We start from the raw sequence: 57,671 nt of genomic DNA, 5'->3' as shown, positions 1-57,671 counted from the left end.
CGCCAACCTGCCTGCACTGGTGACCGGTGATCGGGTGGTCTGGCGCGCCGGCAACCAGGGCATCGGGGTGATCGTCGCGCAACTGCCGCGCAGCACCGAACTCTGCCGCCCGGACAGCCGTGGCCAGCTCAAGCCAGTCGCTGCCAACGTCGACATGATCGTCATCGTCTTCGCACCGCTGCCCGAGCCGCACGCCAACCTGATCGACCGCTACCTGGTCGCCGCCGAACACGCCGGCATCCGCCCGTTGCTGCTGCTGAACAAGTTCGACCTGATCGACGAGCAGAACGCCCCGGCGCTCAACGCGCTGCTGGCGGTGTACCGCACGCTGGGTTATCCGGTGCTGGAAGTCTCCGCGCATCACGGCAACGGCATGGAACAGTTGCAGAAGCAGCTCGACGGCCGCATCAGCGTGTTCGTCGGCCAGTCCGGGGTCGGCAAGTCGTCGCTGGTCAACAGCCTGTTGCCGGAAGTCGAAACCCGTGTCGGCCCGCTGTCGGAGTTGTCCGGTCAGGGCACGCACACCACGACCACCGCGCGCCTGTTCCACTTCCCTGGCGGCGGTGAGCTGATCGACTCCCCGGGTATCCGTGAGTTCGGCCTGGGCCACGTCAGCCGCGCCGACGTCGAAGCCGGCTTCATCGAGTTCAACGACCTGCTCGGCACCTGCCGCTTCCGCGACTGCAAGCACGATCGCGAGCCGGGTTGCGCCCTGCTCAAGGCCCTGGAAGATGGTCGCGTGCAGCAGCAACGGATGAACAGCTACCGCTCGATCATCGCCAGCCTGCCGGAAAACGGCTACTAAACAGCTGCACCGGCAGCCCCTCGTCCGAGGGCTGCCGGATGTCGGACCACGCCTGACACATCCCCCGACCGTTTAAACGTCAGACCTTTCTGACAGGCCTGCTCGCGCCTGCCTGCAGGACATTTCTCTTTCCGCGCGCAGACCTTGCGGGCACTTTAGAGATGCCTAAATTGGGTTGTTCCTTCGCACCTTCGCGACCTTCGAGGAACCCCATGCAGACCTACCATTTGTTCATCAGCCATTCGTGGAACTACGCCCACGCCCACGACAATCTGGTGCGCCTGCTCGGCGCCAAGGCGGATTTCAGTTTCAAGAATTTTTCAGTGCCGCCGCACAATCCGATCATGGGCGCGCAGACCGACAGGCAGTTGGAAGCAGCCATCGAAAACAAGATCCGGCCGTGCTCGGCGGTACTGATCATGGCCGGGATGTATTCGACCTACAGCAAGTGGATCAACAAGGAAATCGAGATCGCCAAGCGCATGGGCAAGGTGATCATCGCGATCAAGCCCTTCGGCGCCGAGCGCATTTCCACGGTGGTACGTGCGGCGGCACACGCCGAGTGCGCGTGGAACACCAACAGCATCATCGGTGCGATCCGTCAGCACACGGCGGTGTAAACATGCGCAAGGGACTGTTTATCGGCATCAACCACTACTCGCACGTTTCGCCCTTGAGCGGTTGCTGCAACGACGCCATGGCCATGGCGTCCGTGCTGAAAACCGACGCCAACGGTGACCCCAACTTCAAGAATGTGGTGCTGACCTCGGCTGAAGACGACCTCGGCCGAGGCAAGCTCGAAGACCAGATTCGCGAGCTGTTCTCCGGCGACTGCAACGTCGCCCTGCTGTACTTCGCCGGGCACGGCGGCTTCGACAGCGACAACGATGAAGGCATGCTCCTGCCGCAGGACTATCGCAGCGCCAAGGACGGCATCCGCATCAGCGACATTCTCAACTGGGCCGCCAAAGCCACGAAAATCAAAAACAAAGTGATCATCCTCGACTGCTGCCAGAGCGGCGCGGCAGGCGAAGTGCGCGCCTTGCGCAGCGAAAGCAGCGTGGTCGGCGAAGGCATGACCATCCTGACCGCCTGCAAAGAAGAGCCGGCCCTGGAAGGTGCGCAACACGGCGTGTTCACCGGTTTACTGTTGCAGGCCCTGCACGGCGGTGCGGCGAACATCCTCGGCAAGATCACACCGGGCAGCCTGTATTCCTTCGTCGACAATGCACTCGACGCCTGGGAGCAGCGCCCGGTGTTCAAGACCAACGTCTCGCAGTTCATCTCCCTGCGCGAAGTCTCGCCGCTGATCCCCAAGGAGATCCTGCGCAAACTGCCGGAATGGTTTGCCGAAGCCGAATCGACGTTCCGCCTCGCCCCCAGCTACGAACCCACCGAGGCCACATTCGACCCGGAGCACGGCGAGGTCTTCGCCCAACTGCAAAAGTGCAACCGCCACAGCCTGATCGAACCGGTCGACGCCGAACACATGTATTACGCCGCCATTCACTCCACTGGCTGCCGTCTCACGGCGCTCGGCGCCTATTACCGTGAACTCGCCATAAAAGGACACTTCTGATGCCCGTATTCATCAGCTACCGCCACATGGATCGCCCGCAGGCCATGGCGATCAATGCCCAATTGATGCAGGCCAACATCAAGACCTACCTCGACGTGCTCGACCCGGAATCGCAGACCACCGACGACATCACCGGGGTCATCACGCGCAACATCACCGACTGCACGCACCTGCTGGCGGTGGTGTCGGAGAAAACCGCGTTGTCGTGGTGGGTGCCGTTCGAAATCGGCGAAGCGACGATCAGCAACCGGCGGATCTGCTCGTTCCGCACCGGGCCGGCGCAGCTGCCGGAATACCTGGACAAGTGGCCGAAGCTGAGCACGAACAATGACCTGAATTTCTTTATCGATGCGTACCGTGAAGAAGTATCGAGCAAGCGTTCGATGACGCTGGATTCGAGCAATGAATCCTTTAGTGGCACTTACAAGCGCAATGCCGAGTTTTTCCACGAACAACTGAAGAACCGGATTCGACGGGGGTTCTGACAGATGTAAAAAAGCCGCGACACAATCGCGGCTTTTTTACTTTCAAAGTCCGGGCGCGACTCTATCCAGTTTCCAGCCCAACGCATCCAGCGCGTCACAGCCGTCCTGAAGCAGGATATGCGCGGCACTGGCGAAATGTTCCAGATCATGGCCTTCGGCGTCTTTGATGCACAGGCAACCGACGCTGTTGAGCATGTTGCGCAGGATGTTCAAACGATGCTTTGCGGTTTCGAGAAGGGCCGAGGCCTTGGCTTCGGTGTCGATGTAGAGAGTGGGGGTGGTGCTGATATTGCCTTGAAGGGGACGAAAATCGGGCATGGTTTTATCTCATCTGATAAGTGAAGCTCCCTCCCTTCCGCGGCTAAACGAAAACTGGGTGGTAGCTGTACGCGGGTTAGCCGACCGGACAGATGAATCCGGCACACCCGAGGGTGTCCCACGCACAGCCACCATAGACATCAAAATACCAGGCAGCAAAAAGCGCCGCGTCAACACGGGCGCTTGTGCATCATCTGTTACGACCGGCTAAAGTCGATCACCGATTCGTCGGTGACGGGCGAACTATAGGCGAGCCGATGGGTGAAGTAAAACCCGCTTTATACCTCTCGGAGCCGTCCTACAGCAGTCCGAGAAATTGCCTCGCTCGCCAATTATTGATTGGGAGGGCGGTCATCCCTTCGCGCTTGATTGCTCCAAATCGACTAACCGAGTCTTGGGGCCTTCATGCTTCAAGCGTTCAGTGACCAGCGCTGGCCATAGGTTTCGGGAGCGACGTTTGGCAACGCTGTAGGTGAGTTCCTGGATTCGAAAACACGGATAAAGAAGAAATGTGCAGACAACCATTACTGCGTCAGTCCCACCCAAGTAGTTTTTTCCGCCATTTTCGGCTTTGGTTTTTTTAATGCCATTGAGGGTGTCCTTGAACCAGCCGCTCATGTTGGGTTTCACCGCCAATTGGCTTTTTACAAAAGCATCCGACTGACTGTGATTCCCGTGCACATCGAAATAAGGGCCATTGTTCATGTATGAGCGGATGTACTCCCAGAAACCCTTTTGCATTTGCAAGGTTTTACCAAATGGAGCACCGAGGCTGACCATGAGCGCTTTTTCCGGCTCTTCAAATTTCCACACCCGGATTTCCAGCGAAGCGCTCTGCATTCCGCCTATGTGGGTACCAACAACCTGGAACTCATTGGCCACGGCTGACATGCCATCCCAAGGGGCGTGGAACAGTTCACCGTCATGATCCAAATACACTTCCCGAGTGCGGCGATTGAACAGAATGGGTAGCGGTAGCGGCCGGAATGTTTCCCAAAGGAAGGGCACCAGGAAAAATGCCGCCGACATAATCAGACCTGTAGGTACTCCGTCCCACTTCCCGTTAAGCATCAGCAATACAGCGAGGCCTATACCGGCGACTCCACCCATTCCACCTAATATTCCAGTCCATAATCCCCGATACGAATCCCCCCCTGATTGCAACGCCAAGTAATGTTCGGTGTGTTCATCGGTAATAAACAGCTCCATTGGCTGCTCGCCCGTTGGCTTATTGGCTTCAAGGATTACGGCGGATGAAGCACCGTTTTGGGGGTGTTCCGGGTTGTTCATATCCATGCTCGCTCCATGATGGTGACCGCTGGTAGCGTCAATCCTTCTTGTGGGGAATAGATCAACTCACCCTCGATCCGCATCAAGTCCCGCACCCCATCTTCATGGTAAACACGGCGATACGGAGTGGTTCCTTTTGAGACGGGAATGCGGCTGCCGCTATGCAGAGCAAAGTCCTTACCCGTCCATTCGACCTTTTTGATTTTCTCTGGATGATAACCAAGGGTATCGCCCCAGACTTCGATTCCCTTGAAGTGAATCATTGCTTCGGTCAGCAATACGTTTTCCCCAGGCAGTTTCAACATTAGATACGTGGAAGTGACTTGGCCCTGATACGGGTTCATCTCTGACAGGCGTCGGGCTTCAAAACTGATGGGAAAAAGAATGGGGTACAACTTATCCATGGACTGGGTGTAGCTGCTCGACCAGGTATCGTCTGGACGAATGCCAAACCGACTGTGTTTCACCCATTGCACTAAAAGAGAGTCCGCTGTGTAGAGCCGGGCGATGACACCCGCGACAATCACTACGGTGAGGCCCAGTATTTTTAAGCCTATGTGCGGTGCAACATTCATTCCCGCTGCAATTGCCGACGCTTCACCAAGCAGCACAGCAACCTGAGCGGCACGGTAAGCCCGAAAAAGTTTTACATAGAGAACAACGCTGGAAACTTCGGCACCGATGATAGCCAGATTCGTAACCATAGAATCAAAGTCGCCTGCCTGATAGGCCTCAAATGCTTCCATGCCATAGACAATGGCGTCTAGGCTTAGGACAACTGCTTGCGCTCCTGCAACTGCCGCTGCAACGCCCAACGCTCTAACAAGAACTAGCCTTGCGGGGACTGAAGTTCTTCCGCTCTGCTGCACCGCCGAAGCCCAATCAACCTCTGCCACTCGCTGAGCGACGGCAGCAACTGCTGCACCAGTGCCAAGTGCAGCACCAAATGCTCCCACCCATTTTTTGGTTGTTCCGCTCTCAACCAACTGCCCCGCCGCCCAAACAAAATTCCCCGCTGCCACCAACGTCACCAAAACCTTCACCGGCGCCTTACTCAACGCCCCCTTCAAATCAAACACACCACTCAACTCACCCCCAGCCGCCAGGTTCACCGGCAACGGCGCCAACTTGCTACTGGCCGGCACCAGATGCATGAACGGAATCCCCGCCGCCACGCCACTGGCAAGCGACGCAACATTCAAATGCGCGGGCGGTGCCTGCCGAGTGCCCATCAAGTCGCTGTACCACTCACCCAATTGACGCGTCGTAACAGCCAGTGTCTGAATGCGCTGATCGCTGCGGGCCAATGCTGCCGCCATGTACAGGCGCCCGGCGTGGCTGGCAGCATTGTCGGTTTGATGCAATTGCAGCGCGGCGACGGGAGCGATGGACAAGAACAATGCTTCGAGACTGGCTGAGGGGTTGTGTTGTTTGAGCTTGTCGGCGGCCTTGTTCAGCCCATCGGCATGGGCAAAGGCTCTGGCCAGTTTGTCGGCGCTCTCTTGAACGACTGACTTGCTGTCGCGCGTCAGATCGCTGAAATCCACGATGTACTTGATTTCGCCAATGCTCAGTCGCGAGGGCAACCCTAGTAATGCCCAAAGCAGCCATGGCTTGCCGGCCTTATCACCTTCCAGGTGGCGGGTGATGACCTCAGCGCCAATGCTAGTGCTGGCCGGCCCGAGACAGGCTTCGGCGAAATGCAGCTCCAAGGCTTCTCGGGCAATTGCCTGGGCAATGTCGAAGTGGCCGCAAGCCGTGTCCATGCTCGACGGGCCGGTCGCTTGCAGGGTGTTAAACCATGTCACCCAGAGTTGAACCAGACGCCGCACGTCGGCGGTATATCGCTCGTTCTGCGCCTCTTGATCCTTCCACGTTCGCTGGAGTTCGTCATAGCGAGTAATGGACGGCAGTTGCGCATTCAACTGACGGTCGCTTTCGCTCAAGGACTTGAGGACTCCGGCCATTGCCCACTCTTCGGCGTGATGCTCCTGATAGCTGTCGAATGCAGTCTTGCGCGCACGGATCAGCGCAGCGAGGTCAAACAGCACGCCCCACGGATCATCGATGACGGCAAAGGTCTGTTGCTCGCACGCCTTCATCTGTCGCTGCATCTTCAACCAGTCAGGCGCGTGCTCCGTTTCAGGCTGGGCGCTCCAGCCATACCGTGTTGCATCGGCGTATTCGCCGATCTGTTTGCCGACGGTTTCGACAGGGCCGCTGAACGGTGCCACACCCGGGACAAGACTGCGCATGATGCGCTTACGCACGGCGGCATCGGTTTTGGCTGCAACGTATTGCGGCTCGCTCCAGCGCACGGGCGACCACACCAATGCGGCAAGATCCCCGGCCCGCAGGAGCAGATGCGGTTTGACCCGCGTGTCGGTCACGTTGCCCGCGCGCGGAGTTTGGGTGAGCAATGCCTTTTCGACTTGATACTCCACCAGTTGGGCTGGTTTGCTTTCCCAGACGTAAAGCCAGCCGTCACGCAACAAACGGGCAGTGTAGTTGAGTGGATGCTCAGTCAGGTCAGGATGGCGCGGCCCAAGCTTGGGGAATTGCCCATTCAGCGCAGGCAAACCATGAGCATCCGTGGCAACAGAGGCCGTCGGGCCAATTGCGTAACGCAATGGCAGAACGGCGGCAAACAGCGGGCAAGTGCCAATGCGATTCTTGTGGCCGGCGCTCATGGGTTTGTCTCCGGATTGGCCGGCAGACTGAGCGCCAGCAGCAGTGACTCAGGCAAGGTTATTTGCGCGATCAGTGCTTTTTTCTCTGGCGCTGAATCGTATTCCGGATGCTGGTTTTCCCAGGCGCAGACAGGCCCGTTTCCGTGCCTCAGCCAGACGCTGTCGACACCAAACCAGAAGCCTTTCGGCCATTGCGCTTCTGCCATCCAAGCGCGGGTCAGCGCCCGGCCGTCGGCCAGACGCAACCAGAATTCTTGTTGTTGCTCGTCAACGATCCGCAAGCGGCGCTGCAAAATCGACAGCAATTGCGGGCTGGTTTGAGACGTTGCCAGCCATACGCCGTGTTGCAGATCCGCGCCGCTCCACCACGCGGTATGGGTCGCACTGCCGAGTGAGGCGTTAAGCAAAAACGGCCCAGAAGCGCTGATTGGCTCGTAAGCGGTGCGGCTGAACAGCGACTGCGGATGGTCGGGACCGTAGTGCTCGTGAAGCCAACCCGTGCCGTCCTTATATTGAGATCCGTCGATCAGTAGCAATCCTTTGTGCGGGATATCTGGCTTCATGCGTCAGCCCTCTCGGCGGTATCGCATACCGGACAAATGCCGGTCTCCGCCTCACGAAAGACGATGGCTTGCTTGAGCAGGGCCTCCATCGGAATTGAGTCAACGTCAACATGCTCGGCTACTGCCGCCAACGCCGTCTGCGGCGCGACACCTGCCATCGGCGCGCCCCCCTCGACGATGGCGACACTGCTGAAGATCCCGCCCGCATTGATCACGAGGTGATGCCCACCCGCCGTAAGCGTCAGGCTCGTGCCGGCATCGATCACCACTTGGCTGGCCGTAAAGCGCGCATGCGGGCCGGCCTGAATCACCAACGTGCCTTGCGCCGTGGTGCTGCTATTGCCGCTGACGCTGAGCAGGTCGTCGCTGCCGATCACCGTGTGGCGCGTACCGTCGGTGGTGTGCCGCTCATCAGCCTTGATCAGGCTGGTGCTGTGATGGTCCACCTGTTCGAAACGATCGTGGCGGATCAGGCTGTGGCTGTCGTTGAGGATCAATTGTTCGAAGTCGCGCTCGGCGCGCAGGTAGATCTTTTCCTGGCCAGCGCGGTCTTCGATCAGCAGTTCGTTGTAACCGCCGGTGTGCGGTGAGCTGTGACTGCGCAGCACGGTTCGGGTCTTGTGCTCGGGCAAGGTGTAAGGCGGGGATTTGACCTTGTTGACCACGCAACCGGTGATCAGCGGCTGGTCCGGGTCGCCCTCAAGAAAGGTCACAACGACTTCCATGCCGATACGCGGGATGGTCACCGAACCGAAATTTTCACCGGCCCAACTCGATGCAACACGAATCCAGCAACTGCTGCGTTCGCTGTCGAGTTCGGCACGGTCCCAGTTCAGCTCGCATTTCACGCGGCCGTATTCGTCACAGTAGATTTCTTCGTTGGCGGGCCCGGTGACGCGAGCGGTCTGGCTGACCAGCGGCCGGCGAGGCGCTGGTAATGGCGGGCGAAATACCACCTCGGCGGGAATCACGCTGAAGCTGTTGCGATAGCCCTGAGTGAAACCGTCGGTGTCTTTCGCGTCGCTGGTAATCGACTCCTCCAGCACCTGGGGCTGTCGGCCAGTGTGAGAAACGCTGAGCAACAGCCACAGGTCATTGCCGCTTTTGCGCGGGTGCTCGGTCAGTTCGAACAGGTGGCCGCAGCGCAGGCTCGACTGATCGCTCTGCCCCTCGCCCAGTTCATAGTCGCTGCGATAGCGCTCAAGTGCCTGCCGGGCCAGTTGCTTGCCGCGCTTTTCGTTCCCGATCAACAGCGGGTAGCGGTAATCCTCAAGCGCCGGGGTGAACTCGGCGGTGAAGTGGCTTTCGAGCAGAAGTCTCGGGCGCTGGAGGTCATAGTCACGGCGGGTAACGGTGCTGGTGCGTGTGCTTTTGCGCACGCTGAAGCGGCTGACCACCGGATGCTCCGCAACCATCCCGCTATCTTGCTGATACGGCGTGGCACCGATTGTGGGCAAAAACACCTGATCGTCGGTGAACACCAGCAAATGGCCGTCCGCCGAGTGCTGGTGATGCCAGGCGATGCCGTCTTCGGCGCACAGGCGCTGGATGAATTCCAGATCGGATTCGCCGTACTGAGTGCAGTACTCACGCGGCGGGTTCGCCGTGACATGAAAGATAAAGGCATCACCCTGAATGCCATGTCCCTTGAGTACCTGCGCGATGATCTGCGGCACCGTGCGCTGCTGGAAAATCCGCTGATCGTGGCTGAACTGCAAGTAATGCAGCGCTGGCACCAGCGTCAGGTGATAACGGGTCAGGCGCTTGCCGGCCTCACCGACCAGGACGTCTTCGATACGCCCATGAATACCTTCACCGTTGTGGCCAAACTGCAAAAACGCAGGCTGGCTGAGCAGGCGTTCCAGATCGAAATCCGGGTGCTCGCTAACCAGTTCGATGTGGAGGGTATAGAGCGTGCTGATCGCTTCGGTGCCATTGAAAGCCAGCACCTGAAAGTCGTGACGGATAGCAGGAATCTGCAACGCAAAATGCGCGGCATTGGCCGGCCGGAACATACGCTTATCCTTAAGCAAAGAGGAAAAGAGCGCGATGTCCAAACCGTCCTTGGTTCGTGCTCGCGAGAATTGGCGGGCACGCTAACAAGGTAAAAAAATGATTGATGTAGGGTAATTCTTCAAAACTGGAAAGAAACTTCCCTCACGAAGATCTGCCGCTCAGCAGAAACAAAAAAGCCACGGTGACCGTGGCTTTTTTGCGAATCACTGCTTCGGTGCGGCGGCTGGTGGAGCCGCCGGCGCTGGTGCCGCAGTCCCCGGCGCGGCCGGTTTCGGTGCGGCGTCGTCGAACAGGTTCAGGCGTTCACGCAACTCGTGCGCCGGCACTGGTTGCTGATCTGCCGGCAGCGCGTTCGGATCGACCGGCGTTGCCGGAGCGGCGCCGTTCTGGCCTTCGGCGGCGGGCTTGGCCGGTTCGGCACCTTGCGAGCCTTCGATGGCGGCCTGGGCCTTCTTGGTCAGGACCACGATGTCGATGCGGCGGTTGACCGGGTTGAACGGATCTTCCTTGTCGAACAGCGCCGACGAGGCATAACCCACCACCCGCGCCACTTGCCCGTCCGGATAGCTGCCGGCAACCAGTGCACGCCGCGCGGCGTTGGCACGGTTGGCCGAGAGTTCCCAGTTGCCGAAATCGCCGGTGCCGGTGTACGGCTTGGCGTCGGTATGGCCACTGATGCTGATCTTGTTCGGCACCGCTTTGATGGTGTCAGCCATGGCCAGCAGGATGTCTTCGAAGTACGGTTTCAGGCGTGCGGAACCTGAGTCGAACATCGGCCGGTTCTCGGCGTCCATGATCTGGATGCGCAAGCCGTTCGGGGTGATCTCGAACAGGATCTGGTCCTTGAACTTCTGCAGTTGCGGGTTCTCGTTGACCTTGTTCTGCAGTTCTTGCAGCAACAGTTCCAGGCGCTCTTTCTCGACCTGCTCGGCCATGCCTTCGACCTGCTCGGTGTCGACCGTGACCTTGTCCGGTTGCGGCTGCGACTTCACTTCAGGGTTGAGGGTGTTTTCCGGCGCCAGGGTCGGCGTGCCGCCCAGATCGATGATGTACGGCGTACCGCTTTCGGAGAAGCCGACCGGATCCTTGAAGTAACCGGCGATGGCGATCTTCTGCTCAGGCGTTGCGGTGGACAGCAGCCACAACACCAGGAAGAACGCCATCATCGCCGTGGCGAAGTCGGCGAAGGCGATTTTCCACGCCCCGCCGTGGTGCCCACCGGCTATGCGCTTGACGCGCTTGATGATTATCGGCTGATTATTTTCCATGGCTTAACGACCGCGAACGGCTTGTTCCAGCTCGGCAAAGCTTGGACGGTGCGCCGGGTACAGAACCTTGCGCCCGAACTCCACGGCCAGCGATGGCGGCATGCCGGAAGCCGACGCCACCAGCGAGGCCTTGATGGCTTCGTAGACGTTCAGTTCTTCCTTGGCATCGTGCGCCAGGGAGTGCGCCAACGGCCCGAAGAAACCGTAGGCCGCGAGAATACCGAAGAAGGTACCGACCAGTGCCGCACCCACGTGCAGGCCGATGGATTTCTGATCGCCCTCACCCAGCGAAGCCATGGTCACCACGATACCCAGTACCGCCGCGACAATACCGAAACCGGGCATGGCGTCGGCGATGCCGTTCACTGCATGGGACGGGTGCTCGAGGTCTTCCTTGAGGCTGTAGAGTTCCATGTCGAACAGGCCTTCCAGCTCATGCGGAGCCATGTTGCCGGAGGACATGATGCGCAGGTAATCGCAGATGAACGCGGTCATGCGCTCGTCTTTGAGCACGGCCGGGTACTTGGCGAAGATCGGGCTCGCGGCAGCGTCTTCGATGTCGCCTTCGATGGCCATCATGCCTTCACGGCGGCTCTTGTTGAGGATCTCGTAGATCAGGCCGAGCACTTCCAGATAGAACGTGTGGCTGAAACGCGAACTGAACATGCTCAGGGATTTCTTGAGCACGTGCATCGTCATGTAACCGGGGTTGGCCTGCAGGAATGCACCGAGGGCCGCACCACCGATGATCATCACCTCGAAGGGCTGGATCAGGGCGGCAATTTTGCCGTGGGAGAGCACGTATCCGCCGAGCACGCTCGCGAATACGACGATGATGCCGATAATTTTAGCCATAGGTAGGAAAGTACTTACTGAGTCGGGTTCAAGGTCATATTCGGAAGTTAAAAAATCTCTTCTTCTACTTATCGGCAAAACTGCGCCAGACTATAGCCAGTTCAGGCGAAAAGCCAATTTAGCCCATGCCGGGCGCGTCTACAGTCAGTGAAGATCTCGTCCAGACATGGCTAATGAAACGAACGTCCCACACGCAAAACCGACCACGCTCGAGGGCTGGGTCAAGCTGCTCGATGGCGTGCGCCTGCCCGTGCCGCAAGAGGCTCACGACAAGGTTTGCCGGGCGATCCGCGACAACCGCAGCTCGTTGCGCGATATCGCCGACCTGATGCAGGACAGTCCCGCGCTGGCCTTGAGCATCATCCGTGAGGCCAATCGTCACACCCTCGGCACGATGACCGCACCGGCGGAAAATCTCGAGGTGGCGATCAACCGTCTGGGCCTTGCGCGTACCGAAGAATTGCTCGCGCGTCTGCCCGTCGAACCGCAGATGCAGATCCCCAAGGCGCTGCGCCAACTGCAGATGATCAGCCAGCACGCCACGCAACAGGCCAACGGTTTTTTCGCCAGTCGCCTCGCGCGCCTGTGGCAGGACATTCATTGGGGCAGCCTGTTGTTTCTCTCGCCGTTATGGCCGCTGGCGCTGACGTTTCCAGAATTGCTCGAAGAGTGGGAAGTGCGGGTTATCCACAAGGGCGAATCGGCCCCGGTCGTCGAGAAGCAACTGTTTGGCGTGCGCCTGCTGAAGATCGCCGAGGCGCTGGTCCAGGTCTGGCACCTGCCGATCTGGGTGCAGCAAGGCTATAAACTGCTGCTCAGCGAACAGCGCGAACTGGTGAAAGTCCTGCGCATCGCCCGTGACAGCGAGCATCCGCTGCGCCAGCAGAATCGCCTCGACGACGATCCGACCCTGCGCCGCTGGCTCAACCAGCCGGCCAACACCGTGTTGCTGGCCAACGGCCTGGCGCTGTCGGCGCAACAGGCCTGGGACAGTCCGCACAGCGAGCGCTGGCAGTACCTGACCAGCCTCTATCTGCAAATCTCGATGGACGAGGTGCAGCAGCAGTTGCACCAGCAAGCGGCCAACAGTGCGCGCCAGCATGCAATGCCCGATCTGTGGCACCCGGCCGTTTCATTATTATGGCCGTGGGGCACCCATCGTTTGCCGGCCGGGATGCTGCCGGCGGCGGCGCCGAATGCCGAGGATCTGACGCAGTGGCGCCGGCAATGCGCCGAACTGCTGGCCGAGCCGAGCCGCTTCACCAATGCCATGAGCCTGACCGTCGCTGCGCGTGATGCGCTGGTCGCCAGTGGCATGCGCCGGGTGATGATTCTGATGGCCGACCGCACGCAGTCCAATCTGCGGGTGCACCAGACCTTCGGTTTGCCGAAGGAAGCCGCCGCGCTGAATTTTGTCGTCAGCCAGAGCAAAGTTCTGCAACGGTTGCTCGCGCAGCAGGCACAGGTGCGGATCAACCCCGAGAACAACGCGCAATTCTCCGCGCTGCTGCCGCAAGGCCTGCGCACACTGTTTCGCGGCGAACACCTGTTCCTGCGCTCGCTGGTCAATAACGGCCGGGTGATCATGATCGTCGTCGCCGACCAGGGCGGTGGGCCGTTCGCCGACATCAGCGTGCAGGCTTTCGGCAAAACCGCGCAGTGCATCGAAAAGGCCCTGCACAGCTTTAGCAGCCGTGGCCGATGAGGCTGCGCTACAATCCCCCCCTTTGTGCTCTGGAGACCTCACATGTCTGACTTCTCTGGCTTGCCGCTCGTCATCGAACCGAGCGACCTGCTCCCTCGGCTGGATGCCAGCGAACTGATTCTGGTGGACCTGACCAGTGCCGCCCGCTATACCGAGGGCCATCTGCCAGGTGCACGCTTTGTCGATCCGAAGCGCACCCAGCTCGGCCAGCCGCCCGCGCCGGGATTGCTGCCAGCCAAGGCCGATCTGGAAGCCCTGTTCGGTGAACTGGGCCATCGCCAGGACGCGGTCTACGTGGTCTATGACGACGAAGGCGGTGGCTGGGCCGGACGCTTCATCTGGTTGCTCGACGTGATCGGCCACGACAAGTACCACTACCTCGACGGCGGTCTGCCGGCGTGGCTGGAAGCGGGCATGCCGATGTCGATCCAGGTGCCGCCGGCGGTGGGCGGCCCGGTGGCGCTGACCCTGCACGACGAGCCGACGGCCACCCGCGAATACCTGCAAAGCCGTCTCGGCGCCGCCGATCTGGCGATCTGGGATGCGCGCGGGCCGCTGGAATATTCGGGCGAGAAAGTGCTGGCGGCCAAGGCCGGACACATCCCCGGCGCGGTCAACTTCGAGTGGACCGCCGGCATGGACAAGGCGCGTCAGTTGCGGATTCGCACGGATATGCCGCAGATCCTCGACGACCTCGGGATCACCAAGGACAAAGAAATCATTACTCACTGCCAGACCCATCACCGGTCGGGCTTCACTTATCTGGTGGCCAAATCCCTCGGTTATCCGCGGGTCAAGGGCTACGCCGGTTCCTGGGGCGAATGGGGCAACCACCCTGATACGCCTGTCGAGATTCAAGGTTCTAAGGACAACTAATGAAAGAGCGTCTGTTTATCCTCAGCCAGTACCTGCTGCCTCACCACTTGCTGTCGCGCCTGGCCGGTTGCGTTGCCGAGTGCCGCGTGCGCTGGTTCAAGAATGCCTTCACCCAGTGGTTCGCCAAGCGTTATCAAGTGGACATGTCGCAAGCACTGGTTGAAGACCTGACCGCCTACGAGCACTTCAACGCGTTCTTCACCCGTGCCCTGAAGGACGGCGCGCGGCCACTGGACCAGACTCCGGGCGCAATCCTCAGCCCGGCCGACGGTGCAGTCAGCCAGCTCGGCCCGATCGAACACGGTCGCGTGTTCCAGGCCAAGGGCCACAGCTTCAGCGTGCTGGAACTGCTCGGCGGTGACGCCGCCAATGCCGCGCCATTCATGGGCGGCGACTTCGCCACCATTTACCTGTCGCCGAAGGACTACCACCGCGTGCACATGCCGCTGGCCGGCACTCTGCGCGAAATGGTCTACATCCCGGGCCGGATCTTCTCGGTCAACCAGACCACTGCCGAAAACGTCCCGGAGCTGTTCGCCCGCAACGAGCGCGTGGCGTGCATCTTCGACACCGAGCGCGGGCCGATGGCCGTGGTGCTGGTCGGCGCGATGATCGTCGCGTCGATCGAAACCGTATGGGCCGGTCTGGTCACCCCACCGAAGCGCGAACTGAAAACCTTCCGCTACGACGAAGCCGCCCGTGCGCCGATTCATCTGGAAAAAGGCGCGGAACTGGGGCGTTTCAAACTGGGTTCGACGGCGATCGTGCTGTTTGGCCCGGATCAGGTGAAGTGGGCTGAAGAACTGGTGGCGGGTTCGCCAGTGCAGATGGGCCAGGCCCTGGCCCTGCCGACTGCCTGAGCCGGCTGATCCGCCCTTTCACACGTCTGTGAAGGGGCGGACACGACCTGGGAGGCGCCGTTACTCTATCTGCCCACGGAAGCCGATCGGCCCTTCGTTGGCGTAGGTATTGGTGCCACTGAGGTTTTTCCCTCCATCGCTGGAAGTGACGCTCAACGCGACCACGTCCTGATTGTCCCGACCACCGATCACCCACTTGCCGCCCGGATGCCATGGGGCATCATTGCCACCCCACTGGTTCTCGACGTTGTATTGATTCTGACCGGTGCGCTGCGCCTTGAAGCCAATCGGGCCTTCGCCGGCGTAAGTCATGGTGCCGGTGAAGCTTTTGCCGCCATCGCTCGACTTGATCTCGATGGCGACGACTTTCTGGTTGTCCCGCCCGCCCAACACCCAGGTTCCACCCGGATGCCACGGTGCCGAACTGCCGCCCCATTGATTTGCCACTGCATATTTAGACATGAACCTCATCTCCTTGAAGTTTCGGGAGACCTGCCCGAGGTTGACGGCAGGCCGTGCAACCGTGCGTTTCCGATCGCACGTCTGAGAGCCTAGTAGGGCTTGTCGAATGGCATCCGGCCAGCAGACCAGCGGTCAAAAAGCCTGCCGCCATCCGGCGAAACGGATCACAGCTGCTAGAGTTCTCGGAGTTGCCTATTTCGCCGCTGGAGCCAGTCACGGCATGAGTGAGTCACGCCCCCAACCCTCCCTGCGCGCGCCGATCCCGACGCAAACGCGCCTGTCGTTCTGCGAAGCCACCCCGCGCGACCTCAAGCGCTGGATCGCCGGCCTGCCCAAGGCCAACATCGGCGAAACCGCTCGCCAGTTGTACCAGGGCCTAGGCGAACTCAACCAATTGCTTACCCCAAGCGACAATCGCCTGCACCTCCTGGAGCTGCTGCGCCCCGAGGTGTATTTCGTTTGTCAGCATCTGGAGCGGCACTTCCTGCTTCAGGCGATCATGCTCGATGACCGTTCGCGCAAGATCAGCAATCTGTGCCAGGCGCTGCAAAGTCAGCTGGCCATCGGCTACAAGCAGATCGTTCTGCGCATTGCGCCCAAGTACACCAAGGATCGTGCGGCGCTGGTCAGTCAGGCGCTGCAACGGGCAGCGCATGCACTCAAGGGGCAACTGCTGCGCGCGACGCAGCTGTATAGCCCGCCGCCGGAGCATCTGTGGATCGAGCTGCATCAGTTGTATCGCTGCGCCTGCGCATTGCAGTTGCATCAGCGCCGGGTGCCCGACGATCTGGCGAGCCTGAGCAGCGAACTGAGCCTGGAACAGACCTATATCGCCGCGTTGCTGCTGGGCAGCGCCCGTTGCAATCAATTGCGTCAGAACCAGATCGCCCGACTGGGCGAAGTGCTGGAACCGTGGAGCGCCCTGCTCAAGCTGCATCCCGGCAGACCGGACGATGGACTGTTCGCCATCAGCGGCGAACTGGACGCCGGTCCGCGTTACCGCAGCATGTTTCGCAAAGAACAACAGGGCGCACTGCAGGGCTTCGATCCGCAACCGCTGGTGAACGTGATCGAAGCGCATTTACTGCAGCAAGAGACGTCTACGCCGCTGCCCGTCCCGGCAGGACTAAGCCTCGATACCCTGCAGCATTTGCACGCGAGTTGGGGACATACCGCCGAGCGCAGCTTTCAGCGCACCATCGGTCAGGGCAGCCTGAGCGTGTGCGTGGGCATGAGCGCCCTGCACTTTTATCTGGGCGGCGAGCGCACTTTCAGCGAACTGCTGAAACATCCCGGCGCCCGCGCGGCGAACTTCAGCCGCGCCGTGGTTCAGGGCGAAAAGGACAGCTGGAGCCAGGCCTTCGACGCCGCGCCGCTGAGCGCGGCTGAGGAATTGCTGCCGTACGAGGAAATCCAGTACGAGCACTTGGGCGACGATGAAAGCAACGCCAGCAGCACTCCACACTACCCGACCTACACGTTAGCGGTGATCAACCACAGTCCCGGCGGCTATTGCCTGATGTGGCCGAGTGACGTGCCCGCCGAGTTGCAGGCCGGGGAAATGGTCGGTATTCAGGACACCTCGAATCAGGGCTGGAGCATTGCGGTGATCCGCTGGATTCGTCAGGTACGCGGCAGCGGGCCGCAAATGGGCATCGAGCTGGTGGCGCCACACGCCGAACCCTGTGGCTTGCAACTGGTGCGTTCGCGAGACGATCACAGCCACTATTTGCGCGGCCTGTTGCTGCCCGAGATCAGCGCCATCGACTTGCCCGCGACCTTGCTCGCCCCGCGCCTGCCGTTTCAGGAAGGCAATAAAGTGCTGATCAACACCCACGGCGAAGAACACCGCGCCGGACTGGATCGACGGGTGGCGAGTACGCACAGTTTCAATCAATTTGCCTATCGCTCGCTGGAAGCCGCGCAGAATGGCGGGGGCGAGGAGAATTTCGACTCGTTGTGGAAATCGCTTTAGATCGAGTTGAGCCCTTCGCGAGCAAGCCCGCTCCCACAGGAGACCGAGTTCCAATGTGGGAGCGGGCTTGCTCGCGAAGTGGCCAGCTCAGACAACAGAGATTTCAGAGCTGCCCGTCGCGATCGCGAAAGCCCAGCAGATACAGCACGCCATCCAGCCCAAGGGTGGAAATCGCCTGCTTGGCCGACTGCTTGACCAGCGGCTTGGCGCGGAACGCTACACCCAGGCCGGCAATCGCCAGCATTGGCAGGTCATTCGCGCCATCGCCGACAGCGATGGTCTGCTCCAGACACAAGCCTTCCTTGTGCGCCAGTTCCTTCAGCAGATCTGCTTTACGCTGCGCATCGACAATCGGCTCGATGGCCACGCCGGTGCACTTGCCGTCGACCACTTCCAGTTCATTGGCGAATACGTAATCGATGCCGAGTCTGGCCTGCAACTGCTTGGCGAAGTAAGTGAAGCCGCCGGACAGGATCGCGGTCTTGTAGCCCAGGCGCTTGAGTTCGGCGAACAGGGTTTCCGCGCCTTCGGTCAGGCGCAGCGAAGCGCCGATCGAGTCCAGCACGCTGACATCCAGGCCCTTGAGCAGCGCCAGGCGCTCCTTGAAGCTGGCGCGGAAATCCAGTTCGCCAGCCATCGCGCGCTCGGTGATGGCCGAGACTTGCTCGCCGACACCGGCGGCCTTGGCCAGTTCGTCGATGACCTCGGCTTCGATCAGGGTCGAGTCCATGTCGAACACCGCCAGACGCCGGTTGCGACGGAACAGCGAATCTTCCTGGAAGGCGATGTCGACATTCAGTTCCTGAGCAACGCTGAGAAATTCGGCACGCAGGGCCTGCGGATCAGCCGCTTCGCCACGCACGGAGAACTCGATGCAGCCCTTGCCCTTGTCGGCTGGCGTGTCAAGTGGCATGCGACCCGACAAACGGTCGATATGATCGATATTCAGACCATATTTGGCAGTGATCGAACTGACAGCCTGCAACTGACCGGCGGTCACTTTGCGGGTCAACAGGGTGACGATGTGGCGTTTTTTGCCCTGATTGCCCACCCACTGCTGGTAATCCTCTTCGGACACCGGGGTGAAGCGCACCTGCTGCTCAAGCTCGTAGCCCTTGAACAGAATGTCCTTGAGCACGGCTTTGCCTTGCTCGGAGTCGGGAATTTCAACCAGGATGCCGAACGACAGGGTGTCGTGGATCACCGCCTGACCGATGTCGAGAATGTTCACACCACCCTGGGCCAGAACGCCGGTAATGGCCGCAGTCAGACCCGGACGGTCGACTCCCGTGATGTTAATCAGGACGATTTCGCGCAACGCGCACCCCCGCAACTGGAAAAAAACCGCATTCTACCCACTTTCAGTGACCATCGGGCACCGCGAGCGCTTTGCCGGTCTAGGGCCTGTCGCTATACTGCGCGTCAACTTCACGGACAAAAGAGCCGAGCTCAGTGAACCGGCCCACGCCAGTTAAAACCGATAACTTCTTCCTGCTGATCTTCCGTGCACTGCGCCACCGCCGTGTGCCGATTGCATTGCGCATTGCCAGCCATAACGTGATCCTGGTCGCTCTGGCCCTGGTGATCTATGCCGGGGTGATGGGCTTGCAGTTCAAGCAGGCCATGCACGAGCAGGCCGATGCGCTGGGCGAAAGCCTGACCACGCAGACCGCCACCTCTGCCACTGAACTGTTGGTGTCCAACGACATCCTCAGCCTCAACGTGCTGCTCAACAACCTGACCAAGAACAAGCTGGTTGCACACGCCGCTATCTATAGCGTGGACAACCGCATCCTCGCCGAATCCGGTCAGCGCCCCAAGCACAGCCTGCTGGGCGAAGCCGAGGGCATGTACGAGAGCAAGATCACCTTCCAGGACGTGACCGCCGGGCAACTGCGCATCAGCCTGGACATGGATCAGTTCCAGCAGCCGATGACCATCAGCCTGCAAAGCATGGGTATTCTCAGCGCGATTCTGCTGGCCCTGTCGCTGGCCCTGAGCCTGCGCATGGGTCGCTACCTGTCGACGCCGTTGCTGCAACTGCGCGTCTGGCTGCGCAACATCGACGAATACACCCCGGCCACCGACCGTCAGGACGAGATCGGCGACTTGGCGCGTCAACTGCACGCCAACTTCGCTCCGGAGCCTGCACCAAAACCAGAGCCCGAGCCGGAACCCGAGTTCGAGGAGGAGGATGAGCCAGAGTTTGAGGTACGCAATCTGCGTGACCCGAGCTTTGACGAAACCCGCCCGATGGCCGCGCAAAAGCCTGCGCCGCGCCACGTGGTCAGCACCGTTGAAGACGATGATGACGACGAAGACCCGTTTGCCGATCTGCGCGACGAGTCGCTGACCGAAGCCGCTCCAGCGGCCCCGCGTCAGGCAACCCCGAGCGTGCCGCAACACAGCGCGGTGCTGGCGATCCAGTTGGGTTCGCAAGAGCAATTGCGGCGCCTGCCGCGTGCCCGTCTGGAAGAGTTGCTGGAGCGCTATCGCGACTGCCTCGACCAGGCCGCTTCGCTGTATCAGGGCGAAATCGAAACCCTGAACGATGGCAGCACACTGATGCTGTTCCACACCGAAGACAGCGGTGACGACTACCTGACCAACGCCATCTGCTGCGGCGAGTTACTGCGGGCGCTGGGCCATCAGTTGCAGATCGAAGTCGCCGACAGCGGCATCACCCTGCAATTGCAACTGGGCCTGACCCTGGGCGATGACCTGTTCGGTCTGAGCCAGATCGACCTGCTGCTGACCGATTCGGCTCAGGATGCCCTGGCCCTGTCGCAACACAGCCGCAATCTGCTGCTGGTCGAGCGCAAGATCGGTGATGATGCGCTGATTCGCCAGCGTGCGCGGATCCGCCCGATCGCCAGCCCTGAGGGGGCCTGCTGTGTCGAGCGGTTGATGGAGCCTTATCCGTCGATGCTGGAGCGGCAGCTGGCGCGGATGCATGAGCGCCGGGCGTAAGCCTTAGGCCAGATGCACAGAAGCCCGCAGACGAGTGATTGTCTGCGGGCTTTTTTGTTGCCTGTACCGGCCCTTTCGCGAGCAAGCTCGCTCCCACAGTGGACGGTTGCTGCCACAGACCTTGTGAACACCTTCAAGACCTGTGGGAGCGGGCTTGCTCGCGAAGGCGCCAGCGCTGGCGACAAGGATCCCCAGCCCCAGACACGACAAAGCCCGCACAAGGCGGGCTTTGGGTTTGACTCGATCCAGCCTTAGAAGCGGAACACTTCCATATCGGTGCGAATCGGCGAAGCCATCGGAATCTTCGGTTGCTTATCGGCATCCGCCGCCGGCGCTGCCGGTTTTGGCGCCGCTTTACGCGGAGCTTCGGCCACTGGTGGCTGGTTGGCCAATGGCTTGAGCGCCACCGACAACTGCTCGGCCAGACGCTGCAGCAGTATGCCCTGCGCCTGAACCTGCGAAGCCGTAGTCCCGGCGTGCAGCTCTTGCAGATGAACGATGCGGTTATCGCGCACCTGACCACGACGGTCGATCAGACGCCATTGCGCATCGAGGATCGCCGGTTGTTTCTCACCGGAGTCCAGACGCGTGATGGTCAGCAATACCTGCACATCCGGGGTAAAGCCCAACGTGGCCGGTGCCAGCACCACACGCTGGCTGTCGAGATGACCGGCCACCTGACGCATCAGCAATTGATCGATATCCGACGAAAGGCTGCCGGCCCAGCGACCGTCGGTCGAGGCTTGCAGGCTGCCGTCCGGTTGACGTTGCAGCAGGGTTTCACGTTGCAGGTAGTCGGCCACGACTACCGGACCCAACAAAACCGCCATGCCTGCGCTTTGCGCAGGCTGAACCGGACTTCCACTGTCCAGTTGATACAGCGACACCGGCTGGTGAACGCTGCAGCCCGCCAGGCCCAAAACGCCAGCGAGCAGGAAAATAAGGGGGCGCAGAGCAGTCATCATCCCGTCCAGGTGGCCGCCACAAGGCTGACCACAGTGAAAATACTCAATAAATATGAAGAACGCTCGGCCACGCCGGCGTTTGGAAAGGCCATATCATCCGTGAATATGCGTTCCGACTCCAGCGCCAAAGCGTCGATCTACGCGTTAAATCGCAGATCGAGCTCTCTAGGAGGGCGTTCTCGCCTAATTGAGGTTTTCGACGAGCAGCGCATCTACTCGCTGGAAGCCACGTGGCAGCTTATTGCCACGACGTCCGCGTTCACCCTTGTAGTGTTCGAGGTCGTCGGCCTTCAGCGACAGAGTCCGCTTGCCGGCCTGCAGCACCAAGGTGGCGCCTTCCGGAAGCACGGCGATGTCCGTGACATATTCTTCGCGACTGGCCACGCGCTCACCGGAAATCCCGATGATCTTGTTACCTTTGCCCTTGCCCAGCTGTGGCAGATCGCTGATTTTGAAAATCAGCAGACGCCCTTCGGTCGTGACCGAGGCCAGCCAGTTCTGTTCACGATCGGCGACCGGACGCGGCGCGATGACTTTGGCGTTGTTCGGCAGGCTCAACAAAGCTTTACCAGCCTTGTTCTTGGCTTGCAGGTCTTCGCCTTTGACCACGAAACCGTAACCGGCGTCGGAGGCGATCACGTACAGCGCATCGTCTTCCGGCATCAGCACGCATTCGAAGGTCGCGCCCGGTGGCGGGGTCAGGCGGCCGGTCAACGGCTCGCCCTGGCCCCGGGCCGATGGCAAGGTGTGTGCGGCCACCGAGTAACTGCGGCCGGTGGAGTCGATAAACACCGCAAACTGGTTGGAACGTCCCGCCGCCGAGGTCTTGAAGCCGTCGCCAGCCTTGTACGACAGACCGGTGGCGTCGATGTCATGCCCCTTGGCCGAGCGAATCCAGCCTTTTTCCGACAGGACAACGGTGACTTTCTCGTTCGGCAGCAGATCGTGCTCGGTCAGCGCTTTGGCTTCAGCGCGCTCGACGATTGGCGAACGACGGTCATCGCCGTAAGTTTCCGCGTCTTTCAGCAGCTCGGTGCGCACCAGCTTCTTCAGCTTGGCTTCGCTGCCCAGCAGGGCTTGCAGCTTGGCCTGTTCCTTGAGCAGTTCGTCCTGCTCGTCGCGCAGTTTCATCTCTTCCAGTCGCGCCAACTGCCGCAGACGGGTGTCGAGGATGTAGTCAGCCTGAATCTCGCTGAGGGCGAAACGCTCGATCAGCTTGGCTTTCGGGTGTTCCTCGGTGCGGATGATGTGGATCACTTCATCCAGGTTGAGGTAGGCGATCAACAAACCGTCCAACAGGTGCAGACGACGTTCGACCTTGTCGAGGCGGAATTGCAGGCGGCGACGCACAGTCAGCACGCGGAACTCCAGCCATTCGACCAGCAACGCACGCAGGTTTTTCAGCTGCGGTTTGCCGTCCAGACCGATGATGTTGACGTTGACCCGGTAGGTCGACTCCAGCTCGGTGCTGGCGAACAGGTGCTGCATCAGTGCTTCGTGATCGACGCGGCTGTTGACCGGAATGATCACGATACGGCACGGGTTTTCGTGGTCGGATTCGTCACGCAGGTCGGCGATCTGCGGCGCTTTCGACGGTTTGGCCTGCATCAGCGCGGCGATCTGCTCCAGCACTTTGGCCCCGGAGACCTGGTGCGGCAGCGCGGTGACGATGATGTCGCCGTCCTCGACGTGGTACACGGCGCGCATGCGCACCGAGCCCTTGCCGGTTTCGTACATTTTCAGCAGGTCGGCGCGCGGGGTGATGATTTCCGCTTCGGTCGGATAGTCCGGGCCTTGAATGTGCTCGCAGAGCTGTTCGACCGTGGCCTTCGGCTCATCGAGCAGACGCACGCAAGCAGTGGCGACTTCGCGCAGGTTGTGCGGCGGTACATCGGTGGCCATACCGACAGCGATGCCGGTGGTACCGTTGAGCAGGATGTTCGGCAAACGTGCTGGCAACACCAGCGGTTCCTGCAGGGTGCCGTCGAAGTTCGGCCCCCAGTCAGCGGTGCCCTGGCCCAGTTCGCTGAGCAGCACTTCGGAATAACGCGACAGACGGGCTTCGGTGTAACGCATGGCCGCGAAGGACTTCGGATCGTCCGGCGCACCCCAGTTGCCCTGGCCGTCGACCAGCGTGTAGCGATAGCTGAACGGCTGAGCCATCAGCACCATCGCTTCGTAGCACGCCGAATCGCCGTGCGGGTGGAACTTGCCGAGCACGTCACCGACGGTACGCGCCGATTTCTTGTGCTTGGAATCGGCGTCCAGCCCCAGTTCGCTCATGGCATAAACGATACGCCGCTGTACCGGTTTCAGGCCGTCGCCGATATGCGGCAGAGCACGGTCCATGATCACGTACATGGAGTAGTTGAGGTAGGCATTTTCGGTGAAGTCAGCCAGCGAGCGGCGTTCTACACCGTCCAGGCTGAGATCAAGGGAGTCGCTCATGCGGGCCTCATCGGTTCGTTGTCTGGCGCAGCAGCATGGTGCCACCGCGCTGGGTAAATTCAAGTTTGTTCAGGGCGCTCATGCCGAGCAGCACCTGATCGCCATGCAGCCCCGGCGCGACCAGTGCGCGGACATCCCGCAGCACGATGTCGCCCAGTTGCAGGCGGTCGATTTTTGTACGATAGCCCTGGCTCAGGCCGTTGGCCGTGCTCAGGGTCACACCGAAACCTTCTTCCAGTTTCAAGCGTTTGGCCAGATCCGCCGGGATCGCCACATCGGTGGCGCCGGTGTCGAGCATGAACTCCACCGGTTCCCCGTTGATCTGGCCGCTGGCGACAAAATGCCCTTGGGCGTTGCCGGCCAGTTGCACTTCGATCACCCCATCATGCTGCTCGGACGTGACCACGACGTTCGGATTCTGCTGACGTTCTTCCCACTGGCCGAAAAACCGCGTGGCCAGAAACAGCCCCGCGCACCAGGCCAGAATCATCAACACCCGACCGGCGCGCTTGCCCGGCGGTTGCTGACTCACGGCTTGGCGCTCCAGCCACCTTCAGGCGCGGCGAAACGCCAGACGATCGGCCGAACCTCACCGTCGGCCCGCGGGCCGAAATTATTGTCGACGCCGACCCACGCACCATCAGCGTCAACGATCAATGCCTCTTCCAACCCGAAGTTCTGCGAGTAACGGCGGTTGGCCTGCAACAGTTCAGCGGCGTACGACCAGCAGCGCTCGACCTTGGCAGTCTGCGCATCGCGCCGACAAATCTGGAAGGCGTTGCGTTCAAGGGTAAACAATTTGCCGTTGAACAACGAAAGGTCGGAAAAGTCGCGGTCGACCGCTTTGGCGTGCGGGAACTGCGGCGGCTGCATCTCCTTGCCGCCCTCGCTGAGCAGCACGCAACGACCGTCGCAATCCCACACTGTCTGCTGACGCTTGATCAGCAGCAAGCCGCGGTTTTGCCGTTCGCCGGCCAGCCACATCTGATCGCCCGCCGGGTTGATCGCCAGACCTTCGAAGATCGCATTGAAATGCAGGAGCATGCCACTGGCCCGCGCTTCGCGAACCATCATCGGCGAAATCTTCAGCCAGTTGACCGGGCCGCTGACGGGCACTTGCAGGACCGCCGCGTGCCCCTCGCTGACGATGTAGCGATTGCCAGTGCTGTCGCAACTGATGCCTTCGAAATCCAGGTCGCCACCGCGCACGAACGACGCGGCCCAATTGCGCGAGCGCAACCCCCACGGCAAACCGGTCTCCGGCACTGGCGGCACGTCGATGTGCAAGGCTTCGGCCTGCCAGACCTGATCGGCGGTATTGAGCCGGTAGATCTGATCGTCATCACGGTCCGACACCGCCCACAACTCGCTGCCACACATGGCCAGCCCCGACAGGTTGCCGCCGCGCATGCCGTCAACCGGATGTTCGGACAGTAACTTCAACTCGGGTGCAGGCTCCGCCGACACCGTCATCGCACTCAGTAGCAACGCACTCGCCAATACCCAGCCAAACCGCATCAGGCCAGCACCTCGGCGAGGTTGCCCTTGGATTCGAGCCAGGTCTTGCGGTCACCGGCGCGTTTCTTCGCCAGCAGCATGTCCATCATTTCCGAGGTTTCGGCGAAATCGTCGCCCAGCGTCAACTGCACCAGACGCCGGGTGTTCGGGTCCATGGTGGTTTCACGCAGTTGCGGCGGGTTCATTTCACCGAGACCTTTGAATCGGGTGACCTGCGGTTTGCCGCGTTTCTTCTCGGCCACCAGACGGTCGAGAATCCCGTCGCGCTCGGCTTCGTCGAGGGCGTAGTAGATCTCTTTGCCGAGGTCGATGCGGTACAGCGGCGGCATCGCCACGTAGACGTGACCGGCATCCACCAGCGGGCGGAAGTGCTGGACGAACAACGCGCACAGCAGCGTGGCGATGTGCAGACCGTCGGAGTCGGCGTCGGCGAGGATGCAGATTTTGCCGTAGCGCAGCTGGCTCATGTCCGCCGCGCCCGGATCGACCCCGATCGCTACGGCGATGTTGTGCACTTCCTGGCTGGCGAGCACTTCGCTGCCGTCGACTTCCCAGGTGTTGAGGATCTTGCCGCGCAACGGCAGGATCGCCTGGAATTCCTTGTCCCGCGCTTGCTTGGCGGAACCACCGGCGGAGTCACCCTCGACCAGGAACAGCTCGGAACGCATCGGGTCCTGACCCGCGCAGTCAGCCAGTTTGCCCGGCAGCGCAGGGCCTTGGGTAACGCGCTTACGCTCGACCTTTTTGCTCGCCTTGAGGCGGCGACCGGCGTTGTTGATTGCCAGTTCGGCCAGCGCCAGACCGGTTTCCGGGTTGGCGTTGAGCCACAGACTGAACGCGTCCTTGACCACGCCGGAGACAAACGCCGCCGCTTCACGGGACGACAGACGCTCTTTGGTCTGGCCGGAGAATTGCGGTTCCTGCATCTTCATCGACAGCACGAAAGCGATGCGCTCCCAGACGTCTTCCGGCGCCAGCTTCACGCCGCGCGGCAGCAGGCTGCGGAATTCGCAGAACTCGCGCATCGCATCGAGCAGGCCCTGACGCAAACCGTTGACGTGGGTACCGCCCTGCGCCGTCGGGATCAGGTTGACGTAGCTTTCCTGCACCGCGTCGCCACCTTCCGGCAGCCACAGCAGCGCCCAATCGACCGCTTCCTTGTTACCGGCGAGGCTGCCGCAGAACGGCTCGTCCGGCAGGCGTTCGAATTCGCTGACCGCGTCCACCAGATAGGAGCGCAGACCGTCTTCGTAATGCCACTCGACTTTCTCGCCGGTGCCTTTGTCTTCGAAGCTGACCAGCAGCCCCGGGCACAGCACAGCCTTGGCCTTGAGCACGTGCTTGAGGCGGCTGATGGAGAATTTCGGTGAATCGAAGTATTTCGGATCCGGCGCGAAGTACACACTGGTCCCGGTGTTGCGCTTGCCGACGGTGCCGACGATTTCCAGCTCGGTGGCCTTGAAGCCATCGGCGAAGGTCATCTGGTATTCGTTGCCGTCACGTTTTACCCGTACCCGGACTTCGGTCGACAAGGCGTTGACCACGGAAATACCCACCCCGTGCAGACCGCCGGAGAACTGGTAGTTCTTGTTGGAAAACTTGCCGCCCGCATGCAGCTTGGTGAGGATCAGCTCGACCCCCGACACACCCTCTTCCGGGTGAATGTCGACCGGCATGCCGCGACCGTCGTCGCTGACTTCCAGCGAGTGATCGGCGTGCAGAATGACCTGCACCGATTTGGCGTGGCCGGCCAGGGCTTCGTCGACACTGTTGTCGATGACTTCCTGGGCGAGGTGGTTCGGCCGACTGGTGTCGGTGTACATGCCGGGGCGTTTACGCACCGGGTCGAGGCCCGAGAGGACTTCGATGGCGTCGGCGTTATAAGAGCTAGCGCTGGGAGTGGCCATAGGGTCTCGTCGTCAGTGATTCAATGAAAAAGGGGCAAGACTTCACAGTGCGGTGAAATCGATTGCCTGATACAAATCGGCGCCAATGCCGGCAAAACTCAGCAACGCCGGCAATTGCCCGGCAAAACCCTGGAAACCATGGTCGCCGCCGGCCTGAATGCGCAGAGCACAGGCCCGGTAATACTGCTGGGCGAGGCGATAATCCAGTGTTTCATCGCCGGTCTGCAACCACACCTGATAACGCTGTGCATCCACGGGCGCCGGCACTTCCAGCTCGGCCAGGGCCGTCACATGGTCGCGGGTCAATTCCCAGGTCTCATCGGTATACAGGTTTTTCTGCGTGCCCAGGTATCCGTCGAACATCCGGTGCGGGCTGACCGCCGGGTTGACCAGCAGGGCTTTCAAGCCGTGGCGCTCAGCCAGGTGAGTCGCATAGTAGCCGCCGAGCGAGCTTCCCACCAGCAACGGCCGGCCCAGCTCGGCAATCGCCTGCTGCAACTGACCGATGGCTTCACGCGGGTGGTGATGCAGCGCCGGGACACGCAATTGGTCGCTCAAACCCAGCCGCTCCATTACCTCGACCAGCTGACAGGCCTTTTTCGAAGCCGGGGCGCTGTTGAAACCGTGGATATAGAGGATCGAACCGGACATTTGAGCTCCCTGGGTGTCGGCGAAAGATAGCGGAGTTTACAGGGAGAAAGCCCCTCACCCTAGCCCTCTCCCGGAGGGAGAGGGGACTGAATGGGGGATATTCAAGAGCTACACCGACTTGAGCGAGTTTCAGCGAATCCATAATCGACACATTCTTTCAGGTCGATGGATAACGCCAGACACCTCGGTCAGCTCCCTCTCCCTCCGGGAGAGGGCTGGGGTGAGGGGCTCTTGATCGAAATCAGTAGCCTTCGGAGCCGTAATCGACGGTGAATTCGAAGTCGGTAACGCGCTCGACGCCGGTTTCCAGCCGTCCATCCGGCAACAGCCGCAACCAGCGATATCCCGGCGCCTGCTCGCCCACCTTGAAGTCTTCACTCCCCGGTTCGAACTGAATGCAGGTCGAAGGCGAGGCCATCAGCCGAACGCCGTTGCGCTCGCGGTCGAATTCCTGATGCACATGCCCCCAGAGCACTGCGCGGGCCTGCGGAAAACGATCCAGCACCGCGAAAAACGCTTCCGGGTTACGCAAGCCGATCGGCTCCGCCCACGCGCAACCGATCGGCACCGGATGATGGTGGAAACACACCAGATGATGGCGCTGCGGGGCTTCGCTCAGCGAACGTGCGAGCAACTGCAACTGATCGTCCTGCAGATAACCCGGCACAGAACCCGGTACCGCCGAATCGAGCAAGGTCACCCGCCAGTTACCGATGTCCACCACCGATTCCAGCAATGCGCTTTGCTCCGCGGCCTCGGCCATGATTCGCGGCTCATCGTGATTGCCGGGAATCCAGCGTGCCGGCGCATCGATCTGCGCGGTCATCTGGCGAAACTGTTGATATGACTCCAGCGTGCCGTCCTGGGAAATATCCCCGGTGGCCAGAATCAGGTCGATCCGCGGTTGCTGCCTGAGCACCTGTTCGATGACCTTCTGCAGGCTCTCGCGGGTATTCATGCCCAGCAGCGTGCCGTCCGCCTCGGCGAACAGATGACTGTCGGATAACTGCACCAGCAACGCCGGATCGGCGGTGGTCAATGTGGATACGCTCGGCAAGGCGTTCTCCCAGGGCAAAAGCACGGAATCGGTTGAGTGGCGCAATTATGCTGGGGGATGACACAAAGAGGAAACCGACGAACCGGACGCAGTTCACAACTAGCGTACGACTTCGTACTCGTGCCCCAGGGCCAGACAATGGCTCAGCCATTCCCCCAGGAACAGATTGAGCTGGGCCTTTTCATCCGGCTGATGCATCGCGGCGTTCGGGTAAGGATAGATGCCGCGAAAGCGTCGTGCATGTTCGGCGCTGATGACCTCGGCCATGCGTGCGTCGTGGTAGACCTGCACTTCCAGCTGCGGCACCGGCAGCCACGGCAGACTGTGTTCCTGACGCACCTGCAAGGTGGTGGTGTACGGACAGGTCTGCAGCACTTCGAGGGCCAGCACGCCGAGCATCTGCTCGCCCTGGGTCACGGCGATGCGCCGCGCCTCGGGTTCGTTGCGCATGTCCGGCACCAGTCGCATCAGGCGCGCGTAGTTGGCCTCGCAGGCGGCTTGCAGCCCCGCGAGGTCGACTCGATAACGATCGCGCAGCTTGTTTACGACCATAACCCCCTCACTTCGGCGCGGTTCAGCGCCAGCCATTGCAAGGCGATGATGCTCGCCGCGTTGGCAATACGTCCGTCACGGACGGCCTGCAAGGCATCTTCGAACGCCCAGACCGTGACGCGGATATCTTCTGCTTCTTCCTCCAGCCCATGCAGGCCGCCTACGCCGTCGGTGCTGCAGTGCCCCAGGTACAAATGCACGAATTCATTGCTGCCGCCCGGCGACGGAAAATACTTGGTCATCGGCCACAAGGACTTGATGTCCAGTCCAGCTTCCTCCTGCGCCTCGCGGTGAGCAACTTCTTCCGGCACTTCAGCCTTGTCGATCAGACCGGCGACCAGTTCGACCAGCCACGGGTTGTCGGTCTTGCCCATGGCGCCGACGCGAAACTGCTCGAGCAGCACAACTTCATCGCGCTGCGGATCGTAGGGCAGCAGGCACACGGCATCGTGACGCACGAAGACTTCGCGGTTGATCTCGCGGCTCATGCCGCCGGCGAACAGCTCATGGCGCAGGTGCAAACGGTCGAGCTTGTAGAAGCCCTCGTAGCAGCGCTCGCGCTTTACAACATCGACGGTGGCCGGAGTGGCGTTGGCAAAATCAGTCATGAGCATCCTCTCTACTGCAAATCCGATTCGAGGTTGCTTTGGGTGACCGGCAACCTCGACTTCGCGCCATCCTAACGCGCCCGCGATGATTGATGCAGCCCCTTTACCGTCAGCGGGATGGACGGTGGAGGCGAAACCCACTCTAATTAGCTTAGTGGCGAACTGACTGCCTCGACGAGAGTCGAAGCGGATAACTTTTTGCCTTCCTCTGTTTCACAAAGGACGCCCATGTCGCTCTTCAAAATTGCCTCCGTGGCCGCCATCGCCCTGACTCTTGGCGCATGCTCGAGCCTGTTCCAGCCCAGCTACCGCACGCCGCTGGAAACCACCCGCGATGCGTCGGAAACCCTGAAACCCGGCTGTTCCGGCCCGGACTGCCCACTGGTAAACATCGATACCCTGCGCTTCCCGGCTGAGCCGGCACTGGATGGCATCATTGAAAAGCGTCTGCTGCAAATGACTCGCAGCGAGCCAAATGCGCCGGTGGCACCAACGCTGGCCGCCTATCGTGATCAGTTCCTGCGCACCGCCGACCCACACTACGGCAGCTATTTGCAGGCCAAGGTACGTGAGCAGCATGACGGCTTGGTGATCATCGAGTTGTCGAGCTACCTCGACACCGGTGGCGCTCATGACACACCGGGGCGCGGCTTCATCAACTATTCGCGTCAGCAGCACAAAGTGCTGAGCCTGTCGGACATGTTGCTGCCGGGTCAGGAAGAAATGTTCTGGAAAGCCGCACAGGTGGTGCACAACAGCTGGCTGATCAACACCAGGCTCGATCAGGAACCGGAGTTCGTGAAGAATTGGCCATTCGTGAAAACCCCGAACGTGGCCCTGACAACCGGCGGCGTGGTGCTCAAGTACAACGTGAGCACCATCGCGCCTTACGCGCTGGGCCTGATCGAAATGACGATCCCTTACGCGCGCCTGAACGGCATTCTCAAACCCGAGCTGTTTCCGGGCCGTAGCTGAAGGCTCGGCCGAGCACCAGCTGTAGCAGCCCTGCCAGCACCAGCGCCGGCAGGGTCGCGCCGACATCCGGATACAGATTCGCCAGCAAGTGGTAGGTGCTGATACCGCCCAGCCACGCCAACAGCGCCGGCCAGCGCAACGCGGCCGCAGCGACCTGGCCCCGGCGCTTGCGCAGGATGAAGTGATCGACCAGCACCACGCCGAACAACGGCGCGAACACCGAGCCGATCAGCAGCAGGAAGTTCTGGTACTGCGCCAGTGGCGCCAGCAGCGCGATCAGGGTGCAGAGCACGCCGATGGCCAAGGCCAGATGCTCGACTTTCAAGCGCAACAGAATCCCGCTCGACACCGCCGCCGAGTGAATGTCGGCGAAGGCGTTTTCCGACTCGTCCAACAGAATCAGCAACAGCGGAATCCCCAGGCCAGCACCGGCCAAAGCCAACAGCAACGCGTTGACTTCACCGCTCGGCGCGAACGCCAGGGTGTAGGCCACGCCGAGGCTCATCAACCAGAAATTGCCGATGAAGAAACCGATGGCGGTGCCGCCAAATACGTTCTTCGCGCGCTTGCCGAAACGCGAGTAATCGGCGATCAGCGGCAGCCACGACAGCGGCATCGCGATGGCAATGTCGAAGCCCACGGCGAAGGGCATCGAACCGTCCCCGGTACGCGCCCAAAGCGCAGCCAGATCGGCCTTGGCAAACAGGTTCCAGGTCAGCCAGATGCAGGCCGCGAGGATCAGCCAGATGCCCCATTTGCGCAGGATCTTGCGCACGAACGTCAGCGGCCCGCTGACGGCGAGCAGGGTCGCCAGCGCACCAAAGCACAAGGTCCAGAGCATCGGGCTGGCCCACAGCGAACCTTCGCTGAACGCACGGGTACCGAGCAGGCTGGCCGCATCACGCATGACGATGATTTCGAACGAGCCCCAACCGATCAGTTGCAGCAGGTTGAGCAGCGCCGGCAGGCCCGCGCCTTTGCTGCCGAGGCTGAGTTTCAGCGCGGCCATCGACGACAGGCCGGTGTCGCTGCCGATCACGCCGACTGCTGCCAGCAATAGCACGCCGACCAGGGTGCCGAGAAAAATCGCCAGCAACGAACCGGACAGGCCCAGACCGGGCGCCAGCAAGGCACCGGTCTGCAACACCATCAGGCCGATGCCGAGGGAAAACCACAGGGAAAACAGATCGCGACCGCCGAATACCCGCTTGTCGGCGGGTACGGCGAGGTCGGGGGAATAAGTGCTGGGTTGAATGCTCAAGGGTGTTATCTCAGAGGGACATTTGTTGTTTTTTTGATCACACACCATTCCTGTGGCGAGGGAGCTTGCTCCCGCTGGTCTGCGCAGCAGACCCAAAACCGGCCAACGCGTTCTTTCAATCAGAACGCGTTGGCCGGATTTACGACTGCTTCGCAGCCGGGCGGGAGCAAGCTCCCTCGCCACAGAGGCTCCGGTCATCCCAGAGCCCTTCAGGTCAGATCAAACCTTCTTGTACAGCTGACTGCCTTCCTTCTTGAACCGCTCGGCCTGTTCCGCGAGGCCTTGGGCGACATCCACGTCGACCGCGTCGATCCGCTGGTTGGCCGCGTATTCGCGGACTTCCTGAGTGATCTTCATCGAGCAGAATTTCGGCCCGCACATCGAACAGAAGTGCGCGACCTTGGCCGAGTCCTTCGGCAGGGTTTCATCGTGATACGAACGGGCAGTGTCCGGGTCCAGACCGAGGTTGAACTGGTCTTCCCAACGGAATTCGAAACGCGCCTTGCTCAAGGCGTTGTCACGAATCTGCGCGCCCGGGTGACCCTTGGCAAGGTCGGCGGCATGGGCGGCGATCTTGTAGGTGATGATCCCGGTTTTCACGTCATCCTTGTTCGGCAGGCCGAGGTGTTCCTTCGGCGTCACGTAGCAGAGCATGGCGCAACCGAACCAGCCGATCATCGCCGCACCGATACCCGAGGTGATGTGGTCGTAACCCGGAGCGATGTCGGTGGTCAGCGGGCCGAGGGTGTAGAACGGCGCCTCGTCGCAGCACTCCAGCTGCTTGTCCATGTTCTCTTTGATCAACTGCATCGGCACGTGGCCAGGGCCTTCGATCATGCACTGCACGTCGTGTTTCCAGGCGATCTTGGTCAGCTCGCCGAGGGTCTCCAGTTCGCCGAATTGCGCTTCGTCATTGGCGTCGGCAATCGAGCCCGGACGCAGACCATCACCCAGCGAGAAGCTGACGTCGTAGGCCTTCATGATTTCGCAGATTTCGTCGAAGTGGGTGTAGAGGAAGTTCTCTTTGTGGTGCGCCAGGCACCACTTGGCCATGATCGAACCACCACGGGAAACGATGCCGGTCACACGCTTGGCGGTCAGCGGCACGTAGCGCAACAGCACGCCGGCGTGGATGGTGAAGTAGTCGACGCCCTGCTCGGCCTGTTCGATCAGCGTGTCGCGGAACAGCTCCCAGGTCAGGTCTTCAGCGACGCCGTTGACCTTCTCCAGCGCCTGATAGATCGGCACGGTACCGATCGGCACCGGCGAGTTGCGGATGATCCACTCGCGGGTTTCGTGAATGTGTTTGCCGGTGGACAGGTCCATCACCGTGTCCGAACCCCAGCGAATGCCCCACGTCAGTTTCGCCACTTCTTCTTCGATGGACGAACCCAGGGCGCTGTTGCCGATGTTGCCGTTGATCTTCACCAGGAAGTTACGGCCGATGATCATCGGTTCCAGTTCGACGTGGTTGATGTTGGCCGGAATGATCGCGCGGCCACGGGCGATTTCTTCACGGACGAATTCAGCGGTGATTTCTTTCGGGATGCTCGCACCGAAGCTGTGACCGGCGTGTTGCTGGGTCAACAGGCCGGCGGCGCGGGCCTCTTGCAGCTTCATGTTTTCGCGGATGGCGACGTATTCCATCTCGGCGGTGATGATGCCTTTGCGCGCGTAGTGCATCTGGCTGACGTTGGCCCCGGCCTTGGCCCGGCGCGGGTTGTTGACGTGAGCGAAACGCAGTTTGGTCAGCTCCGGGTCAGCGAGACGCTCCTGACCGAAGTTCGAGCTCAAGCCTGGCAGACGCTCGGTGTCGCCACGGTCGTCGATCCACGCCGAACGCACGTCGCCCAGACCTTTGCGCACATCGATCACCACGTTCGGATCGGTGTACGGGCCCGAGGTGTCATACACGGTGACCGGCGCGTTGATTTCGCCGCCGAAGTCAGTCGGGGTCACATCCAGGGTGATTTCGCGCATCGGCACGCGGATGTCCGGGCGCGAGCCCTGAACGTAGACTTTCTGCGAACGAGTGAAGGGTTGAACGGACTGTTCATCGACCTTGGCCGAGTCACTCAGGTTGATCGCGTTTTTTGATTTTGTCGTCATCACGGGCTCTCCAGACAGCATCCAGCAGTGGATTGTCGGAGCAGAACCTGAAAGGCACGGACGCACCAGGACTGGTGCTGTGCATCGTCGTCGAGCGTTCGATTGTCGAACAATTTCCCGGACGAAGCACAAGAGGACTCGCCGGGTGACGAGAAATCTTGTTCCCTACGCAGGCGCTAACCTGATCAGGTTCAACGGGATCCGAAATTATTCGATCTCAGCCTCATAGCAAGGCACCCCGACAAGAACCCGGCCAGTCTAGACACAACCGGCAAAGAACGCCAACACCGCAGCAAACACCTTGATGAATGGCGTAATTAGCGGGACTTGCAGGATTGTTGCCGCACGTTTGCACAACTACACTCGCTGTGCCTTGCGCGCCTTGACGCTGCCGGGGCCGCGCCGTAGCCTTGGCGCGCACATTATTTTCATAATATTTTTGCTAGGGATCGCCTCATGCTGCGCAAACTTTCACTGGCTCTTGCCGTGTCTTGTGCGTCCAACGCAATGGCCTGGGCAGCAGAAGCGCCCTTGTCGACCAAGACCGATCTGGTCAGCGTCTATCAGGAAGCGGTCGACAACAACGCCGATCTGGCCGCCGCCCGCGCCCAGTACGGTGCACAGAAAGAAGTGGTGCCACAGGCCCGCGCCGGCTTGCTGCCCAACTTGTCTGGTGGCGCCGAAGTGGCGGACGTGCGCACCTCGATCGACCAGCCTTCGGCCATTGCCAATCGCAGCGCGCATTCCTATCAGGCGACCCTGGCCCAGCCATTGTTCCGCGCTGATCGTTGGTTCCAGTACCAGGCCGCCAAGGACGTCAACGAACAGGCCGCCCTGCAACTCTCGGCCACCGAGCAGAACCTGATCCTGCAATCGGCGGAAAGCTACTTCAACGTGCTGCGCAGTCAGGACAACCTGGCTTCGACCAAGGCTGAAGAAGCCGCGTTCAAGCGTCAGCTCGATCAGTCCAACGAACGCTTCGACGTCGGCCTGTCGGACAAGACCGACGTGCTGCAATCGCAGGCCAGCTACGACACCGCGCGCGCCAACCGCATCGTTGCGCAGCGTCAGGTGGATGATGCGTTTGAAGCGCTGATCACTCTGACCAACCGCCAGTACAACTCGATTCAGGGCATCGTTCACACGCTGCCGATCCTGCCGCCGACGCCAAACGACGCCAAGGCCTGGGTCGACACCGCAGGCAAACAGAACCTCAATCTGCTGGCGAGCAACTTTGCGGTCAGCTCCGCCGAACAGACCCTCAAACAGCGCAAGGCCGGTCACCTGCCGACCCTCGATGCCGTGGCCAAATACGAAAAGGGTGACAACGACGCCCTCGGCTTCGCCAACCCGAACGCCTTCGGTACTCCGTACGGTGGCAACGTCGAGCAAAGCACCCTGGCCCTGCAACTGAACATTCCGATCTACAGCGGCGGGCTGACCAGCTCGCAAGTGCGCCAGTCCTATGCGCAGCTGGATCAGAGTGAGCAACAGCGCGAATCCCTGCGCCGGCAAGTGGTGGAAAACACCCGCAACCTGCATCGCGCGGTGAACACGGATGTCGAGCAGGTGCAGGCGCGCCGCCAGTCGATCATCTCCAACCAGAGTGCGGTGGAAGCCACGGAAATCGGTTATCAGGTCGGTACGCGCAACATCGTCGACGTGCTCGATGCGCAGCGTCAGCTGTACACCTCGGTGCGCAACTACAACAACACCCGCTACGACTACATCCTCGACAACCTGCGTTTGAAGCAGGCAGCGGGAACGTTGAATCCGGGTGACTTGCAGGACCTGGCGCGCTATCTGAAGCCCGACTACAACCCGGACAAGGACTTCCTCCCGCCGGATCTGGCCAAGGCAGCCGAAGCACAGCTCAAGGCGCGCCCGTAAACAGCAAACAAGATACCTGTGGCGAGGGAGCTTGCTCCCGCTCGGCTGCGCAGCAGTCGTAAACCTGGCAACTCGATGTATCAGGTCTTGGGGCAGCTGGGCTGCCCAACGGGAGCAAGCTCCCTCGCCACAGGGGTTGAGTGCGAATCAGCGAATCAACCTGCCCAGCCCATCCAGCAACCGCTGCAACGCTCCCTGATTACGGCGCATCACCGCCAGCCCGGCCTCGGCCATGCGTTGCGCATCGCGGGGCAATTCGAACAGGCGCTGCACTGCCACCGCCAGCCCTTCGGCGTCATCCACTTCGGCCAACGCCCCGGCTTCGCGCAATTGCGCGGCGATGTCGAGGAAGTTGAACAGGTGCGGGCCACTGATCACCGGTTTGGCCAGTGCCGCCGGCTCCAGCAGATTGTGCCCACCGTTCGGCACCAGGCTGCCGCCAACGAAAGCGCTGTCAGCCAACGCGTAGAGAAACAGCAACTCGCCCATGGTGTCGCCGAGCAGCACTGAAGTGTTCGCCTCGACATTGGCACCACTCGAACGGCGCACCGTGGCAAAGCCTTCACGCTGGCACAGCTCGAACACCGAGTTGAAACGCTCGGGATGGCGCGGCACCAGAATCAGCAGCGCATTCGGGTAGTTCGCCAGCAGCCGACGATGGGCGTCGAGCACGACCTCGTCTTCGCCTTCGTGGGTGCTGGCGGCGATCCATACCGGGCGCTCCAGCGCTTGCCACTGTCCGCGCAGCTCAGCGGCACGTTGCAGCAGTTGCGGGTCGATGGTCAGATCGAACTTGATCGAACCGGTGACTTCAACCGTCTGCGGGCGCGCGCCCAGATCCCGGAACCGTTGGGCTTCGGCTTCGGTCTGCACCGCAAAAAAACTCATTTCAGCGAGCATCGGCGCGGTCAGTTTGCTGAAGCGGCCATAACCTTTGGCCGAGCGCTCGGACAATCGCCCGTTGGCCAATGCCACTGGAATCCCGCGTTTGGCGCACTGATGGATGTGGTTGGGCCACAGTTCGGTTTCCATGATCACCGCCAGTTTCGGTTTGGCGTGATCAAGAAAACGCGCCGCTGCGCACGGCAAGTCATAGGGCAGATAGCAATGCTGGATGCGCGGTTCGTTGGCGAACAGTGCCTGAATCCGTTCCGATCCGGTCGGCGTCATGCAGGTCACGGTGATCGGCAGCTGTGGATAACGTTGCATCAAGGCGCGAATCATCGGCGCAGCGGCGATGCTTTCGCCCACCGACACTGCGTGCACCCAGATCCCGCCGGGTTGCAGTGGTGGCATCCCATAGGAGAAGCGCTCGCCAATCCGTTTGGCATACGCCGGGGCCTTGCGCGAGCGCAGCCACAGCCGAATCGCCACCAATGGCAGCCCCAGGTAAAACAGCGCGGTGTAGAGAGTTCTATTCATGGCGGCGGAGTTTATCGACTTTTGTCGCCAATCGCCCGCAAGTGCACGGCAAAACGTTCGGCCAGCCAGCGCGCCGCAGGCCCCAGGGGTTCATCCCGGCGCCAGACCAGTTCCACCACCAAGGCCGGCGGGGTCCATTCGCTGTCCAGTTCAACCATCAAACCCTGATAGGCCGAGTACTGCACCACATGCCGGGGCAGCCACGCCCAACCGAGATCGCGCACCAGCCATTCGGCCATTACGTAGAAACTGTCGGCGCGCCACACTTGCGGGCTGGCCGGTTCGTTGCCGGGGTAGACGCTGGTTTGCGTCGACATCAGCAATTGCCGATGCTGCGCCAGTTGCTGGCAGGTGACGTAGGACTGCGTCGCCAGCGGATGATTGATGCCGCAGACGGTGACCATTTCCACCCGGCCCAATACCCGTCGTTCCAGTGCTTCGGGGATTTCATCGTGATAGAACAGCAGACCCAGATCGGCGCGACGCTCGACCAGTTTGCGGGCGACTTCACCCTGGGCGGCGCTGGTCAGTTGCACTTCGAGACTGGGAAATTGCTCGGCCAGCGCATCGAAGCTTTCCACCAGTGCCTGATACGGCATCGCTTCATCCTGAGCCACGCGCAACTGCGCTTCCTGGCCGCGCATCATCGCCATCGCTCGACCGTTCAGACGCGCGCATTGACGCAACACCTCTCGTGCCTCTTCGAGCAGTGCTTCCCCCGCTTCGGTGAGCCGGGGCTGGCGACCACTGCTACGCTCGAACAGGCTGACACCCAAATCGTCCTCCAACATGGCGATGGCGCTGCTGATCGCCGACTGCGCCTTGCGCTGCTGGCGCGCCACGGCGGAGAACGAGCGTTGCTCGGCGACGCTGACGAAGGCGCGCAGTTGATCGAGATTCCACTGGGTATTCATGCTGCAGCCCATCTTTAAAACAGATAGGTAATGACTTTACCCCATCTGGCGAGCGACTAGAATGCCGCCTCAGCAAGCAACGTTTTACATGAGGATCTACACATGAACGCCTACGCCTTCCTGGCTATCGCCATCTGCGCCGAAGTGATCGCCACCGTTTCGATGAAAGCGGTCAAAGGCTTGAGCACCCCGCTGCCGCTGATCTTGGTCATTGTCGGCTACGGGATCGCTTTCTGGATGCTGACTCTGGTGGTGCGCACTGTGCCGGTGGGTGTTGCCTACGCCGTGTGGGCCGGTATGGGCATCGTGATGGTCAGCGTCGCGGCGCTGTTCATTTATGGGCAAAAGCTGGATGTGCCGGCGATGCTCGGAATGGCGTTGATCGTGCTCGGTGTGGTGGTCATCCAGCTGTTCTCGAAAACTGCCGGTCACTGATTTGAAGTAACGCACATCCCTGTGGGAGTGGGCTTGCTCGCGAATGCGGTTTATCAGACAACATTTCTGTTAACTGACACAGTGCATTCGCGAGCAAGCCCGCTCCCACATTTGGTTTTGCATCTGCCCTGTTGATCATCGACAAATCCCCCTCTTTCCCGAGTCTGTATACTGCGCCCTCGTCTTGAACACTGAGGTCGCTGCATGCCATCCGTTATTTCCACCGACGTTCTGATTGTCGGCGCTGGTGTCGCCGGCCTCTGGCTGAATGCGCGTCTGCGCCGCCAGGGTTTTTCGACCGTGCTGGTGGAAAGCGCCAGCCTCGGCGGCGGGCAGAGTGTGAAGTCCCAGGGCATCATCCACGGCGGCGCCAAGTATGCGTTGCACGGTGCGCTGACCGGTGCCTCGGAAGCCATCGCCGACATGCCGCGCCGCTGGCGTGAAGCGCTGGCCGGCAACGGCGAGCTGGATCTGTCCGGCGTGCGCCTGCTGTCCGAAGCGCATTACCTGTGGTCACCCGGCACCCTCGCCGGCAATCTCACCAGTTTCTTCGCCAGTAAAGCCGTGCGTGGCCGGGTCGATCAGGTCAAGGGCGAGCAACTGCCGCCCGCGTTGCAAGACAAACGCTTCAAGGGCAAGGTCTACCGCCTCGCCGAGTTGGTGGTCGACGTGCCAAGCCTGATTCAGCGCCTGGCCGATCTGGCCGGTGACGGTCTGCTCGCCGGACAAACCATCGAACCGCTGCTGGAAGCGGGTGTGCTGGTCGGCCTGAAGGTCGACGGCCGCGAGATTCGCGCCCAGCGCATCGTCCTCAGCGCCGGTGCCGGTACTGCCCGATTGCTGGAAGACCTGGGCCTGAGCCAACCGGCGATGCAACGTCGGCCGCTGCACATGATCATCGCCAAGGGCCCGAGCCTGAAGCCGCTGTACGCCCATTGTCTGGGCGGTGGCACCAAGCCGCGCATCACCGTCACCACTCACCCGGCCGCTGATGGCAACTGGGTCTGGTATCTGGGCGGCGACATTGCCGAAAGCGATGGCGTGGCCCGCGAGCCGGCCGAGCAGATCGCCACCGCGCAGAAAGAACTCGGCCAGTTGCTGCCATGGATCGACCTGAGCCAGGTGCAATGGGCGACCTTGCGCGTGGATCGCGCCGAGCCGCTGCAAACTGGCTTGAGCCGTCCGGACAACGCCTTCCTCGCCGAGCAGGGTCGCCTGCTGGTGGGCTGGCCGACCAAACTGGCACTGGCGCCAGACTTCGCCGACCGCGTTATTGCCTCGCTGCAGCGCGACGGCATCCAGCCGCAACCGACCGAGCCGTTGCCGGCATTGCCAAAACCACCGATGGGCGTACCGGCCTGGGAGCAATTGTTGCCATGAGCGTCCCTACCCTGCACGAACTGCATCGCCCACTGGGCAGCACCGGTCTGATGGTTTCACCGCTGGGCCTGGGTACGGTCAAGCTTGGCCGCGACCAGGGTGTGAAATACCCCAACGGCTTTCAGATCCCCGATGATGATGCGGCACGCATGCTGCTCAATCAGGCCAAAGGGCTGGGCATCAACCTGATCGACACCGCGCCGGCCTACGGGCGCAGCGAAGAACGCCTCGGCCCGCTGTTGCGCGGCCAACGGCAGGACTGGGTGATCGTCAGCAAGGTCGGCGAAGAGTTTGCCGACGGCCTGTCGCGCCATGACTTCAGTGCGGCGCATACGCGGATGTCGGTCGAGCGCAGCCTGCAACGTCTTGAAACCGATTTTATCGACCTGGTGCTGGTGCACTCCGACGGCAACGACATGGCCATCCTCGAGCACGAAGAGGTCTACGCCACCCTCGCCGCACTCAAGGCCGAGGGCAAGATTCGTGGCTTCGGCTTCTCCGGCAAAACGGTCGAGGGTGGACTCAAGGCGCTGGAGCAAGGGGACTGCGCGATGGTCACCTACAATCTGAACGAACAGAACGAGAAGGCAGTCATTGACTATGCTGCTGCCCACGGCAAAGCCATTCTGGTGAAAAAAGCCCTGGCCAGCGGCCATGTGTGCCTGAGTCCGGGCGTGGATCCGGTGCGCGCCAGCTTCGAGTTGTTGTTCCAACAGCCCGGCGTTGCCAGTGCTATTGTCGGGACGATCAATCCGCTGCACCTCGCCCATAACGTTGCGACCGTTGCCCAGGTCCTTCGTGGTCACTGACGCCGCCCCGCGGCCTTAAGCAGGAGCCGACATGCCGCGCACGCTCATCAGAAAGAACCCGAGCAACTTCAAGACACTGCCGCTGTTCGTCGAGGCCACGCCCGAAGGCCTGACGTATCAGAGCGTCGGCATGCCGCTGAATTTCGCCCAGACCCTGCAACGGCGCAAACCGGTGAGCGTGGCGGATGCCGAGCGCTTCGCGGTGGAGCTGGCCAACCTCGGGGTCTCGGTGCGCCTGACCCTGCATTGGCAGAATCGCGATTACTGGGTGCTGGTGCGCCAGCGTCGGCAGGATCGTGGCGATGTGGTGCTCAAGCTGATTTCCGGTTACGTGCCTGCTCAAGAACTGAACATCCCGTTGCACACGGCGATTCAGGAAATCGCCGAAGAGTGTCTGCTGGAAACCCCGGAAGGCTGGCTCGGCGGACGCTTCAACGACACCTGGTTACCCGCGCCCTACTCGTCCGCCCTGCATTACCGCGAGGCCCTGCCATTTCGCCTGACGCCACACTCCGGTTCCGCGCGGCCGGTGCGCTGCGCCAATCTGCAATTGCTCGAACGGCCACGGGCCTACGTGCATCTGCCGACCGCATCGCTGCAACTGATCTATGACTTGCGCCTGGAGGTGCCCAAGGAAGTCAAATCCTTGAGCCTGTTTCACGTCGATGAGCGACTGGAAGGCGATCAACTGGTGGCGCGACTCGACCGCAAGCGCCCCGATCTGTACCTGATGCCGTTGCAGGACGGCGAACCGCTGGCCGAGCTGTATACCTTGAAGAAAGGTCAGTTGTCTCCGGCAGGCACACGCGGTCTGTATCTGGCCGAAAGCTTCGCCAGACAGGATGGCTGGCTGGTGCGGGACGAGCGGATTCGCTGGAAGGACTGGCTCGTGGCGCAGGGGCTGGCGACGCCAAAAGCACCCCGCACCAGTCTCAGACAATTGAGCCTCAAGGCACTGAAGCTGGTCGGTCTGGTCAAACGTCGCCAGAGCAAATAGCGTTTAGCGTCGACGGTCCATGAACGTGCGCAACGTGGCGAACCAGTGAAAGTAGCGATTCTCGCGTTTGCCCATGCCCCGCTTGGGCGAAAACGACTCCTCGGCAAACGCACCATTGATGCGCACGCGTGACGCCTGGGTCGGCAGCGTGCAGACCTTGGCATCTGCCCGCTGCATGGCAAACTTGAGCAGGCGCTCGGAATGCAGCTTCCTGCCCGTCTCCTTGCAGAAGTCGAAAATGCGCTCGATTCTTTTGCCATATGCCCTGTAAGTGTCGCGCCCACAGACGGCAAAGCGGTCGTTCAGCCCGCCCCACCACTGCCAATCAGGTATGTAGACGTTATGTCGACGGGCATCGGGCTGATTGAACATGTAGGCCGGCAACGGCGTGTGAAAGAAATTGTCCGGGCGCACGAACACCACGAAATCCGGGTTGAACGCCTCAATCATCGTGGTCACGGTGTGCAGCGAATTGAGCTGATAAATCAGGTTGCGCAGCGAGGCGTAGTCGTCATTCCAAGTGTCGCCGAGGGTTTTTACCCGTTCGAAATCCCAGCGCTCCAGCACGCCGTCGGTGGCGGTGATGCCGCCCTTCATCGACTCGAAAGGTCGATAGTTGTCAGCCGCAAGCTCACCCTGCTCGCCGGACCTTGCGTTGCTGACCTCGCCAACCTGATACAGATGGTAGAAACACTGCACATTGCAGTCGGCTGGCAATTGCGCCAGAACGTTTTGCTCGATGGAAGGGAAACAGATGTCCGAGTTCCTTGGAATCCCGAAAAACGCCACCGCAATGTTCAACACTCGACCACACCTTTTATAAGTAAAACCAACCGCGAGCCCGTTGCGAATGTCGCATTGTTTAGCGACGGCGGAACCACCGCTGCCACCAGGGACGCGGCAACAGCGGCACGGTGATCACGTCTGATTGCAGCAGCCATTGCCGCTCATAGTCCCAGGCATGGCCGCTCCACAGTTTGCCCGCTTCGTTGGAGAAACCGAGCGTCATGAGCTGGTAGTTGTAATCGCCCTGCCCGCGCAACCAGTCCAGCAGCACCAGCGCATTGAATCCCGTGGACGGCCCTACAAAGCGCTTGCCGCCTGGACGCTCCACCGGATAATTCCACAAGGGCGGCAGCGGAATACGCTCCCAGAAAAGGGCAACGCCCGGGATCGGACACATCGCCCCGGTGGCGCCCACCAGCAGGGTGAAACACCGTCCACCCTGCTCGATCAGGCGCTGCACCTCCGGGCCGGGAGGGAGCCCGAAGAAGTAGGCGTCCGGCGCATTGAAACCATGAACAAACAGGTTGACGCTCTGCGGGTTGAGCAAAGACGCTTTGACGCAGGTATTGAAACTGACCACCACATCATCGGCGTTGATGGCCAATCGGTCGACGTCGGCCTGGGTGATGGCTGGGTTGTTGGCAATAAGTAGCACCCGTGGTGCTCGACGCAGACAGTCGATCAAGGCGTGCGGCAATGCCTGAGTCACTGATTGATGGCCGCCTGGCAGTGCATCCAGCGCCATGGGCGCAACGGTTCGTGGCGCTTGATGCTCCATCATTTAACCCGGCACCTTCATCCCATAACGTAACTTGACCCATAGCCGCGAGAATGCCGAGGGTGGTTGCCACGGACGCATTTCGCGCTGGATTTCAGTAGCGAGGGTTCGCCCGACACGGGCAAAGGAGTAGCGGTCTTCGGCAAATGCCTGGCCATTGCGGGCAATGCGATCGGCGAGCTGCGGATTGCTTTGCAGGAGCCGGATCTTCTCCACGGCCTCGTCTTCGCTGCGATAGAACACCGTGTTGTGCATGTCCTCGAAGCCCAGCAGACGGTCCTCTTCTCCCTGACTCCACGCCAGCAGCACACAACCGCACGCCATTGCCTCGAAGTTCTTGATCATGAACTCATTCATGCCGATGTCGGCACTGACGAAGATCCTGATGCGATTGAGCGTTTCCAGGTATTCAGTGCCGGAATTGGTGCGTGTCACCAGCAACCCGGTGCGCTGCGAAAGCGATTCCAGCAGTGCTTTGCGCAGTGCGTACTCGGTGCTTTTCAGACTGCCGAGAAAACCCAGTGGAATGTCGCGCTCGGTGCCGGTATTACGCAGCATCTGCTCGTCATAGCCCTTGGATACAAACACCGTATCAATGCCTTCTGCCTGCATCTTGCGGGCGACCACCGCCCCGGACACCAACGCCCGGCACGCGGGAAGTCGCTTGTACAGCCGTGAATACACGCCGCGGTACTTACTCTGGGGCATGTAGTTCTGGTACGCGTCGTGTTCGAGGAAGATCAGGCCGGGAATGCATTTGAGCACCCGCAACTGACGCACGACGCGTTTGACTCGCGTGAAAATCACAACACGATCGAAAGTCTGATACTCCACAGATGCCAGGAACGGTCCCAGGTTCATCTGCTGCTGCTTGCTCAAACGGTAGACGACGCATTCATCGCAGTTCTGCTGCACGATTTCGTACAACCGGTCCAGAATGACTCGCTGCTCGTCCATAACCAGGAGCATGACTTTCATAAATTAAATTACCGGGTGACAAAAGCTGGCGCGCGCAACGGTATTTGGCCCCAGCTTTGATGGAACGAATGAATCCCCATGACAACGTGCGCTCCCGCACGGTTCAAAACACTCATGACTCTTCACATCAACGACTGCGAATCTTTTCGACAATCGCCGTAGTCGAACTGTTTTCCACCAGCCCGAGTACTTTTACGGTGCCGCCGTAAGCGCTCACGATGTCGGCACCGACCACTTGGTCGATTCCGTAATCCCCACCTTTGACCAGTACGTCCGGCTTGACCTCGCGCAACAGGTTTTCCGGGGTACCTTCCGGGAAGCTGATAACCCAGTCGACGGCGCCCAGACCAGCGAGTACCGCCATGCGCCGGTCAACGCTGTTGATCGGTCGCCCAGGCCCTTTCAACCGGCTGACCGAGGCGTCATCGTTGACTGCTACGATCAGGCGATCGCCCTGAGCCCGCGCCTGCTCCAGATAAGTCACGTGACCCGCATGGAGAATATCGAAACACCCGTTGGTAAAGACGATTTTCTCGTTATGCGCCCGAGCGTCGTCGACTGCCAGCAGCAACTGTTCAATACCCAGTACACCGCGTTCGGAACCTTCTTCGCGCTGAATCGCGCGGCGCAGCTCCGGCGCACTGATCGCCGCCGTACCCAGTTTGCCAACGACAATACCCGCCGCCAGGTTGGCCAGCGCGACCGCGTGAGGCAGCTCTTCACCGGCAGCAATCGCCGCCGCCAGGGTGGAAATCACCGTATCACCAGCGCCGGTCACATCGAACACCTCACGGGCGCGAGCCGGCAAGTGTAGCGCCGGATGATCAGGGCGCAACAATGTCATCCCGTGCTCACCACGGGTCACCAGAAGTGCACCTAACTCCAGGTCGTGCATCAGGGCTGCGCCCTTGCTCACCAGTTCGTGCTCATCGGCGCAACCGCCGACGATGGCTTCGAATTCGCTGAGGTTCGGCGTGATCAGACTGGCGCCACGGTAGATCGAAAAATCCTTGCCCTTGGGATCGGCCAGCACCGGAATGCCTTTGGCACGAGCCGCCTGAATCAGGGCCTGATGATTCTTCAGCGCACCTTTGCCGTAGTCCGACAGCACCAGCACCTTGATGCCTTCAAGCAGATCATCGACCTGCGAGGCCAGGGCCAGCGCATCGGTGGCAAACGGTTCTTCGAAGTCGATACGCAGCAATTGCTGGTGCCGGCTCATGACCCGCAGCTTGACGATGGTCGGCTGATGCGCAATACGCTGGAACAGGGCACGCACGCCCGCGCCCTTGAGACTGTTGCTCAGGCTGTCGGCGGCTTCGTCATCACCGGTCACACCGACCAGTGACGCCGGCGCACCCAGCGCGGCAATGTTCAAGGCAACGTTGGCAGCACCGCCCGGGCGGTCTTCGATTTGCTCGACTTTTACGACCGGAACCGGTGCCTCAGGGGAAATCCGTGAGGTTCCACCATGCCAGTAACGGTCGAGCATGACATCGCCGACCACCAAGACTGGGGCTTGATCGAATCGCGGCATGGACAACTTCATGGAGCAACCCACATACAAAATGAACAGGGGCGCGATATTAACACAGGGTTGGCGCAGGCTTGTGTGCAGGCTGCAACAGTATGAAACAGCTATAGGCCTTGCTGGCTCTTTTGAACACTTGCCAGCCCTCGACAAGCGTCAAAGTTCTTCGAGGAACCCAAGTCAGCGCGGCGCGCGGAATTTATTCGGTCTGGACAAGGAAGATGAAAATCTCGATACCAGATAAAACGGGAGACCAGTATTCCGGGCAAAGCCCCGAACAATGATCTCCCGCCAGATTTGAAGTGGGTTCAGGCGATATCTTCGGCCGGAGCGTCGAGCCCCATGGCGTTCAGACGAGCGTAATAACCGTTTTGTGCCAGCAGTTCGTCGTGGGTGCCGCGTTCGACGATTCGCCCCTGATCCATGACCAGAATCAGATCGGCTTTCTCGATGGTCGAGAGACGGTGCGCAATCACCAGTGTGGTGCGCCCCTTCATCACTTGGTCCAGTGCCGCCTGAATGTGCCGCTCGGATTCGGTGTCGAGTGCCGAGGTGGCTTCGTCGAGAATCAGCAGCGGCGCGTTTTTGAGCAGTGCACGGGCTATAGCCAGGCGCTGGCGCTGACCACCGGACAGCAGCACGCCGTTCTCGCCGACCTGAGTGTCGAGGCCTTCGGGCAGTTGCGATATGAAATCCATCGCGTAGGCATCACGCGCGGCTTTCTCGATGTCTTCGCGCGGCGCACCAGCCAGATCGCCATAGGCAATGTTGTTGGCCACGGTGTCGCTGAACAACGTCACGTGCTGCGTGACCTGGGCAATATGACGGCGCAGGTTCAGCAACTTGTACTGTTCGACTTCCACACCATCGATAAGGATTTCGCCTTTGTTGTGGTGGTAGAAGCGAGGAATCAGGTTGGCCAACGTCGACTTGCCGCTGCCCGAACGACCGACCAGTGCCACCATCTGCCCTGGCTGGACCGAGAAGCTGATGTCGTCCAGCACCTGACGTTCGGTGCCAGGATAGGTGAAGCTCAGATTGCGCACATCCAGGCGACCGGTGACCGAGTCGCGCTCGACGGTACCGGTATCGACTTCCGGCTCGACATCCAGTTGCTCGAAGATGCTCTCGGCACCGGCCACGCCTTTCTGGATGGTCGAGCTGACTTCGGACAATTGACGAATCGGCTTGGGCAACAGGCCCGCGAGGGTAATGTAGGCAACCATGTCACCGGCCGAAGCATCGCCGCGCAAATACAGCACGAGGAACATCAACACGGCCATCGCGGTGTAGATCACCAGTTGCAGCATCGGCGTGTAGATGGCACCGGTGCGGGTCATACGCAGTTGCTTGTCGGTGTTGCTCTGGCTGGCCTTGAGGAAGCGTTTTTCCTCGTAGACTTCGCCGCCGAAGCTGCGGACCACACGATAACCCTGGATGGTTTCCGAGGCCACGTGCGTGACGTCACCCATCGCCAGCTGGATTTTCTTGCTCTGCTTGCGGAATTTCTTGCTGGCGGTTCGCACCATCACGGCGATCAGCGGCAGGATCGCCACCATCACCAGGGTCAGCTTCCAGTTCATGAACAGCAGCGAGGCAAACAGGAAGATCACCGTCATGCCTTCACGGATTACGACCTTGATCGCATCGGTTGCCGCCCCCGTGACCATGGTCACGTTGAAAGTGATGCGCGAAATCAGGTGACCGGAGTTATGTTTGTCGAAGTAGCGGTTGGGCAGCACGAGCAGGTTGTTGAACAACTGCACCCGCAAGTCATGCACCAGGCCGAGGGAAACCTTGGCCAGAAAATAGTTGCCCAGATAAGATCCCAGCCCCTGCCATGCGGCGATCAGGATGATCAGCAGCGGCACGGCCTGCAGCAGTTGCAGGTCACGCAGGTACGGCACGGAGGGGAACAGCACCGCTTCAGGGTTGGACAGGCCGTCGACAAAATACTTGAGGATGTAGCCAAGCATCGGCTGGGTCGAAGCGAAAATCAGAAAGCCGACGATGCTGATCAGGAACAGACTGATGTACGGCCGGACATAGCCGAGCAGGCGGAAGTAGATTTTCAAGCTCGATGGGCTTGCGGCGGGACTGGAGTCGGTCATATCACGCGAAAGTCGATAAAAAGGACGCTGACTTTAGCACAGCTTCTTCTGGGTTCTGGCAATCGGCGAAAGGCTGTTATTGTTAAGCATCTTTTTCAGCATCAAATAGCCATCACTCGAATGGTCGATCAACTTCAGGATTGAATCTCACAGCATGCAACTTCGCAGCTTCAGCAGTACGTCCAATCGAATCTTCGATTTCATTTGCCTTTGGATTCTTCCAGTTGGCTATCTTTTGCTCCTGTGCGCATTGTTCTTTTTGCCCGGACGCAGCTCACTGCACAAAATCTATTACGGCCTGTTCAGCATTCCAGCGCTGTTTGCACTGTGCCTGCGCCCAAGGGAGCTGAAGGAACTGCTGCGCGAGCCCATCATCATTGCCGTCCTCATATTCGTCGCCTGGGCGCTGCTAAGTGTGGTCTGGGGCCCCGAAGGCGAATCCTTCGGCGGCACAATCAAACCGCCGCTGCACACGTTGATGCTGTTTGCCGGGAGCTATCTGCTGGTGCGCTATCGCAGCGACATCCTGCAACCCTTGATGTTCGCCGCCGCACTGGTCGCACTGATTGCGACGGTCTTTTTTCTGTTCACGTTCGCCCGGGAGTATGCACCGGGCATGCGCCTGATCGGTGGCGGCGCGTTCGATAACCCGCTGCTCAGCTCGCACTTGTTCGGGTTCTTCTGCACTTACTGGCTGGCCGTGACCATGACCTGCAAGCGCCGCCAGTTAATGTGGCTGAGCGTCCCGGCGATGGCGATCATGTTCATGGCGGTGATCGGCACCGGCTCGCGCACCCCTCTGGTCGCCCTGACCCTGGCAGCGTTGTGGCTGTGCTTCATCTGCTGGAATCGGCGTTCGCTGGGCATGCTGGGGGCGCTGCTGGTCAGCGGTGTTGCCGTGGTGACCGTGTTCTCACACATGATCCTGGAACGTGGCGATTCCTTCCGGCTCGAAATCTGGCAAAAAGTGCTGCACATGATTGCCGAGCATCCGTGGATCGGTCATGGCTACAGCGCCGAACTGAGCGTCGATCCAGGCATCGGGGTGAACTTTGAGGAGCCGCACAGTTTTGTCCTGGGCGTTCTTTATTACGTCGGCATCCTCGGCTTGCTGCCCTGGCTGTTCTTTCTGGCCTGGGGGCTGCTGAGCAGTTGGCGTCAGCGTGTGCAGCCGCTGCTGATCCTTGCTTCGACCTGGCTGGTGTTCGGCATCGGTGCCGGCCTGACCGAAGGGGGCGGGATCATCTCGCGGCCCAAGGAACACTGGTTCCTGCTGTGGATCCCGCTGGCCCTGATCGCCGCCTTGAGCATCAACCAGCGCGCGCGGCGCCTGCTGACATTGCCCGTACAGACACTCTCGGCAACCGAGCTTCAGCGGCTGGGTGCGGACGCCCAAGTGATCGAAGAGGATGGCCTGGGGCCCAAGGTCCTGCGCCTGAATGACGGTACCTTTCTCAAGCTGTTCCGACGCCGGCGCTGGTACACCTCAGGCAGTTTCAATCCGTACTCCGAACGCTTCGCCGTCAATAGCGAACAGTTGCGCCAGAGGGGGATTCCCACCCCGCAGGTACTCAATCTGTATCGACTGGAGGACCGCAGCAGCGCTGTGCACTACGCGCCATTGCCGGGGCATACCCTGCGCCAGGTACTGCAGAGCATCACCGCGCCGGCCGTTCGCCAGGCATTGGTGGAACGCTTCGGCAGGTTCATGGCACAACTGCATGACAAGGGCGTGTACTTCCGCTCCCTGCATCTGGGCAACGTGCTGGTGCTGGAGGACGGAGAGTTCGGCTTGATCGATCTGGCGGACCTGTACGTCTACCCGAGCGCCTTGAGCAACTCGCTACGCCAGCGCAATTTACGCCACATGCAACGCTACACCGTGGACAAGCGCTGGTTGTTCGAGGATCACCTTGATGCGCTGCTGACGGGTTATGCCGTGACGGCATCGCCATCCGCTGTGGATAAATTGCGCAGGCAAGTACTGGCCGGCGACCCAGCGACCCCTGCACTGAAATAGTCGTTGGCTGGTCGTGTTCCGAACAGCCGAACACGACCTAAGCCGCTCGCCAATGGCGAGCGGCGAGGCTCAGCTTTTTTCCAGGGGAGAAAAGTACATCCGCGCCAGACCGCGCCAGGTTTTCTTGTTCCAGGCCTTGAACGGAATCTGCGCCAGCAGCTCTCTGGCGAATTGGCGATCGCGGTTGGAGACTTTGAGGAACATCGAGCTGAGAAACCGGTAGCGCACGAAGTCGTACAGCGGATGCTCGCTGAACAATGCGTAGGTGCGCAGGATGTTTTCAGTCATGAAGCGGTTGTTCTTGTACGAGTTGGTGGCGTGCTTGCGGTAGCGCGCCATCACCACATTCAAACCGTCGATGAAGTACCCGGCGTGGGTCACCTTCAGCTCGATGTACAGGTCTTCAAGACGAATCGTCGGATCGAACCCACCCACCTTGTCCAGCGCTTCGCGGCGGATCATCAGGGTCGGTGCCGGCGGATACGGCTTGCGCTCCAGGAACATGTCATCGAAATCGAGGCGGCGAAAAGGCACATCGCGACGCTGACGCTTCTCTGGATAAAGGCTACCGTCAGCGTGCATCAGCTCGATATTGCCGGCACAGATCCCGACCTCGGGCTTGCCGTCCATGTGTGCCACCTGAATGGCGATCCGCTCCGGATACATGATGTCGTCGGAGCCGAACGGCACGATCAGGCTGCCCTTTGCACGGGCGATAGCGCCGTTGAGGGTATTGGTCAGGCCCTGATTCTGTTGCACACGAAAATCGAAACCGTATTGCGCCTGCAACGCGCTGATGCGCTCGACGCTGTCGTCCTTCGAACCGTCATCGATCACCAGCAGCTCAATGTTCTTGTAGCTCTGGTTGAGGACGCTGAGGATGCTTTCCTCGATGTACGGACCATGGTTGTACGAGGCGATGATCACCGTGACGAGGGGTTGAGCTTCGCTCATGTGTTTTTCAGCGCTCACGGCTGTTCCTTGCGGGCCTGTTCGAGGCCAGAGTCGATCAGGTCCAGGTATTCCTGACGGAACACTTCGATGTCGTGTTGTTCCTGCAGATAACGGTAGGCCTGTTCGCCCTTGGCCTTGAGTTCATCGTCCGACAGCGCGAGATAGGTATCCAGCGCGGCGACCAGACTCGGTACGTCCTTGGGCGTGATCGCCAGACCACCGGCACCTTCGATCAGCGGCAACATCGCCGGCACGTTCGAGGCAATCACCGGCAGGTGCCCGCTCATGCCTTCAAGCAACGCCAGGCCCAGACCTTCAGCCAGCGACGGCATGGTCCAGATGTCGAACGCACGCACGTATTGCAGAGCGTTTTCCTTGAAACCCAGCAGGTGCGCACGGCCGCTCAGGCCCAGTTGCTCGATCTCGGCCGCCAGCGGCGCTTGCAGGCGTCCGGCACCGATGATTGCCAGTTGAGTGTTCGGGTATTTGTCTTTCAGCGCGGCGAAGGCCTGCAACAGATAGGTGTGCCCCTTGACCGACACCAGCCGCCCCAATGCGCCGATCAATCGGACATTCGGGTCGAGGCCCAACAACTCGCGAGCTTTTTCGCGGCTGTGTTGCAAGCCCTCGGCCTGCTCGATGTCGATGGCATTGGTAATGGCGTAAGTGTTCTGGTCGGTGAAGCCGCAGTCGCAATCGAGCAGGTACTGTTTGACCGCCGGCGACACACCGACGAAGCGCCAGTGCCGATCGATCAGGCGCTGGGTCTGCCGACGCCGGTAGAAGCGATCGTATTCGCCGAAACCGTGGGAGATGCCAATGCACAGCGGCACCTTCAACCAGCGGTTGAGCGCGAGCATCATGTTCACCGGTTTGAAGCGATTGCAGATCACCACGTCGAACTTTTCCCGGCGACAGAACTTGTACAACTGCCACATCGCCCGCAGGCGCATGCCCTTGAGCGACTTGTCGGAAAACTCGAAGTACACCGAATGGTCGGCGCGGCTCACCGGCTCGCCCGGTCCCGGTTTGCCGCGCAGGAAAGCGGCGGTAATCTCATAGCGCTCGCTCGGCAATGCCTTGACGATCTGTTCGGCGAGGTCGGCAAAGTCATGGGCTTTGACGTTGTAGTCGGGTTGCAGCTGCAACACCTTGAACCGTTGACTCATGACTCTCCCCGCTGGACGCCTGTCTCACCGTGCTTCAGTAGCCAGAACAACTCCTGGCGCCTGACGGCTTTTCGAAAAAATTCGTTTTCGCCGTATACCGACGAGGCCCGACCGGCCAACACGCGCTGGATCACCCGGCGCAGGCGACGCTTGAACGGTGCCGGCGGCTGCAAGTCATGCATCATGCCCAGCGCCATGGCCTTGTCGCGTTGCAACTCGATGGACAGCGGCAGGCACAGCGGCTGCATCGGCACTGCCGAATCGAAGGCCGGCGGCAAAGCGATGCCCTGCCCGGTGCTGCCCATCGGCCAACGGTCGTTGTCATGCAGATGGTTGGCGTAGCCGAGCAACGTCGGCTGCCAGTCGAGACCGTGCAGCGCCTGCAACACCGCTTGCTGGGCGCAGAGGTGATCGGGATGCGGATCGAGGGTCGGATGCGGCAGCACGATCACCTCCGGACGTGCGCGCAGCAGCACTTCACGCAGGTCGGCCAGCAGGTTGTTCCAGGTCGGCGCGCCATCGGCATCGCCGGGCAAGATGAACGGATTCAACTGGCGAAACAGTCGCGTGTCGCTCAAGTCCGCTTCGCGCGAAGCCACCACCTGATTCGGTGTGGCCTGCATCGCTGCCAGTTGCAGACAGAAGTAACCGAGCTGCACGCAATGTTCCTGCGGCACCCCGGCCCAACGCGGTACGGCGAGGCTGTCCCAGGCGCGCAACCGGCCCTTGAGCCGTGCCGCCTCGACCTTGCTCATGCCCATCTGTTGATAGTGTTCGGCTTCGATCTCGCCAGCGGTCAGGGTGACGATCCAGGCTTCGTCGGCCTGGCTGTACAAGCCATAAGCCGCCAGTTCGGCATCGTCGGCGTGCGGGGCAATCACCATCACCCGCTGACGGCGGTAATCCGGTTGCTCCAGCGCCCACAGCACCGGCTCGCCAAAGACCCGGCAAAAGCGCCCGCGCAAGCGCAGCTGACCTTGCGCCAAGGCTTGCGCCTGACCGCTGAGGTTCAGGTAACGCAGGCCATTGACCCCGCGCTCGAAGGTTTGTGCATCAGGATGCGCCCCGCCGAGCAGTTCGACGCGTGGATCGAGAAAACGTCCCAGCCAAGTGCTTTTGACCTTTATCGCGAGGATCAACGTCGCGTCGTCGACCAGCATCACGCCCTCGTCCAGATGCAATTGCTCGCCGCTCAAATGCACCTTCGGCTGCGGTGTGAACGGCGGAAAGCTGTACTGGTAATCGTCTTTCGGCGAATAGAACAGGTGATCGGCAAACCACGCTTCATGGGCGACCCAGCCAACCACTGCAAGCACCAACGGCAACCACCACGCCACCAGCACCCCGAGCACGATCAACACGATCAGCGCGATCAACAGCGTGATGCGTTTATTGCGCCGATGACGCTTGAGCAGTTGCTGTTTACGGCTCATGGGCTGACTCATACGGTGAACACCGGCACAGGATTGCACCAGCGATCCTTGTATTCACGGTCGGCGCGACCGAAGGAAAACCGCAGTGGCTTGTCCAGTGCCCGCGCATGCTCCCAGGCGCTTTGCGTATTGAGAAAGCTCAACACGCTGCCGGGGCTGAATTCACGGGTCTCGGGGTCAACGCCGCCGTTGATGTACTCGACGCTGATCCACTCCGGCGCTTCGACGCGGTACACCAGTTGAATGGCGATCGGTGCATCGTTGAGGAAAATCACCGAGCCGATCAACAGCTCGCGCAACAGCTCGATGACTTCGGCCATGCGCGCCGCGCCGGTGGCCGGGAAGCCCCAGCGACGCTGGAACAGATCACAGTAGATCGCCGCCAGTTCTGTACTGGAAAACTCAGCGACCGGACGCACCACACCACCCGCCTCTTCCAGCAGGCGCAGTTCGCGGCGCTGGTTGTAGCGAAACTTCTTCGACAGTTCTTCGGGGGCGCGGGCCATGGCCAGTTGCTCGGTCTGCAACTTCATGCCGCTGAAACGGCTTTCGTTGAGCGCCGACAGATAGCGTGCGCGATGGCGTAACGGCGCCTGGGCATCGGCGGCGGCCGGCAGGATCAGCTCGGCATTGCCGAGGTCGAACAGGCCTTTCTTGCCGTTGCGCTTGAGCACGTCCTTGGACAATGCCAGATCGCGGCCCCAGGTCGGGATCGCCGCTTTGACGTCACCGCCCTGCTCCCAGGCCAGATAGCGCACCGGGATGCCGGCCAGATCGGCCAGACGCTCGACCACCATAGGATGCGTCGCGACGCTGCCGCCAAAACGCTGCCAGGCGGTGGCATAGGTGGAGGCGTCAACGGGCGACCAGCCACGTTCGCGCCAGCCTTGAAATCGGTTGAGCATCAGCCCCTCGGTGCCAGATCGGTAACTTGCGGCAGACGCCAGAAGGTGTCGCGCACCGCACGGTCGGAGAAACGCTCACGCAGTCGATCGAGCATCAGCTCGGCACACTGCCGGCGCTGCTGATCATCCATACCGGCCAAATGCTGCAGACCTTGCGCAAGGTGTTCGGCATCACCCAGCGGGAACAGAATGCCCACGCCCTCGACCACTTCCTTGGCCCCGGCACTCGCCGTGGCGAGCAACGGCACGCCAGCAGCCATGGCTTCGAGCAGCACCATGCCGAACGGTTCGTGATCGGAGCTCAGCGCAAACACATCGAAAGCCCGGAAGTAATTGCGCGCGTCCGGCACCTGACCGAGAAACAGCACGCGATCACCGATACCCAACTCGCGAGCCAGTTCCTTGAGGTCCTGTTCCAGACGACCCTTGCCGAGAATCACCAATTGACTGTTGCCCGGCAGACCGGGCAACGCCGCGGCAAAACCGTGCAGCAGCGTGGCCTGATCCTTGTCCGGGTGCAGCCGCCCGACGTTGCCGACAATGAACGCATCCGCCGCCAGCCCGAGGGTCTCGCGCGCTTCGCGGGCCGACACCTGACTGGCCTGCAAGGCTTGCACATCGATGCGGTTGTACAGGGTCTGAATGCGAGTGGACGGCCATTTCGGCAGGCAACGACGCATGTCGTCGCGCACCGCATCGGACACGCCGAGCAGGCTCAGGCGCTTGCGGAAAATATGCGCGAACAGCTTGCGCGTGCCGCGTTTGTAATCGTCAAACGCGTGGTGCACGCCAATCACCGGCAGCGAAGTGCCAAGCAAGGCGATGTAGATCGGCTTGAAGCGATGGGCGATGCAGAAACTGAAATTGCGTGAAGCGGCGATCTTGCGCAGATCGCCGATGGCGCCCAGCTTCAGGCCACGAATGGCCTTGGAGCTGTATTCCATGAACAACACTTCATCGGAAGCACACGCGGCGGCCACCTCGCTATCGGCGACCCCGGTCAGAAAGACCGTGGTCACCCGATAACCGGTGCCCGCGAACAGGCTGGCATACTGCCGTGCGCAGTCGAGGAACGGCCCGTCATAGCCGTGACAGAACTGCAGCACATGGCGTTCAGCCGAGCGTGTCATAAGCGTTTGCGCCCTCTTTGACCACCAGAATATCTTCCATGATCAGATACTGTAGATCCGAACCGAAGAACATGTTCAGGGCGTCGGTCGGCGAGCAGATCATCGGTTCACCGCGACGGTTCAGCGAGGTGTTCAGCGACACGCCGTTGCCGGTGAGGTTTTCCAGCGCCTTCATCATGTCGTAGTAGCGCGGATTGTATTCGCGCTTCAGCACCTGGGCACGGGAAGTGCCGTCTTCGTGAACGACTTCCGGCACGCGGGTCTTCCACTCTTCCGCCACTTCGAAGGTGAAGGTCATGAACGGCGCCGGGTGATCGATCTTGATCATCTGTGGCGCAACGGTGTCGAGCATCGACGGGCAGAAAGGCCTCCAGCGCTCGCGGAACTTGATCTGGTGGTTGATGCGGTCAGCCACACCGGCCACGCTCGGGCAACCGATGATCGAACGACCACCGAGCGCACGCGGGCCGAACTCCATGCGGCCCTGGAACCAGGCCACCGGGTTGCCATCGACCATGATTTTGGCGATCTGCTCCGGCATGTTGTCGAGCTTGCGCCAGGTCGGCTTGTTCTCGTGACGGGCGCACGCGGCGATCACGTCTTCGTTGCTGTACGACGGGCCGAGGTAGACGTGTTCCATCTTCTCGACCGGCACGCCTCGGGCGTGAGACACATAGGCCGCTGCGCCCACCGCGGTGCCGGCATCGCCGGACGCCGGTTGCACGAACAGTTCCTTGATGTCATCGCGGGCGATGATTTTCTGGTTCAGCTTGACGTTCAGCGCACAGCCACCGGCGAAAGCCAGTTTGCCGGTTTCCTTGAGCACGTCGCCCAGGTAGTAGTCGATCATCTGCAACGCCAGTTTCTCGAACAGCGCTTGCATGCTCGCGGCGTAGTGGATGTACGGCTCGTCGGCGATGTCGCCTTCGCGCTTCGGTCCCAGCCACTCGATCAGCTTCGGCGAGAAGTAGAAGCCCTTGCCCTTCTCCTTGTAGCGACGCAGGCCGATCACGTTGGCGTAGTCGGTGTTGATCACCAGCTCGCCGTTCTCGAACGAGGCCAGGCGCGAGAAGTCGTATTTGCTGGCGTCGCCGTACGGCGCCATGCCCATGACCTTGAACTCGCCGTCGAGCATCTCGAAACCGAGGAACTCGGTGATCGCGCCGTACAGGCCGCCGAGGGAGTCCGGATCGAAGAATTCCTTGATCTTGTGGATCTTGCCGTTTTCGCCGTAACCGAAGAAGGTCGTGGCGTACTCGCC

At 60.8% G+C, this 57,671-nt stretch carries 49 protein-coding genes and 1 riboswitch (2 of these 50 cut by a window edge); of the genes, 16 read left to right on the top strand and 33 right to left on the bottom strand.

The window, feature by feature from the left end; translation table 11 throughout:
• The 4 genes from rsgA to M0814_RS14640 form a co-directional block, all read left to right on the top strand.
• A protein-coding gene (rsgA, locus tag M0814_RS14655) for a small ribosomal subunit biogenesis GTPase RsgA (RefSeq protein ID WP_003221096.1) crosses the window boundary here: on the top strand, positions 1 to 805 show its 3' portion. It extends 227 nt beyond the left edge of the window; only the last 805 of its 1,032 coding nucleotides appear in the window; the start codon falls outside the window, past its left edge; its stop codon occupies positions 803 to 805.
• A gap of 212 nt (positions 806 to 1,017) precedes the next feature.
• Positions 1,018 to 1,425 (top strand): TIR domain-containing protein, encoded by a 408-nt coding sequence (locus M0814_RS14650; RefSeq protein ID WP_103485511.1) that lies wholly within the window; start codon positions 1,018 to 1,020, stop codon positions 1,423 to 1,425.
• Between the two features lie 2 nt (positions 1,426 to 1,427).
• A complete protein-coding gene (locus M0814_RS14645) occupies positions 1,428 to 2,384 on the top strand; it encodes a caspase family protein (RefSeq protein ID WP_103485512.1) in 957 nt (318 codons plus the stop codon).
• Positions 2,384 to 2,869, top strand: coding sequence for a toll/interleukin-1 receptor domain-containing protein (locus tag M0814_RS14640; RefSeq protein WP_103485513.1), 486 nt, complete (start codon positions 2,384 to 2,386; stop codon positions 2,867 to 2,869). Before M0814_RS14645 ends, M0814_RS14640 begins: the two co-directional genes overlap by 1 nt.
• A gap of 42 nt (positions 2,870 to 2,911) precedes the next feature.
• On the opposite strand, the gene M0814_RS14635 is transcribed toward M0814_RS14640, so the two are convergent.
• The 7 genes from M0814_RS14635 to motA all read right to left on the bottom strand — a co-directional run bounded on the left by M0814_RS14635 (position 2,912) and on the right by motA (position 11,869).
• Entirely contained in the window at positions 2,912 to 3,187 is a 276-nt protein-coding gene (locus tag M0814_RS14635) for a hypothetical protein (RefSeq protein ID WP_103485514.1), read from the bottom strand.
• A 351-nt stretch (positions 3,188 to 3,538) separates the two neighbouring features.
• Entirely contained in the window at positions 3,539 to 4,483 is a 945-nt protein-coding gene (locus tag M0814_RS14630; RefSeq protein ID WP_103485515.1) for a hypothetical protein, read from the bottom strand.
• Positions 4,474 to 7,167, bottom strand: a complete 2,694-nt coding sequence (locus M0814_RS14625) for a toxin VasX (RefSeq protein ID WP_103485516.1) — start codon at positions 7,165 to 7,167, stop codon at positions 4,474 to 4,476. The genes M0814_RS14630 and M0814_RS14625 overlap by 10 nt, the downstream gene beginning before the upstream one ends.
• Positions 7,164 to 7,730: a DUF4123 domain-containing protein gene (locus tag M0814_RS14620; RefSeq protein WP_103485517.1), complete on the bottom strand. Its 567-nt coding sequence runs from the start codon at positions 7,728 to 7,730 to the stop codon at positions 7,164 to 7,166. Before M0814_RS14620 ends, M0814_RS14625 begins: the two co-directional genes overlap by 4 nt.
• Positions 7,727 to 9,745 carry a type VI secretion system tip protein TssI/VgrG gene (tssI, locus tag M0814_RS14615; protein ID WP_103485518.1) on the bottom strand — a complete coding sequence of 673 codons (2,019 nt, stop codon included), beginning with the start codon at positions 9,743 to 9,745 and terminating at the stop codon, positions 7,727 to 7,729. Before tssI ends, M0814_RS14620 begins: the two co-directional genes overlap by 4 nt.
• Positions 9,746 to 9,949: 204 nt before the next feature.
• Positions 9,950 to 11,014 (bottom strand): flagellar motor protein MotB, encoded by a 1,065-nt coding sequence (gene motB / locus M0814_RS14610; protein ID WP_103485519.1) that lies wholly within the window; start codon positions 11,012 to 11,014, stop codon positions 9,950 to 9,952.
• Between the two features lie 3 nt (positions 11,015 to 11,017).
• Entirely contained in the window at positions 11,018 to 11,869 is an 852-nt protein-coding gene (motA, locus tag M0814_RS14605; protein ID WP_007952169.1) for a flagellar motor stator protein MotA, read from the bottom strand.
• 166 nt (positions 11,870 to 12,035) lie between these two features.
• Between motA and M0814_RS14600 the strand changes: the two genes are divergently transcribed.
• Genes M0814_RS14600 through asd form a run of 3 tightly spaced genes read left to right on the top strand, consistent with a single transcriptional unit; the run spans position 12,036 to position 15,310 of the window.
• Positions 12,036 to 13,574, top strand: coding sequence for an HDOD domain-containing protein (locus M0814_RS14600; RefSeq protein WP_103485520.1), 1,539 nt, complete (start codon positions 12,036 to 12,038; stop codon positions 13,572 to 13,574).
• 42 nt (positions 13,575 to 13,616) lie between these two features.
• Positions 13,617 to 14,450 carry a thiosulfate sulfurtransferase gene (gene rhdA, locus M0814_RS14595; RefSeq protein ID WP_103485521.1) on the top strand — a complete coding sequence of 278 codons (834 nt, stop codon included), beginning with the start codon at positions 13,617 to 13,619 and terminating at the stop codon, positions 14,448 to 14,450.
• The gene (gene asd, locus M0814_RS14590; protein WP_003221083.1) at positions 14,450 to 15,310 is read left to right on the top strand and encodes an archaetidylserine decarboxylase; all 861 of its coding nucleotides are present in this window, start codon (positions 14,450 to 14,452) and stop codon (positions 15,308 to 15,310) included. Before rhdA ends, asd begins: the two co-directional genes overlap by 1 nt.
• A gap of 60 nt (positions 15,311 to 15,370) precedes the next feature.
• On the opposite strand, the gene M0814_RS14585 is transcribed toward asd, so the two are convergent.
• Positions 15,371 to 15,772 (bottom strand): lectin OAA, encoded by a 402-nt coding sequence (locus M0814_RS14585; RefSeq protein WP_103485522.1) that lies wholly within the window; start codon positions 15,770 to 15,772, stop codon positions 15,371 to 15,373.
• Between the two features lie 220 nt (positions 15,773 to 15,992).
• Here M0814_RS14585 and M0814_RS14580 point away from each other — a divergent pair, with 220 nt between their 5' ends.
• On the top strand, positions 15,993 to 17,747 hold the full coding sequence (locus M0814_RS14580) for a molecular chaperone (RefSeq protein ID WP_103485523.1): 1,755 nt from the start codon (positions 15,993 to 15,995) through the stop codon (positions 17,745 to 17,747).
• A gap of 103 nt (positions 17,748 to 17,850) precedes the next feature.
• On the opposite strand, the gene serB is transcribed toward M0814_RS14580, so the two are convergent.
• Positions 17,851 to 19,065 (bottom strand): phosphoserine phosphatase SerB, encoded by a 1,215-nt coding sequence (serB, locus tag M0814_RS14575; RefSeq protein WP_103485524.1) that lies wholly within the window; start codon positions 19,063 to 19,065, stop codon positions 17,851 to 17,853.
• Positions 19,066 to 19,199: 134 nt separating this feature from the next.
• On the opposite strand from serB, the gene M0814_RS14570 reads away from it, so the two are divergent.
• Positions 19,200 to 20,717, top strand: coding sequence for an AhpA/YtjB family protein (locus M0814_RS14570; RefSeq protein ID WP_003221078.1), 1,518 nt, complete (start codon positions 19,200 to 19,202; stop codon positions 20,715 to 20,717).
• 251 nt (positions 20,718 to 20,968) lie between these two features.
• Here M0814_RS14570 and M0814_RS14565 read toward each other — a convergent pair whose 3' ends face one another.
• The 9 genes from M0814_RS14565 to M0814_RS14525 form a co-directional block, all read right to left on the bottom strand.
• Positions 20,969 to 21,679: an ABC-type transport auxiliary lipoprotein family protein gene (locus M0814_RS14565; RefSeq protein ID WP_003221076.1), complete on the bottom strand. Its 711-nt coding sequence runs from the start codon at positions 21,677 to 21,679 to the stop codon at positions 20,969 to 20,971.
• Between the two features lie 186 nt (positions 21,680 to 21,865).
• Complete coding sequence (gene parC / locus M0814_RS14560) at positions 21,866 to 24,130, bottom strand: DNA topoisomerase IV subunit A (protein WP_003221074.1); 2,265 nt, start codon at positions 24,128 to 24,130, stop codon at positions 21,866 to 21,868.
• A gap of 7 nt (positions 24,131 to 24,137) precedes the next feature.
• Positions 24,138 to 24,662, bottom strand: a complete 525-nt coding sequence (locus M0814_RS14555; RefSeq protein ID WP_103485526.1) for a TIGR02281 family clan AA aspartic protease — start codon at positions 24,660 to 24,662, stop codon at positions 24,138 to 24,140.
• Complete coding sequence (locus tag M0814_RS14550) at positions 24,659 to 25,648, bottom strand: esterase-like activity of phytase family protein (protein WP_103485527.1); 990 nt, start codon at positions 25,646 to 25,648, stop codon at positions 24,659 to 24,661. The genes M0814_RS14555 and M0814_RS14550 overlap by 4 nt, the downstream gene beginning before the upstream one ends.
• The gene (parE, locus tag M0814_RS14545) at positions 25,648 to 27,555 is read right to left on the bottom strand and encodes a DNA topoisomerase IV subunit B (RefSeq protein WP_003221068.1); all 1,908 of its coding nucleotides are present in this window, start codon (positions 27,553 to 27,555) and stop codon (positions 25,648 to 25,650) included. Before parE ends, M0814_RS14550 begins: the two co-directional genes overlap by 1 nt.
• A gap of 42 nt (positions 27,556 to 27,597) precedes the next feature.
• Complete coding sequence (locus M0814_RS14540) at positions 27,598 to 28,206, bottom strand: YqiA/YcfP family alpha/beta fold hydrolase (protein ID WP_003221066.1); 609 nt, start codon at positions 28,204 to 28,206, stop codon at positions 27,598 to 27,600.
• A gap of 241 nt (positions 28,207 to 28,447) precedes the next feature.
• Positions 28,448 to 29,263 carry a 3',5'-cyclic-AMP phosphodiesterase gene (gene cpdA, locus M0814_RS14535; RefSeq protein WP_103485529.1) on the bottom strand — a complete coding sequence of 272 codons (816 nt, stop codon included), beginning with the start codon at positions 29,261 to 29,263 and terminating at the stop codon, positions 28,448 to 28,450.
• 99 nt (positions 29,264 to 29,362) lie between these two features.
• Positions 29,363 to 29,815: a DUF1249 domain-containing protein gene (locus M0814_RS14530; RefSeq protein ID WP_003221062.1), complete on the bottom strand. Its 453-nt coding sequence runs from the start codon at positions 29,813 to 29,815 to the stop codon at positions 29,363 to 29,365.
• A complete protein-coding gene (locus M0814_RS14525; RefSeq protein ID WP_103485530.1) occupies positions 29,806 to 30,423 on the bottom strand; it encodes an NUDIX domain-containing protein in 618 nt (205 codons plus the stop codon). Before M0814_RS14525 ends, M0814_RS14530 begins: the two co-directional genes overlap by 10 nt.
• A 228-nt stretch (positions 30,424 to 30,651) precedes the next feature.
• Here M0814_RS14525 and M0814_RS14520 point away from each other — a divergent pair, with 228 nt between their 5' ends.
• Positions 30,652 to 31,398, top strand: a complete 747-nt coding sequence (locus tag M0814_RS14520; RefSeq protein ID WP_003221058.1) for an RsiV family protein — start codon at positions 30,652 to 30,654, stop codon at positions 31,396 to 31,398.
• Here the strand turns inward: M0814_RS14520 and cytX are convergent.
• Positions 31,367 to 32,659: a putative hydroxymethylpyrimidine transporter CytX gene (gene cytX, locus M0814_RS14515; RefSeq protein WP_103485531.1), complete on the bottom strand. Its 1,293-nt coding sequence runs from the start codon at positions 32,657 to 32,659 to the stop codon at positions 31,367 to 31,369. The two genes, M0814_RS14520 and cytX, sit on opposite strands and share 32 nt — an antisense overlap.
• A 219-nt stretch (positions 32,660 to 32,878) precedes the next feature.
• Positions 32,879 to 34,768 carry a phosphomethylpyrimidine synthase ThiC gene (thiC, locus tag M0814_RS14510; protein WP_003221055.1) on the bottom strand — a complete coding sequence of 630 codons (1,890 nt, stop codon included), beginning with the start codon at positions 34,766 to 34,768 and terminating at the stop codon, positions 32,879 to 32,881.
• 145 nt (positions 34,769 to 34,913) lie between these two features.
• Positions 34,914 to 35,019: riboswitch (TPP riboswitch) on the bottom strand.
• Positions 35,020 to 35,224: 205 nt separating this feature from the next.
• On the opposite strand from thiC, the gene M0814_RS14505 reads away from it, so the two are divergent.
• A complete protein-coding gene (locus M0814_RS14505; RefSeq protein WP_003221054.1) occupies positions 35,225 to 36,658 on the top strand; it encodes a TolC family outer membrane protein in 1,434 nt (477 codons plus the stop codon).
• A gap of 147 nt (positions 36,659 to 36,805) precedes the next feature.
• Here the strand turns inward: M0814_RS14505 and waaA are convergent, their stop codons facing one another.
• On the bottom strand, positions 36,806 to 38,080 hold the full coding sequence (waaA, locus tag M0814_RS14500) for a lipid IV(A) 3-deoxy-D-manno-octulosonic acid transferase (RefSeq protein ID WP_103485532.1): 1,275 nt from the start codon (positions 38,078 to 38,080) through the stop codon (positions 36,806 to 36,808).
• 11 nt (positions 38,081 to 38,091) lie between these two features.
• Complete coding sequence (locus tag M0814_RS14495; protein ID WP_045122268.1) at positions 38,092 to 38,994, bottom strand: LysR family transcriptional regulator; 903 nt, start codon at positions 38,992 to 38,994, stop codon at positions 38,092 to 38,094.
• 102 nt (positions 38,995 to 39,096) lie between these two features.
• Between M0814_RS14495 and M0814_RS14490 the strand changes: the two genes are divergently transcribed.
• The 4 genes from M0814_RS14490 to M0814_RS14475 all read left to right on the top strand — a co-directional run bounded on the left by M0814_RS14490 (position 39,097) and on the right by M0814_RS14475 (position 42,615).
• Entirely contained in the window at positions 39,097 to 39,429 is a 333-nt protein-coding gene (locus M0814_RS14490) for a multidrug efflux SMR transporter (RefSeq protein WP_003221050.1), read from the top strand.
• A gap of 204 nt (positions 39,430 to 39,633) precedes the next feature.
• Positions 39,634 to 40,809 carry an FAD-dependent oxidoreductase gene (locus M0814_RS14485; protein WP_003221048.1) on the top strand — a complete coding sequence of 392 codons (1,176 nt, stop codon included), beginning with the start codon at positions 39,634 to 39,636 and terminating at the stop codon, positions 40,807 to 40,809.
• Positions 40,806 to 41,618: an aldo/keto reductase gene (locus tag M0814_RS14480; RefSeq protein ID WP_103485533.1), complete on the top strand. Its 813-nt coding sequence runs from the start codon at positions 40,806 to 40,808 to the stop codon at positions 41,616 to 41,618. Before M0814_RS14485 ends, M0814_RS14480 begins: the two co-directional genes overlap by 4 nt.
• Before the next feature lie 31 nt (positions 41,619 to 41,649).
• Positions 41,650 to 42,615: a metal ABC transporter ATPase gene (locus M0814_RS14475; RefSeq protein ID WP_103485534.1), complete on the top strand. Its 966-nt coding sequence runs from the start codon at positions 41,650 to 41,652 to the stop codon at positions 42,613 to 42,615.
• 3 nt (positions 42,616 to 42,618) lie between these two features.
• Here the strand turns inward: M0814_RS14475 and M0814_RS14470 are convergent, their stop codons facing one another.
• From M0814_RS14470 to msbA, 5 genes are all read right to left on the bottom strand, one after another.
• On the bottom strand, positions 42,619 to 43,419 hold the full coding sequence (locus M0814_RS14470; protein WP_103485535.1) for a hypothetical protein: 801 nt from the start codon (positions 43,417 to 43,419) through the stop codon (positions 42,619 to 42,621).
• Positions 43,420 to 43,477: 58 nt separating this feature from the next.
• Positions 43,478 to 44,179, bottom strand: coding sequence for a hypothetical protein (locus tag M0814_RS14465; protein WP_103485594.1), 702 nt, complete (start codon positions 44,177 to 44,179; stop codon positions 43,478 to 43,480).
• 3 nt (positions 44,180 to 44,182) lie between these two features.
• A complete protein-coding gene (locus M0814_RS14460) occupies positions 44,183 to 45,157 on the bottom strand; it encodes a glycosyltransferase (RefSeq protein WP_103485536.1) in 975 nt (324 codons plus the stop codon).
• Between the two features lie 127 nt (positions 45,158 to 45,284).
• Complete coding sequence (gene hldE, locus M0814_RS14455) at positions 45,285 to 46,706, bottom strand: bifunctional D-glycero-beta-D-manno-heptose-7-phosphate kinase/D-glycero-beta-D-manno-heptose 1-phosphate adenylyltransferase HldE (RefSeq protein WP_103485537.1); 1,422 nt, start codon at positions 46,704 to 46,706, stop codon at positions 45,285 to 45,287.
• 290 nt (positions 46,707 to 46,996) lie between these two features.
• Positions 46,997 to 48,799, bottom strand: a complete 1,803-nt coding sequence (gene msbA / locus M0814_RS14450; RefSeq protein WP_103485539.1) for a lipid A export permease/ATP-binding protein MsbA — start codon at positions 48,797 to 48,799, stop codon at positions 46,997 to 46,999.
• A 154-nt stretch (positions 48,800 to 48,953) separates the two neighbouring features.
• Here msbA and M0814_RS14445 point away from each other — a divergent pair, with 154 nt between their 5' ends.
• Complete coding sequence (locus M0814_RS14445; protein ID WP_103485540.1) at positions 48,954 to 50,819, top strand: O-antigen ligase family protein; 1,866 nt, start codon at positions 48,954 to 48,956, stop codon at positions 50,817 to 50,819.
• A gap of 69 nt (positions 50,820 to 50,888) precedes the next feature.
• Here M0814_RS14445 and M0814_RS14440 read toward each other — a convergent pair whose 3' ends face one another.
• The 6 genes in view from M0814_RS14440 to M0814_RS14415 are tightly spaced (at most 14 nt apart) and all read right to left on the bottom strand, a layout consistent with a single transcriptional unit that may run on beyond the window.
• Positions 50,889 to 51,773 carry a glycosyltransferase gene (locus M0814_RS14440; protein WP_103485595.1) on the bottom strand — a complete coding sequence of 295 codons (885 nt, stop codon included), beginning with the start codon at positions 51,771 to 51,773 and terminating at the stop codon, positions 50,889 to 50,891.
• A 14-nt stretch (positions 51,774 to 51,787) separates the two neighbouring features.
• Positions 51,788 to 52,942, bottom strand: a complete 1,155-nt coding sequence (locus M0814_RS14435; protein ID WP_103485541.1) for a glycosyltransferase family 4 protein — start codon at positions 52,940 to 52,942, stop codon at positions 51,788 to 51,790.
• Positions 52,939 to 54,375 (bottom strand): PIG-L family deacetylase, encoded by a 1,437-nt coding sequence (locus M0814_RS14430; protein ID WP_103485542.1) that lies wholly within the window; start codon positions 54,373 to 54,375, stop codon positions 52,939 to 52,941. The genes M0814_RS14435 and M0814_RS14430 overlap by 4 nt, the downstream gene beginning before the upstream one ends.
• An 8-nt stretch (positions 54,376 to 54,383) precedes the next feature.
• Positions 54,384 to 55,280, bottom strand: coding sequence for an antimicrobial resistance protein Mig-14 (locus tag M0814_RS14425; RefSeq protein ID WP_103485543.1), 897 nt, complete (start codon positions 55,278 to 55,280; stop codon positions 54,384 to 54,386).
• Positions 55,280 to 56,410, bottom strand: coding sequence for a glycosyltransferase (locus M0814_RS14420; protein ID WP_103485544.1), 1,131 nt, complete (start codon positions 56,408 to 56,410; stop codon positions 55,280 to 55,282). Before M0814_RS14420 ends, M0814_RS14425 begins: the two co-directional genes overlap by 1 nt.
• Positions 56,394 to 57,671: the 3' portion of a carbamoyltransferase gene (locus M0814_RS14415; RefSeq protein ID WP_003221021.1), read on the bottom strand. 480 nt of this gene lie beyond the right edge of the window; the window shows 1,278 of its 1,758 coding nt (coding positions 481-1,758); the start codon falls outside the window, past its right edge; the stop codon is at positions 56,394 to 56,396. The genes M0814_RS14420 and M0814_RS14415 overlap by 17 nt, the downstream gene beginning before the upstream one ends.

Origin of the sequence: Pseudomonas sp. MWU12-2020, assembly GCF_023100605.1 — a bacterium.
Classification (GTDB): domain Bacteria; phylum Pseudomonadota; class Gammaproteobacteria; order Pseudomonadales; family Pseudomonadaceae; genus Aquipseudomonas; species Aquipseudomonas fluorescens_H.
The sequence above is the reverse complement of the archived record's forward strand: the minus strand, read 5'-3'. Positions and strand labels throughout refer to the sequence as shown.

What these genes read in the sequence shown, in the direction of transcription:
- M0814_RS14420 (WP_103485544.1), bottom strand. Translation starts at nt 56,410, where the DNA reads ATGACACGCTCGGCTGAACGCCATGTGCTGCAGTTCTGTCACGGCTAT.
- M0814_RS14475 (WP_103485534.1), top strand. Translation starts at nt 41,650, where the DNA reads ATGCCGCGCACGCTCATCAGAAAGAACCCGAGCAACTTCAAGACACTG.
- M0814_RS14445 (WP_103485540.1), top strand. Translation starts at nt 48,954, where the DNA reads ATGCAACTTCGCAGCTTCAGCAGTACGTCCAATCGAATCTTCGATTTC.
- parE (WP_003221068.1), bottom strand. Translation starts at nt 27,555, where the DNA reads ATGGCCACTCCCAGCGCTAGCTCTTATAACGCCGACGCCATCGAAGTC.
- M0814_RS14480 (WP_103485533.1), top strand. Translation starts at nt 40,806, where the DNA reads ATGAGCGTCCCTACCCTGCACGAACTGCATCGCCCACTGGGCAGCACC.
- M0814_RS14440 (WP_103485595.1), bottom strand. Translation starts at nt 51,773, where the DNA reads ATGAGCGAAGCTCAACCCCTCGTCACGGTGATCATCGCCTCGTACAAC.
- msbA (WP_103485539.1), bottom strand. Translation starts at nt 48,799, where the DNA reads ATGACCGACTCCAGTCCCGCCGCAAGCCCATCGAGCTTGAAAATCTAC.
- tssI (WP_103485518.1), bottom strand. Translation starts at nt 9,745, where the DNA reads ATGTTCCGGCCGGCCAATGCCGCGCATTTTGCGTTGCAGATTCCTGCT.
- M0814_RS14485 (WP_003221048.1), top strand. Translation starts at nt 39,634, where the DNA reads ATGCCATCCGTTATTTCCACCGACGTTCTGATTGTCGGCGCTGGTGTC.
- M0814_RS14585 (WP_103485522.1), bottom strand. Translation starts at nt 15,772, where the DNA reads ATGTCTAAATATGCAGTGGCAAATCAATGGGGCGGCAGTTCGGCACCG.
- M0814_RS14540 (WP_003221066.1), bottom strand. Translation starts at nt 28,206, where the DNA reads ATGTCCGGTTCGATCCTCTATATCCACGGTTTCAACAGCGCCCCGGCT.
- M0814_RS14580 (WP_103485523.1), top strand. Translation starts at nt 15,993, where the DNA reads ATGAGTGAGTCACGCCCCCAACCCTCCCTGCGCGCGCCGATCCCGACG.
- M0814_RS14495 (WP_045122268.1), bottom strand. Translation starts at nt 38,994, where the DNA reads ATGAATACCCAGTGGAATCTCGATCAACTGCGCGCCTTCGTCAGCGTC.
- M0814_RS14435 (WP_103485541.1), bottom strand. Translation starts at nt 52,942, where the DNA reads ATGAGTCAACGGTTCAAGGTGTTGCAGCTGCAACCCGACTACAACGTC.
- M0814_RS14490 (WP_003221050.1), top strand. Translation starts at nt 39,097, where the DNA reads ATGAACGCCTACGCCTTCCTGGCTATCGCCATCTGCGCCGAAGTGATC.
- hldE (WP_103485537.1), bottom strand. Translation starts at nt 46,706, where the DNA reads ATGAAGTTGTCCATGCCGCGATTCGATCAAGCCCCAGTCTTGGTGGTC.
- M0814_RS14430 (WP_103485542.1), bottom strand. Translation starts at nt 54,375, where the DNA reads ATGAGCCGTAAACAGCAACTGCTCAAGCGTCATCGGCGCAATAAACGC.
- M0814_RS14460 (WP_103485536.1), bottom strand. Translation starts at nt 45,157, where the DNA reads ATGAAAGTCATGCTCCTGGTTATGGACGAGCAGCGAGTCATTCTGGAC.
- M0814_RS14520 (WP_003221058.1), top strand. Translation starts at nt 30,652, where the DNA reads ATGTCGCTCTTCAAAATTGCCTCCGTGGCCGCCATCGCCCTGACTCTT.
- M0814_RS14505 (WP_003221054.1), top strand. Translation starts at nt 35,225, where the DNA reads ATGCTGCGCAAACTTTCACTGGCTCTTGCCGTGTCTTGTGCGTCCAAC.
- parC (WP_003221074.1), bottom strand. Translation starts at nt 24,130, where the DNA reads ATGAGCGACTCCCTTGATCTCAGCCTGGACGGTGTAGAACGCCGCTCG.
- M0814_RS14525 (WP_103485530.1), bottom strand. Translation starts at nt 30,423, where the DNA reads ATGACTGATTTTGCCAACGCCACTCCGGCCACCGTCGATGTTGTAAAG.
- M0814_RS14620 (WP_103485517.1), bottom strand. Translation starts at nt 7,730, where the DNA reads ATGAAGCCAGATATCCCGCACAAAGGATTGCTACTGATCGACGGATCT.
- M0814_RS14625 (WP_103485516.1), bottom strand. Translation starts at nt 7,167, where the DNA reads ATGAGCGCCGGCCACAAGAATCGCATTGGCACTTGCCCGCTGTTTGCC.
- M0814_RS14565 (WP_003221076.1), bottom strand. Translation starts at nt 21,679, where the DNA reads ATGACTGCTCTGCGCCCCCTTATTTTCCTGCTCGCTGGCGTTTTGGGC.
- M0814_RS14640 (WP_103485513.1), top strand. Translation starts at nt 2,384, where the DNA reads ATGCCCGTATTCATCAGCTACCGCCACATGGATCGCCCGCAGGCCATG.
- M0814_RS14650 (WP_103485511.1), top strand. Translation starts at nt 1,018, where the DNA reads ATGCAGACCTACCATTTGTTCATCAGCCATTCGTGGAACTACGCCCAC.
- M0814_RS14550 (WP_103485527.1), bottom strand. Translation starts at nt 25,648, where the DNA reads ATGCGGTTTGGCTGGGTATTGGCGAGTGCGTTGCTACTGAGTGCGATG.
- M0814_RS14465 (WP_103485594.1), bottom strand. Translation starts at nt 44,179, where the DNA reads ATGGAGCATCAAGCGCCACGAACCGTTGCGCCCATGGCGCTGGATGCA.
- motB (WP_103485519.1), bottom strand. Translation starts at nt 11,014, where the DNA reads ATGGAAAATAATCAGCCGATAATCATCAAGCGCGTCAAGCGCATAGCC.
- M0814_RS14635 (WP_103485514.1), bottom strand. Translation starts at nt 3,187, where the DNA reads ATGCCCGATTTTCGTCCCCTTCAAGGCAATATCAGCACCACCCCCACT.
- asd (WP_003221083.1), top strand. Translation starts at nt 14,450, where the DNA reads ATGAAAGAGCGTCTGTTTATCCTCAGCCAGTACCTGCTGCCTCACCAC.
- motA (WP_007952169.1), bottom strand. Translation starts at nt 11,869, where the DNA reads ATGGCTAAAATTATCGGCATCATCGTCGTATTCGCGAGCGTGCTCGGC.
- rhdA (WP_103485521.1), top strand. Translation starts at nt 13,617, where the DNA reads ATGTCTGACTTCTCTGGCTTGCCGCTCGTCATCGAACCGAGCGACCTG.
- M0814_RS14645 (WP_103485512.1), top strand. Translation starts at nt 1,428, where the DNA reads ATGCGCAAGGGACTGTTTATCGGCATCAACCACTACTCGCACGTTTCG.
- waaA (WP_103485532.1), bottom strand. Translation starts at nt 38,080, where the DNA reads ATGAATAGAACTCTCTACACCGCGCTGTTTTACCTGGGGCTGCCATTG.
- M0814_RS14630 (WP_103485515.1), bottom strand. Translation starts at nt 4,483, where the DNA reads ATGGATATGAACAACCCGGAACACCCCCAAAACGGTGCTTCATCCGCC.
- M0814_RS14425 (WP_103485543.1), bottom strand. Translation starts at nt 55,280, where the DNA reads ATGCTCAACCGATTTCAAGGCTGGCGCGAACGTGGCTGGTCGCCCGTT.
- M0814_RS14530 (WP_003221062.1), bottom strand. Translation starts at nt 29,815, where the DNA reads ATGGTCGTAAACAAGCTGCGCGATCGTTATCGAGTCGACCTCGCGGGG.
- M0814_RS14600 (WP_103485520.1), top strand. Translation starts at nt 12,036, where the DNA reads ATGGCTAATGAAACGAACGTCCCACACGCAAAACCGACCACGCTCGAG.
- thiC (WP_003221055.1), bottom strand. Translation starts at nt 34,768, where the DNA reads ATGACGACAAAATCAAAAAACGCGATCAACCTGAGTGACTCGGCCAAG.